The organism is Corynebacterium sp. KPL2680 (assembly GCF_040225675.1).
GTDB lineage: Bacteria > Actinomycetota > Actinomycetes > Mycobacteriales > Mycobacteriaceae > Corynebacterium > Corynebacterium rhinophilum.
Map to the genome: position 1 here is coordinate 1 of NZ_JBEHFM010000008.1, position 57671 is coordinate 57671.

General features: G+C 58.0%; 53 protein-coding genes, 1 tRNA gene and 1 other RNA gene (1 of these 55 running past the window's edge). 19 read left to right on the forward strand and 36 right to left on the reverse strand.

What is annotated here, in order from left to right; translation table 11 throughout:
• Positions 1 to 291: 291 nt before the first annotated feature.
• From ABRP66_RS05410 to ftsE, 11 genes are all read right to left on the reverse strand, one after another.
• Positions 292 to 1047, reverse strand: a complete 756-nt coding sequence (locus ABRP66_RS05410) for an iron ABC transporter ATP-binding protein (protein WP_349838427.1) — start codon at positions 1045 to 1047, stop codon at positions 292 to 294.
• On the reverse strand, positions 1044 to 2021 hold the full coding sequence (locus ABRP66_RS05415) for an iron chelate uptake ABC transporter family permease subunit (protein ID WP_284770097.1): 978 nt from the start codon (positions 2019 to 2021) through the stop codon (positions 1044 to 1046). Before ABRP66_RS05415 ends, ABRP66_RS05410 begins: the two co-directional genes overlap by 4 nt.
• 1 nt (position 2022) lies before the next feature.
• Positions 2023 to 2988 (reverse strand): ABC transporter permease, encoded by a 966-nt coding sequence (locus tag ABRP66_RS05420; protein WP_284769980.1) that lies wholly within the window; start codon positions 2986 to 2988, stop codon positions 2023 to 2025.
• A 68-nt stretch (positions 2989 to 3056) separates the two neighbouring features.
• Positions 3057 to 4049, reverse strand: coding sequence for a siderophore ABC transporter substrate-binding protein (locus ABRP66_RS05425; RefSeq protein WP_410758117.1), 993 nt, complete (start codon positions 4047 to 4049; stop codon positions 3057 to 3059).
• Positions 4050 to 4134: 85 nt separating this feature from the next.
• Entirely contained in the window at positions 4135 to 4902 is a 768-nt protein-coding gene (locus ABRP66_RS05430; protein WP_284785002.1) for an amidohydrolase family protein, read from the reverse strand.
• A gap of 395 nt (positions 4903 to 5297) precedes the next feature.
• On the reverse strand, positions 5298 to 5621 hold the full coding sequence (locus tag ABRP66_RS05435; protein WP_023025804.1) for a DUF4288 domain-containing protein: 324 nt from the start codon (positions 5619 to 5621) through the stop codon (positions 5298 to 5300).
• 172 nt (positions 5622 to 5793) lie between these two features.
• Positions 5794 to 6176: a transfer-messenger RNA gene (gene ssrA / locus ABRP66_RS05440) on the reverse strand.
• Positions 6177 to 6242: 66 nt separating this feature from the next.
• Entirely contained in the window at positions 6243 to 6608 is a 366-nt protein-coding gene (locus ABRP66_RS05445) for a DUF488 domain-containing protein (RefSeq protein WP_284769982.1), read from the reverse strand.
• Positions 6601 to 7104 carry an SsrA-binding protein SmpB gene (gene smpB / locus ABRP66_RS05450; RefSeq protein WP_023016945.1) on the reverse strand — a complete coding sequence of 168 codons (504 nt, stop codon included), beginning with the start codon at positions 7102 to 7104 and terminating at the stop codon, positions 6601 to 6603. Before smpB ends, ABRP66_RS05445 begins: the two co-directional genes overlap by 8 nt.
• Before the next feature lie 44 nt (positions 7105 to 7148).
• Positions 7149 to 8051 carry a permease-like cell division protein FtsX gene (ftsX, locus tag ABRP66_RS05455; protein ID WP_284769983.1) on the reverse strand — a complete coding sequence of 301 codons (903 nt, stop codon included), beginning with the start codon at positions 8049 to 8051 and terminating at the stop codon, positions 7149 to 7151.
• Positions 8048 to 8746, reverse strand: coding sequence for a cell division ATP-binding protein FtsE (gene ftsE / locus ABRP66_RS05460; protein WP_023028469.1), 699 nt, complete (start codon positions 8744 to 8746; stop codon positions 8048 to 8050). The genes ftsX and ftsE overlap by 4 nt, the downstream gene beginning before the upstream one ends.
• A 120-nt stretch (positions 8747 to 8866) precedes the next feature.
• Here ftsE and ABRP66_RS05465 point away from each other — a divergent pair, with 120 nt between their 5' ends.
• Positions 8867 to 10489 carry an AbgT family transporter gene (locus ABRP66_RS05465; RefSeq protein WP_349838428.1) on the forward strand — a complete coding sequence of 541 codons (1623 nt, stop codon included), beginning with the start codon at positions 8867 to 8869 and terminating at the stop codon, positions 10487 to 10489.
• Between the two features lie 21 nt (positions 10490 to 10510).
• Here the strand turns inward: ABRP66_RS05465 and prfB are convergent, their stop codons facing one another.
• Positions 10511 to 11614 (reverse strand): peptide chain release factor 2, encoded by a 1104-nt coding sequence (gene prfB, locus ABRP66_RS05470; protein WP_284769985.1) that lies wholly within the window; start codon positions 11612 to 11614, stop codon positions 10511 to 10513.
• A gap of 60 nt (positions 11615 to 11674) precedes the next feature.
• On the opposite strand from prfB, the gene ABRP66_RS05475 reads away from it, so the two are divergent.
• Both ABRP66_RS05475 and hisN read left to right on the forward strand, forming a co-directional pair.
• Positions 11675 to 12511, forward strand: a complete 837-nt coding sequence (locus tag ABRP66_RS05475) for an inositol monophosphatase family protein (protein WP_284783631.1) — start codon at positions 11675 to 11677, stop codon at positions 12509 to 12511.
• Positions 12504 to 13286 (forward strand): histidinol-phosphatase, encoded by a 783-nt coding sequence (gene hisN / locus ABRP66_RS05480; RefSeq protein WP_023025791.1) that lies wholly within the window; start codon positions 12504 to 12506, stop codon positions 13284 to 13286. Before ABRP66_RS05475 ends, hisN begins: the two co-directional genes overlap by 8 nt.
• Here the strand turns inward: hisN and ABRP66_RS05485 are convergent.
• The 4 genes from ABRP66_RS05485 to ABRP66_RS05500 form a co-directional block, all read right to left on the reverse strand.
• Positions 13283 to 13543, reverse strand: a complete 261-nt coding sequence (locus ABRP66_RS05485; protein WP_023016941.1) for a hypothetical protein — start codon at positions 13541 to 13543, stop codon at positions 13283 to 13285. The genes hisN and ABRP66_RS05485 overlap by 4 nt on opposite strands.
• Positions 13540 to 15429 (reverse strand): ferrous iron transport protein B, encoded by a 1890-nt coding sequence (gene feoB, locus ABRP66_RS05490; RefSeq protein ID WP_284849906.1) that lies wholly within the window; start codon positions 15427 to 15429, stop codon positions 13540 to 13542. The genes ABRP66_RS05485 and feoB overlap by 4 nt, the downstream gene beginning before the upstream one ends.
• Before the next feature lie 51 nt (positions 15430 to 15480).
• Positions 15481 to 15765: a FeoA family protein gene (locus ABRP66_RS05495; protein WP_284783634.1), complete on the reverse strand. Its 285-nt coding sequence runs from the start codon at positions 15763 to 15765 to the stop codon at positions 15481 to 15483.
• Between the two features lie 236 nt (positions 15766 to 16001).
• Entirely contained in the window at positions 16002 to 17093 is a 1092-nt protein-coding gene (locus tag ABRP66_RS05500) for a S1 family peptidase (RefSeq protein WP_284783655.1), read from the reverse strand.
• Between the two features lie 210 nt (positions 17094 to 17303).
• On the opposite strand from ABRP66_RS05500, the gene ABRP66_RS05505 reads away from it, so the two are divergent.
• On the forward strand, positions 17304 to 17744 hold the full coding sequence (locus ABRP66_RS05505; RefSeq protein WP_284769991.1) for a DUF1990 family protein: 441 nt from the start codon (positions 17304 to 17306) through the stop codon (positions 17742 to 17744).
• 65 nt (positions 17745 to 17809) lie between these two features.
• Here the strand turns inward: ABRP66_RS05505 and ABRP66_RS05510 are convergent, their stop codons facing one another.
• Positions 17810 to 18421, reverse strand: coding sequence for a kinesin (locus ABRP66_RS05510; protein WP_284769992.1), 612 nt, complete (start codon positions 18419 to 18421; stop codon positions 17810 to 17812).
• 318 nt (positions 18422 to 18739) lie between these two features.
• On the opposite strand from ABRP66_RS05510, the gene ABRP66_RS05515 reads away from it, so the two are divergent.
• On the forward strand, positions 18740 to 19183 hold the full coding sequence (locus tag ABRP66_RS05515; protein WP_284785007.1) for a MarR family winged helix-turn-helix transcriptional regulator: 444 nt from the start codon (positions 18740 to 18742) through the stop codon (positions 19181 to 19183).
• An 86-nt stretch (positions 19184 to 19269) separates the two neighbouring features.
• Complete coding sequence (locus ABRP66_RS05520; RefSeq protein WP_284785009.1) at positions 19270 to 20631, forward strand: DHA2 family efflux MFS transporter permease subunit; 1362 nt, start codon at positions 19270 to 19272, stop codon at positions 20629 to 20631.
• Positions 20632 to 20671: 40 nt separating this feature from the next.
• Here ABRP66_RS05520 and ABRP66_RS05525 read toward each other — a convergent pair whose 3' ends face one another.
• Positions 20672 to 22471: a siderophore-interacting protein gene (locus ABRP66_RS05525; protein WP_349838429.1), complete on the reverse strand. Its 1800-nt coding sequence runs from the start codon at positions 22469 to 22471 to the stop codon at positions 20672 to 20674.
• 404 nt (positions 22472 to 22875) lie between these two features.
• Entirely contained in the window at positions 22876 to 23856 is a 981-nt protein-coding gene (locus ABRP66_RS05530; protein WP_284785011.1) for an ABC transporter substrate-binding protein, read from the reverse strand.
• A gap of 565 nt (positions 23857 to 24421) precedes the next feature.
• Here ABRP66_RS05530 and ABRP66_RS05535 point away from each other — a divergent pair.
• Genes ABRP66_RS05535 through ABRP66_RS05545 form a run of 3 tightly spaced genes read left to right on the forward strand, consistent with a single transcriptional unit; the run spans position 24422 to position 27389 of the window.
• Positions 24422 to 25489: a FecCD family ABC transporter permease gene (locus ABRP66_RS05535; protein ID WP_284849905.1), complete on the forward strand. Its 1068-nt coding sequence runs from the start codon at positions 24422 to 24424 to the stop codon at positions 25487 to 25489.
• Positions 25486 to 26577 (forward strand): FecCD family ABC transporter permease, encoded by a 1092-nt coding sequence (locus tag ABRP66_RS05540; protein ID WP_349838430.1) that lies wholly within the window; start codon positions 25486 to 25488, stop codon positions 26575 to 26577. The genes ABRP66_RS05535 and ABRP66_RS05540 overlap by 4 nt, the downstream gene beginning before the upstream one ends.
• On the forward strand, positions 26577 to 27389 hold the full coding sequence (locus ABRP66_RS05545; protein WP_349838431.1) for an ABC transporter ATP-binding protein: 813 nt from the start codon (positions 26577 to 26579) through the stop codon (positions 27387 to 27389). Before ABRP66_RS05540 ends, ABRP66_RS05545 begins: the two co-directional genes overlap by 1 nt.
• Before the next feature lie 157 nt (positions 27390 to 27546).
• On the opposite strand, the gene ABRP66_RS05550 is transcribed toward ABRP66_RS05545, so the two are convergent.
• The 3 genes from ABRP66_RS05550 to ABRP66_RS05560 form a co-directional block, all read right to left on the reverse strand.
• On the reverse strand, positions 27547 to 28377 hold the full coding sequence (locus ABRP66_RS05550) for a GDSL-type esterase/lipase family protein (protein ID WP_284769998.1): 831 nt from the start codon (positions 28375 to 28377) through the stop codon (positions 27547 to 27549).
• Between the two features lie 681 nt (positions 28378 to 29058).
• Positions 29059 to 29135, reverse strand: a tRNA-Met gene (locus tag ABRP66_RS05555).
• A gap of 162 nt (positions 29136 to 29297) precedes the next feature.
• Positions 29298 to 32267 (reverse strand): UPF0182 family protein, encoded by a 2970-nt coding sequence (locus ABRP66_RS05560; protein ID WP_284781739.1) that lies wholly within the window; start codon positions 32265 to 32267, stop codon positions 29298 to 29300.
• Between the two features lie 123 nt (positions 32268 to 32390).
• On the opposite strand from ABRP66_RS05560, the gene ABRP66_RS05565 reads away from it, so the two are divergent.
• Together ABRP66_RS05565 and ABRP66_RS05570 are read left to right on the forward strand one after the other, a co-directional pair.
• Positions 32391 to 32927: a PPA1309 family protein gene (locus ABRP66_RS05565; protein ID WP_284770000.1), complete on the forward strand. Its 537-nt coding sequence runs from the start codon at positions 32391 to 32393 to the stop codon at positions 32925 to 32927.
• Positions 32928 to 32963: 36 nt separating this feature from the next.
• Positions 32964 to 33620 (forward strand): beta-N-acetylglucosaminidase, encoded by a 657-nt coding sequence (locus ABRP66_RS05570; RefSeq protein ID WP_284770001.1) that lies wholly within the window; start codon positions 32964 to 32966, stop codon positions 33618 to 33620.
• A 22-nt stretch (positions 33621 to 33642) separates the two neighbouring features.
• On the opposite strand, the gene ABRP66_RS05575 is transcribed toward ABRP66_RS05570, so the two are convergent.
• Positions 33643 to 34707: a YlbL family protein gene (locus ABRP66_RS05575; protein WP_284770002.1), complete on the reverse strand. Its 1065-nt coding sequence runs from the start codon at positions 34705 to 34707 to the stop codon at positions 33643 to 33645.
• A gap of 93 nt (positions 34708 to 34800) precedes the next feature.
• Here ABRP66_RS05575 and ABRP66_RS05580 point away from each other — a divergent pair, with 93 nt between their 5' ends.
• Complete coding sequence (locus tag ABRP66_RS05580; RefSeq protein WP_349838432.1) at positions 34801 to 36246, forward strand: zinc-dependent metalloprotease; 1446 nt, start codon at positions 34801 to 34803, stop codon at positions 36244 to 36246.
• Between the two features lie 6 nt (positions 36247 to 36252).
• Here the strand turns inward: ABRP66_RS05580 and ABRP66_RS05585 are convergent, their stop codons facing one another.
• Complete coding sequence (locus ABRP66_RS05585) at positions 36253 to 36774, reverse strand: M48 family metallopeptidase (protein WP_284796841.1); 522 nt, start codon at positions 36772 to 36774, stop codon at positions 36253 to 36255.
• Positions 36775 to 36859: 85 nt separating this feature from the next.
• Between ABRP66_RS05585 and ABRP66_RS05590 the strand changes: the two genes are divergently transcribed.
• Complete coding sequence (locus ABRP66_RS05590) at positions 36860 to 37756, forward strand: hypothetical protein (protein ID WP_284849903.1); 897 nt, start codon at positions 36860 to 36862, stop codon at positions 37754 to 37756.
• Here the strand turns inward: ABRP66_RS05590 and ABRP66_RS05595 are convergent.
• The 8 genes from ABRP66_RS05595 to ABRP66_RS05630 form a co-directional block, all read right to left on the reverse strand.
• The gene (locus ABRP66_RS05595) at positions 37734 to 39788 is read right to left on the reverse strand and encodes an ATP-dependent DNA helicase UvrD2 (protein ID WP_284785024.1); all 2055 of its coding nucleotides are present in this window, start codon (positions 39786 to 39788) and stop codon (positions 37734 to 37736) included. The genes ABRP66_RS05590 and ABRP66_RS05595 overlap by 23 nt on opposite strands.
• Positions 39781 to 40512 carry an NAD(+) diphosphatase gene (locus tag ABRP66_RS05600; protein ID WP_284781742.1) on the reverse strand — a complete coding sequence of 244 codons (732 nt, stop codon included), beginning with the start codon at positions 40510 to 40512 and terminating at the stop codon, positions 39781 to 39783. Before ABRP66_RS05600 ends, ABRP66_RS05595 begins: the two co-directional genes overlap by 8 nt.
• Positions 40513 to 41631: a potassium channel family protein gene (locus tag ABRP66_RS05605; RefSeq protein ID WP_284770008.1), complete on the reverse strand. Its 1119-nt coding sequence runs from the start codon at positions 41629 to 41631 to the stop codon at positions 40513 to 40515. It lies immediately after the preceding gene.
• Positions 41632 to 41730: 99 nt separating this feature from the next.
• Positions 41731 to 44910, reverse strand: coding sequence for an ATP-dependent helicase (locus ABRP66_RS05610; RefSeq protein ID WP_284770009.1), 3180 nt, complete (start codon positions 44908 to 44910; stop codon positions 41731 to 41733).
• The gene (locus ABRP66_RS05615; RefSeq protein ID WP_284770099.1) at positions 44903 to 48010 is read right to left on the reverse strand and encodes an ATP-dependent helicase; all 3108 of its coding nucleotides are present in this window, start codon (positions 48008 to 48010) and stop codon (positions 44903 to 44905) included. Before ABRP66_RS05615 ends, ABRP66_RS05610 begins: the two co-directional genes overlap by 8 nt.
• Before the next feature lie 32 nt (positions 48011 to 48042).
• A complete protein-coding gene (locus ABRP66_RS05620) occupies positions 48043 to 48831 on the reverse strand; it encodes a hypothetical protein (RefSeq protein WP_284781744.1) in 789 nt (262 codons plus the stop codon).
• A 10-nt stretch (positions 48832 to 48841) separates the two neighbouring features.
• Positions 48842 to 49795 carry a DUF3152 domain-containing protein gene (locus ABRP66_RS05625; RefSeq protein WP_284849900.1) on the reverse strand — a complete coding sequence of 318 codons (954 nt, stop codon included), beginning with the start codon at positions 49793 to 49795 and terminating at the stop codon, positions 48842 to 48844.
• A 66-nt stretch (positions 49796 to 49861) separates the two neighbouring features.
• Positions 49862 to 50086 (reverse strand): DUF3107 domain-containing protein, encoded by a 225-nt coding sequence (locus tag ABRP66_RS05630; RefSeq protein WP_239269424.1) that lies wholly within the window; start codon positions 50084 to 50086, stop codon positions 49862 to 49864.
• A 74-nt stretch (positions 50087 to 50160) separates the two neighbouring features.
• Between ABRP66_RS05630 and ABRP66_RS05635 the strand changes: the two genes are divergently transcribed.
• Together ABRP66_RS05635 and ABRP66_RS05640 are read left to right on the forward strand one after the other, a co-directional pair.
• On the forward strand, positions 50161 to 51501 hold the full coding sequence (locus ABRP66_RS05635) for a DEAD/DEAH box helicase (RefSeq protein WP_284849899.1): 1341 nt from the start codon (positions 50161 to 50163) through the stop codon (positions 51499 to 51501).
• A complete protein-coding gene (locus ABRP66_RS05640) occupies positions 51498 to 52736 on the forward strand; it encodes an Rv3212 family protein (protein ID WP_284781749.1) in 1239 nt (412 codons plus the stop codon). Before ABRP66_RS05635 ends, ABRP66_RS05640 begins: the two co-directional genes overlap by 4 nt.
• Before the next feature lie 50 nt (positions 52737 to 52786).
• Here ABRP66_RS05640 and ABRP66_RS05645 read toward each other — a convergent pair whose 3' ends face one another.
• Positions 52787 to 53266 carry a membrane protein gene (locus ABRP66_RS05645; protein ID WP_034658073.1) on the reverse strand — a complete coding sequence of 160 codons (480 nt, stop codon included), beginning with the start codon at positions 53264 to 53266 and terminating at the stop codon, positions 52787 to 52789.
• A gap of 517 nt (positions 53267 to 53783) precedes the next feature.
• Here ABRP66_RS05645 and ABRP66_RS05650 point away from each other — a divergent pair.
• The 3 genes from ABRP66_RS05650 to ABRP66_RS05655 all read left to right on the forward strand — a co-directional run bounded on the left by ABRP66_RS05650 (position 53784) and on the right by ABRP66_RS05655 (position 55407).
• Positions 53784 to 54044 carry a WhiB family transcriptional regulator gene (locus ABRP66_RS05650; RefSeq protein WP_005277545.1) on the forward strand — a complete coding sequence of 87 codons (261 nt, stop codon included), beginning with the start codon at positions 53784 to 53786 and terminating at the stop codon, positions 54042 to 54044.
• 104 nt (positions 54045 to 54148) lie between these two features.
• A complete protein-coding gene (locus ABRP66_RS11700) occupies positions 54149 to 54223 on the forward strand; it encodes a 50S ribosomal protein bL37 (protein WP_369707509.1) in 75 nt (24 codons plus the stop codon).
• Between the two features lie 734 nt (positions 54224 to 54957).
• Positions 54958 to 55407 (forward strand): hypothetical protein, encoded by a 450-nt coding sequence (locus ABRP66_RS05655; RefSeq protein WP_284770014.1) that lies wholly within the window; start codon positions 54958 to 54960, stop codon positions 55405 to 55407.
• 352 nt (positions 55408 to 55759) lie between these two features.
• Here the strand turns inward: ABRP66_RS05655 and ABRP66_RS05660 are convergent, their stop codons facing one another.
• Together ABRP66_RS05660 and ABRP66_RS05665 are read right to left on the reverse strand one after the other, a co-directional pair.
• Positions 55760 to 56032 carry an anti-sigma factor gene (locus ABRP66_RS05660; RefSeq protein WP_284805874.1) on the reverse strand — a complete coding sequence of 91 codons (273 nt, stop codon included), beginning with the start codon at positions 56030 to 56032 and terminating at the stop codon, positions 55760 to 55762.
• Positions 56032 to 56634, reverse strand: coding sequence for a sigma-70 family RNA polymerase sigma factor (locus tag ABRP66_RS05665; RefSeq protein WP_239269418.1), 603 nt, complete (start codon positions 56632 to 56634; stop codon positions 56032 to 56034). The genes ABRP66_RS05660 and ABRP66_RS05665 overlap by 1 nt, the downstream gene beginning before the upstream one ends.
• A gap of 36 nt (positions 56635 to 56670) precedes the next feature.
• Between ABRP66_RS05665 and ybaK the strand changes: the two genes are divergently transcribed.
• Positions 56671 to 57177, forward strand: a complete 507-nt coding sequence (gene ybaK, locus ABRP66_RS05670) for a Cys-tRNA(Pro) deacylase (protein WP_284770015.1) — start codon at positions 56671 to 56673, stop codon at positions 57175 to 57177.
• Here ybaK and ABRP66_RS05675 read toward each other — a convergent pair.
• Positions 57160 to 57671: the 3' portion of an SOS response-associated peptidase gene (locus tag ABRP66_RS05675; RefSeq protein WP_284770016.1), read on the reverse strand. 139 nt of this gene lie beyond the right edge of the window; the window shows 512 of its 651 coding nt (coding positions 140-651); its start codon lies beyond the right edge, outside the window; it ends in the stop codon at positions 57160 to 57162. The two genes, ybaK and ABRP66_RS05675, sit on opposite strands and share 18 nt — an antisense overlap.

The window sequence follows — 57671 nt, forward strand, 5'->3', positions numbered from 1 at the left end:
GGCCAACAGACCAATCAACACACAACCATGCACACAAAAATAAAAAATAAGTACATTGGCACACTATTGAGTTCTCAAACAACATCCACACACCACAAGAAAATTAACCAAACGTTAACCTCTCAGCGGCGGCTCGTACTAACTTACCCAACAACTTGAACCAAGTCAAATCCTTGAGCCAAGTCAGTACAAAAAGTCACTAAAAAGTAACCAACCGGCTACCTCTCGGCGACTCGCTAAAATTTATACCACCCCACAACACAACGCAAACTCGCAGGCCAACGTTGGTTTTTAGTGATAGCACGCGATCTTTCCATCAGGCCCATCGATAACGCGCACCGGAGTATTGAAGATGGCCGTCAAGATATCGTCGCGCATGATGTCCTCGGCCGGGCCGAATTCGACGATCTGCCCGTCCTTGCAAGCACAGATATAGTCCGCGTAGCGGGCGGCAAAGTTGATGTCGTGCAGAACCACGATGACCGTGCGCCCCAACTCCTGGGCGGCCTCGCGCAGGTGACGCATCATGTCCACCGAGTGCGAAATGTCCAGGTTATTCAGCGGCTCATCCAGCAACACGTAATCGGTTTCCTGGCACAGCACCATGGCCACGTACGCGCGCTGGCGCTGGCCACCGGAAAGCTGGTCAAGGTAGCGGTGCTGCAATTCTTCCAAGTGCAGGAAGTGAATGTACTTAGAAATGACCTCTTCATCGTGTTTATTAAGCCGCCCCTTGGTATAGGGAAAGCGGCCAAAGCCCACGAGCTGGCGCACGGTGAGTTTCGTGACGAAGTGGTTTTCCTGCCGCAAGATGGACACGATTTTCGCTAGGTCGGCGGACTTGCTGTATTGGATGTCATAGCCGGCGATTTCGATGCTGCCTTCATCCATGTCGAGCAGGCGCCCGATCATGGTGAGCATTGTGGACTTACCCGCACCATTCGGCCCCACCAGTGCGGTGATGCCTCCCTGCGGAATGGTCAGGTTGAGCGGACCAATAGCGGTCTCGGCGGAATAGGTTTTAGAAACGTTCTTTAATTCGATCACAGTCGGCCCTTTCGCATAATGACAAACAGGAACACGGAGCCACCTACCAGCTCAATGATGATGGACACCACGCCTTGGGCGGAAAATACGTGCTGCATGAGGAAATAGGCCGCAATGAGCACGAGGAATGCTAAGCCCACCGCCATCGGGAAGATGTAGCGGTGATCGTAGGTATCGGCGAATTGATAGGCCAGCGTAGCTACCAAAAAGCCCAGGAAGGTCATGGGACCTACCAGCGCGGTGGTCGTCGCCATCAGCAGCGAGACCAACACCAGCGTGTAAATTGCGTGTGCTTTGTGGTTCACGCCCAGGTTGGTGCTGACATCGGCGCCCAAGGAAATCACGTTGAGCTTGCGCGCATTGAGCACCAAAAGCGTGGTGGCGATGGCCACGATTGGAATGGCGATGGGATAGTACTCGGATTCGGCGTTATTGACGGAACCAAAAAGGCGCGCGGTCAGCACGTCGAACTCGCTAGGGGTAAGCATGCGCTGCATGAAGGTCGATAGCGAGCCTAAGCCACCGCCGATGACCACGCCGACCAGCAGCATCGCATGCATATTCTGCTTCCTATTAGTCAGCAGCCACGAATAGAGCACCAGGGATAGCCCCACCATGACGGCCATTTGCATGAGGAAGGTGGGTACGGTGCGGGCATCGTTAAGCCCACTAGCCCCCAGGAAGAAAATGGTCGCGGTATTGATGGCAACGTACAGCGACTCAAAGCCCATGATGGATGGAGTCAAGATGCGGTTATTCGTCACGGTATGAAAAGACACCGTAGCCATGGCTTGGCACACAGCGACGATCGCCATGGCGATGAGGGCATCGGCGCGGCGCTGGGCGATGAGCCAAAACTTGCGCGTACCAAATTCCATCGGGTTGCCATAGGCCAGGTATGCAAAAGCCAAAGATGCAGCCAGGATCCATACGCAGGCCAGGGTGATCCAGTACTTCTTGGGCGGGGCGGACATCTTAGTTAGCACGGGTCGACCTCACAATCATGATGATGAAGACGATGGCGCCGATGACGCCAAGGATGACCGAAACCGGCATCTCGAATGGGGCGATGATGACGCGCCCCACCAGGTCACACACCGTGACGATGCCGATGCCCAGCAGGCAGACCCAGGGAACGTTGGAACGCAGGTCGTCGCCGCGCATCATGGAGACAATATTGGGCACGATAAGACCCAAGAATGGCAGGGACCCCACAACGACGGTGACCACGCCCGTAGCAATGGCGATAAGACCAGTTCCCAGCAACAACATGCGATTATAGTTCAGCCCGACGTTGGTAGCCACGTCCTCGCCCAAGCCAACGACCGTAAGGCGGTCGGCGAAGATATACACCGCCACCAGCACCAAGAGGACGATCCACAAAACCTCGTATTGGCCCTTGTATACAGCGGTAAATGAGCCCATGAACCAGATTCCCAATTGCTGGAGCATATCGGTCATCAGGGCGAAAAACGTCGAAATTGCAGAAACCACGGCGCCCAACATGATGCCGATGATCGGCACGATGAGCGAAGAGCGCAGGGTCACCCGGCGCAGGAAGAGGAAGAATACCACCGTACCCAGGAAGGAAAAGATCACCGCACCTATCATCTTCACCAGAATCGAGGACGTGGGTGCGACGACCATGACGAAGAGCAGGCCCAGTCCGGCCCACTCCGTGGTGCCGGTGGTAGATGGTTCAACGAAGCGGTTTTGGGTAAGCAGCTGCATGACCAGGCCGCTGACGGCCATGGCCGCGCCGGCAAGCACCAAGGCAATGGTGCGCGGTAAGCGGGTAATGCCGAACATGGCGGCGCCATCATCAGCGCCAAAAACGTCGTACTGCCCGGTCAACAAAGAGGTAACGAGCAACGCGGCGACGATGAGTATGCCAAGGCCCAGCTTCCAATCCCAGACCTTTGTGCGGGTGGTGGTTTCCATAACTATCCTTTACGCACCTGAAAACCGGAGGGCACAAAATCCCTCCGGTTTCCGGTTTTTAGTGGTGGCTAGTTCTTTTCAAACGCGTCTGCCATCGCGTTGAGCGTCTCCGTGAAGGTAATGATGTTTTCATTGGTGTAGGTATCCTGCGGAGCGGAAACGATCTTGCCTTCCTTAACGGCAGTCACGTTCTTGAGTGCCGCGGAATCCTCTACCAGCTTCTTACCTGGGGTGTAGCCTGCTTCATCCTTGGCCACGGCACCATCGCGGTCCATGATGAGGATGTAGTCAGGGTTGGAATCAGCAATTGCCTCGACGGAGATGTCATCGCCCTCGTGGTCATCGCTGGCGTTTTCCACCTCGAGGGAAGGCTTCATGCCCAGCAGGTCAAAGAATGGTCCAAAGAAGCGGCCCTTACCTGGGGCGATGTAGTTGATGTCGCCACCGGAGGTGTTGACGGCCATGACGGTCTTCTCAGAATCGTAGGCGTCCTTAGCGCGGTCCAGGGCCTTCTTGAAGTCATCAACGAGCTTCTTTGCTTCATCTTCGTGGTCGAAGATCTTGCCCAGTGCTTCGGTCTGGCGGATGAGCTCTTCCGCCATGTCCTTATCGTCGCGCGGGGAGAAGTCGAGAACCGGGGTATCTTCCATCAAAGCCTCAATATCGGCCTGGTGCTGGGTGAAGCGCTGACCGTTGATGACGATGTCCGGCTCTGCGGCAACCAGTGCTTCCAGGTCGGGCTCGCGGTGCATACCCAGGTTGGCCTCGATCGTGTCTTCATTGATCTTGTCCGAGAGGGTATCCGGGACGATGCCAAGCGGGGCAGCGACAATATTGACGTCCCAATCCGCTAGGATTTCGAAGGCGCGGTTATCCGTTACCGCGACGCGCTCGAACGGTACGTCCAGCTCGTGGGTGCCGTTATTATCTTCGATCTGCAGTGCGCTTTCCGATGTCCCCTTATTCGAACCCTGGTCCTCTTCTTCCGCAGTGCTACATGCGGTAAGTGCCAAGGAGGCGACAGCCACGACAGACAAAAGAGCGCGATGAATTTTCTTCATTGTGCTTTCCTTATAGACGAGAAACAAATGCCCCATTAACTTATCTTAAGTCACCCTAACCAATCAAGGTTGAGGGTAACCTTTCCTAAAGTACAGCGTCCAGCCCATAGAAACGCGCTGCATTGGCGAAGAAAACGTCATCAGCATGTACCCCCGCCGCCTCCCCGATGAGCCGGAAATCGTCCACCGAAAACACCCGGCTCGTCCGCTGCGAGGGCAAATCGGTACCCGCCATGAGCGCCGTTGGATCAACGTCGACAATGCGGCGCACCACCTCTCCCGGATCGAGGTCTACGCGCCCGAATCCGGTGGCCTTGACCTTTACCCCGGCATCGACAAGTTCTAAGAGGCCGTCTACTCCCTGCGCGCTCAGGCCCAGGTGGTCGATGCTCACGGCCGGCAGCTTCTTGAGCACTGGGGCCATATCGCCCAGCGTAGCCGCGTCGACATAAAGCTCCACGTGCCAACCTGCCAGGTCATAGATCCGCCAGGCGAGCTCCTCCAGGTCCTCCCGTGCTGCGCTGCCACCGCGCCGCAAGTTAAAGCGCACCGCCCGCACGCCCAAGCCATCCAACCGGCGGATTTCGGCATCGGGGACATCGGCAGGCAGCTGTGTCACGCCTACGAAGCTATCCAATTCCCCCAGGGCTTCTGCCAGATACCCCTGGTCAAACCCCTGAAAGGAACCGGAGACGACCGCGCCGGCGGTGATATCAAAACCCTCACCGCGCAGCTTCTCGCGCCATACGTCATAGGCCGGAACCAAAAACTCCGGCGGCGTATAGCCCTGATTTTCCTGAATGGGGTGGGAAAAATCGATGATGTGGAGGTGGGAATCAAATACTCGCTGCATGGCCACTACCCTAGCCGCGCGCGGGGACTCTCATAAGAAAACCCCAGCTAGAACTGAATCCAGCTGGGGCTCTCGGTGGAGTTTCCGGGAACTGAACCCGTCTAAGCCATGGACGTTACTGGCCGAACTGTCACTTACCTGGACACCAGGGCGGCGAGAGTTGAGCCTAGTACTGAAGTGTCCCAGATTTTGTTCCGTGTGGATAGATGGGAGAATCTGGGACATTTCACTAACGTAAAGGACGCTTAGTATCCAATTGGGTACAAGCCGTCGACTATGGCACTAGCCTAAAAGTCAACTATTCCCCCCCTTCCCCGTCCTAGAAGCAATCGCCGAAGCAATGGAGCCAGCACTACTCGCTAAGAAAGCTGCCTAACCTCGACGTTGAGCTTGATTTAATCTTTCAGGGGGTTAGTCCCTCCAAGCTTCATTTCGAACCGCTTATAGTCTTCGAGTGAAGCGAAATGCCGAGAGTACAAGTCAATGTCCTTTTCCACAGTCCCATACAAGGCAGGGGCAATATCTACGATGTGACGAACCTTTACTGAGCCATGTTCGGCGTCTCCTTCGTCTTCTTGTGCATGCGCCAACGCCTGTACACGCTCCGAGGCAGCTTCGTCCGTATCTGCATAGACGATATAAAAATCTTCACGGAAATAGCTCTTTTGCGTCCCGACACGAGACAGCTCGAATACCACTATTCCTACGTAAGGTTCCATGCTTCACCTTCTCTTAGTCGAGGTCGTGCAACCTATCTCTGCTGACACAACGTGGAAGTGTTCACGTTCGTGAGTTTAACAAGTTTTTCATCTGGTACCCCGATCAAGTAGTCACGATGACTGATACGGAATAAAAATAGCCCCTCACCTGCAAATGCAGGTGAGGGGCTCTCGGTGGAGTTGCCGGGACTTGAACCCGGGTCCTTCGTCACCTTGCCAGGGCTTCTCCGTGCGCAGTTCGCACATGATCTCTGCTCGGCCCTCCGGTTCGGGCGAACTCGTACCGGATGATGGGCCCAGTCACCAGTAAGAGTCCCATCTGGCCCTGATGACACAGCCAGACGGCAAGTTCCTTAGTCGATGCCAGGTTCTAGGTCAGGAACGAAACCTAGGCTGACAGACACGCGTCGCTGTAATTAGGCAGCGAGGGCGTAGTCACGCTGAGAGTTCTTCTCTGCGTTTATTTGTTTGCTACGACGCTTAAACGGTGGTCGGTAGCCTTCACCGGCACGCTTCCCCTGGCGCAGTGTACGAAGTCGAAACCAAATCAACCCCATAGCACTGTAGGGACGGGATAGTGCATCATTCCCTACGGTTGTTCCAACACTACCGCAGACGCTTCTATTTCTCCAAGTGCTCTTCCAGCCACTCTTTTAAGACCACCGCGTGGTTAATCTTGCGGTCGGCGGCGCCAAAGAGCAGCGTCAGGTCCCCCTCTTTTGCCAAGGAGAGCAACTGGGTGAGCTCTTCGGATTCGCGATCATCGAGCTCGGCGCGGTAGCGGCGCGAAAACTCCTCGAAGGAATCCGCGTCATGGCTCCACCACTTGCGCAGCTCGGGGCTGGGGGCCACGTCCTTGAACCACTCGTCATAGTCCAGGTCCGCCTTGGCGATGCCCCGCGGCCACAGGCGGTCTACCAAAACGCCCGTCCCGGAAATGGAGTCTTCACCCTTGACAGCATCGTGAACCTTTACCGTTTTAAGCATTAATCCCCTTCACGCGGCGGCCGAGCTCGCGGGTGATTTCGCGGTTCTGGTCGCGCCGCTTGATGTCTTCGCGCTTGTCATAATCCTGCTTACCTTGCGCGAGCGCCAGCGACAACTTCGCGTACCCATTTTTGAGGTACACCTTGAGCGGCACCAGGGTTTTATTGCCATTGCGCACCTGCCCGTAAAGCTTGTCGATCTCCCGGCGGTGCAGCAAGAGCTTGCGGGTGCGCCGCGGGCTGTGGTTGGTCCAGGACCCCATCGAATACTCCGGAATGTGTAAATTCCGCAGGTACACCTCGCCATTATCAATGGTGGCGAAGGCATCATTGAGCGAGATTTTGCCCTCCCGGAGGGATTTGATCTCCGTGCCGAGCAGGACGATGCCACACTCGAATTCTTCGAGGATCTTATAGTCGTGCCGGGCCCGGCGGTTGGTCGCAAGCGTAGCGTCCCCGGAAGCCGCCTTCTTATTCTTCTTGCCCTTTTTAGCCATAATTGCCTCAGTGTACTGCTCGTTTACCACACCCGGCAAACGGCTTAGCGGCGGACATAAGAACGCAGGGTAATCTGCGCGGTGGCAGCGGTAACCGCCAAAGCGAGCAGCCCCACCAGCGGCAGTGCAATCCACAGATCGCTGGACTTCATCGGTGCCAGCAACTGCGATTCATACAGGCCCTGTAGCGCAGGATCGATCACTTGGGATTTCGCCACGAGCAGCCCAGCGCCGCCAAGAACCACACCGATAAGGGAGGCGAGCACGGCTTCTACCACGAATGGCGCCTGCGTCATCCAGCGCGAGGCGCCCACCATGCGCATGATTTCGGTCTCACGGGTGCGGTGGAAGGCGGCGATTTGCACCATATTGGCCACCAAGAAGATAGCTGCAATGGACATCACGATGGCCACGATGAAGGTGGCGGCGCGGATGGAATCGAGGTTGCTTGCCGCTTCACGCACCTCCTCTTGCTGATCCACGACCTCTTCTACCGCCGGGTTATCCCGCACGGCATCGATGGCGGAGGCTTCCTCCGGGTCAACGAGGCGCACGTGCAACGCTGCGGGAAGCGCATCCGGCGAGGTTTGTTCCACCATCACCGGGTCGGTGTCCTGGAATAGCTCGCGGAAGCGCTCGTAGGAGGCCTCCCGGTTGCGAAATTCCACGGACTCTACAGAACTATCGGATTCCAGCTGTTCCTTTAAATCCGCGCAGGCAGGAGTGGTGCAGTTTGGATCCGTGGCGGAAATATCCTCGTTGAGCTGCACCATAACCTCCACTCGGTCCAAGTAGATTTCCTTCGTATCCTTGGTGAGGTTAGTGACCATAATGCCGGCAACCACGGCGCCGACAGAAATGGCCGTGGTAATGATCATCGCGATGGTCATCGTCAGGTTGCGACCCAAGCCCTTGCTGGCCTCGCGGAAGATGAATCCTAGCTTCATGCCTGCTCCTCCTGCGCCGAATAGGCGGCGTTGTGTTCATCGCGAACGAGCGTGCCATCGCGCAATTCCAGCACGCGCCTCTTCGCCTTATCCACGGCGCGGGAATTGTGCGTAGACATCACGACGGTGGTGCCACGTTTGTTGATGCGCAGCAGCAAGTCCATGATCCCGTCGGCGGTGGCGGGATCGAGGTTGCCCGTGGGTTCATCGGCAAGCAGCAGCTTCGGGCGATTAACCAAGGCGCGTGCGATGGCCACGCGCTGCTGCTCACCGCCGGAAAGCTCGTGTGGCATCGCGTGATGACGGTTTTCTAGGCCCACCATCTCCAGTACCTGCGGCACCGCGGTGGAGATGCGGTGCTTGCTCTTGCCGATGACCTCCAGGGCAAACGCCACATTCTGGTACACGTTCAGCTTGGGCAGCAGCCGAAAATCCTGGAATACGTAACCAATGGATTGGCGCAGGGCGTTGATATCCTTGCCGCTTAGCTCGTTGACGTGAAAATCGCCGAAGTAAATATCGCCTGAGGTCACATTGCTATAGCGCACCATGAGCTCTAGAAAGGTGGACTTTCCGGACCCTGAAGGGCCGATGAGGAAGGCAAACTCACCGTCCGCAATCTCAAAAGACACCCCATCGAGCGCGGGGCGGGACTGGGCGGAATACACCTTAGTCACGTTATTGAAAGTAATCACCCCGCCACTGTAGCAACCAAAGTTGACAGCAACCTGTGAACGCTATTTAGTAGTGTAGTCTAGAACACAAAATCTGGTGCGCAATGATGCCCGACCCGATCGACAGAAAGTGCCGATACTATGGCCGAGACTAAAACCAAAGAAAAACCGGAGAAAGCTAGCGGCTTTTTAGGCACCGTAGAAAAGATCGGCAATAAACTCCCCGATCCTTTCTGGCTCTTCGTCATCCTCGCGATAAACGTCGCCATTACCTCTTGGATTGGCCATCTGATTGGCATGAGCGCCGAGGATCCCAAATCCGGCGATACCATCGAGGTTGAATCCCTCCTGACCACCGAAAATATCTCGCGCATGGTCACGGATGCGGTGGAAAATTTCACGAGCTTCCCACCATTGGGCGTCATCCTTGCCGTGATGCTGGGTGTGGCCGTCGCCGAGCAGTCTGGGCTCTTGTCCGCACTCGTGCGCGCCATGGTGACCAAGGTCAGCCCAAAGTTCCTTACCTTCATCGTCGCGCTGGCCGGCGTGACTGGTTCCGTGGCTTCGGATGCCATTTATGTCATCCTCATCCCGCTGGGCGCGATGGCCTTCCACTCGGTGGGCCGCTCCCCCATCGTGGGTGCCATGGTGGCCTTTGCAGCGTCCTCGGCAGGCTTCAACGCCTCGCTGATCCTCAACATCACTGACCTCCTGCTGGCCGGTATTTCCACTCCTGCCGCACAGTTTGTGGATGAGGCTTATGAAGTCAGCCCGCTGGCCAATATCTTCTTTGTCATCCCATCCGCCATCGTGCTGTCCCTTATCATCACCGCCGTTACGGAATGGTTCATGGTGAAAAAGGCCCGCGATCTGGTCAACCACGACAAGATTAATTACGAGGAAGTCTCCTTCTCCCAGGCCGCCGGTGCCGATAACGACGCAGACGAGGACGGCGAGGAAAGCGACGTTGATTTCGAGGAAGAAGAAGAGCTGCGGGTAAAGCCGGAGGAGCAAAAGGGCTTGGCCGCCTCTGGTATCGCGTTACTTATCTTCCTCGCGGGATTCTTCGCCCTGCTCTTCATCCCGGGCTCCCCGCTCGCTAGCCAAGAAGATAGCTTCATGGAATCGCCGCTGATTAGCGCGATTGCGGTTCCCATTGCCCTGGCCTTTTTGGTCTGCGGCACCGTCTACGGCATCTACGCCGGCACGCTAAAGTCCGCCTCGGACGTGCCAGATTTCATGGCTAAAGGCATTAAGACCTTGGTTCCCATGCTGGTGCTCTTTTTCGCCGTCGCCCAGTTCTTGGCGTGGTTCCAGTGGTCCAACCTCGGTGTCTGGACCGCGATTAAGGGCTCTGAGCTGCTGCAGGCTTGGTCGCTGCCGCCCATCTTGATGTTCGCCGCGCTCGTGGCCATGGTGGCAGTTCTCAACCTGTTCATTACCTCAGGTTCCGCGCAGTGGGCACTGATGGCGCCGGTGATCGTCCCGATGATGATGTACGTGGGCATCTCCCCGGAGGTTTCCCAGATGCTCTTCCGTATCGGTGACTCGCCGACAAATATCATCACCCCGATGTCGCCGTACTTCGCCTTGGCACTGACCTTCCTGCAGCGCTACTACAAGCCGGCGGGCGTTGGCACGCTGATGTCACTGGCGCTGCCGTATTCCATCGCCATGATTGTTGGCTGGTTCATCTTCTTTATCGTGTGGTACCTGCTGGGTATCCCGCTCGGGCCGGGCGCCCCGATGCACTACCCGGCTTAAGCCTGCAGAGCGCGGTTGAGTTTAATCCTCGCCGCGCTCTTGTTGTATCCGCCACCGGATGCCGGCTTCCAAGAAACCATCGATGTCCCCATCGAGCACCTTGGAGGGATCGCCCATTTCAAAATTGGTGCGCAGGTCTTTGACCATTTGGTACGGGTGCAAAACATAAGAGCGCATCTGGTTGCCCCAGGAGGCATTGCCGCCGGCGCCGAGCGCATCGAGCTCCGCCCGCTCCTCCTGGCGCTTGCGTTCCAGAAGCTTTGCCTGCAAAACCCGCATGGCAGAAGCCTTGTTTTGGATCTGCGACTTCTCGTTCTGGCAGGTGACCACGATGCCGGTGGGGATATGGGTCAGGCGCACCGCGGAATCGGTGGTATTGACTGACTGTCCACCGGGGCCAGAGGAACGGTACACATCCACGCGCACCTCGTTATCTGGCACGTCGATGTGGTCCGTTTGCTCCACCACGGGAAGGACCTCAACCTCTGCAAAGGAGGTTTGGCGCCGGCCCTGGTTATCAAAGGGCGAAAGGCGCACGAGGCGGTGCGCGCCCTGTTCCACGGAAAGTTGGCCGTACATGTATTCCCCATGCACTACAAAGGTGGCGGATTTAATGCCCGCTTCTTCGGCATAGGAAATATCGTAAATATCCACCTTATGGTCGTGCTTTCCAGCCCAGCGGGTGTACATGCGCATGAGCATCTCCGCCCAATCGGCAGCGTCTACCCCGCCGGCTCCGGAGCGAATATTGATCACGGCCTCGCGCGGGTCATATTCCCCGGAGAGCATGGTGGTTACCTCGAGGGATTCGATGGCGCTTTCCAGCTCAGCGAGGTCTTCATCGGCAACGGAGACGGTGCCTTCTTCCTCCGCGAGCTCGTACATCACCGGCATATCATCTAAGCGCCCGCGCAAAGACTCCAGTTTGCGGACCTTTGCTAGCGCGCTTGATAGCTCAGAGGTGACCTTCTGTGCGTGCTCGGGGTCATCCCACAGCGAGGGATCCCCAGCTTGGGCTTCTAATTCCCGAATGCGCGCAGCCAAGGCTTCCGGATCCATGACCTTTTCAATAGTGGTCAGGGTGGTGTCCAATTGCTTGAGCCGTGTGATTACTTCGGGACGCATAGGGCCCAATCTTACCCACCTACCCCACAGAATTAGCCATTGGTGGGATTTAGGGTGACAATGGTGTGCATGGATCAAAAGCCAAGCTTGCAGGAGATGATCGATGCGGTCATCAAAACGTTTATTGTCGCGCATGCAGACGATGGGGATGCCCATTTGGCGCAGGCGCTTGTGTATAACGCCGGACGCTTGGCTTGGCGCTTGCGCGAGATGGGCGTCTCGGTTGAGCAGAAAACCTCTATTTCTGATGTGGTCACGGATGCTGACCGCGCCGCCGAGCGCTTCGTCGCCGGCGTGCTAGAGGCCGTGCGCCCCGAGGACGGCTTGGTGGGGGAAGAAGGCACCGCCCGCGAGTCCCAGTCCGGGCGCAATTGGGTCATCGATCCGGTCGATGGCACCTATAATTTCACCTCCGGCTCCGATTATTGGTGCTCAGCGCTCGCGCTTACCGATGCCTCCGGGGTCGCCCTCGGCGCCGTCCACCGCCCCGCCATGGGCTATACCTGGTTTGGCGGGCGCGACTACCCCACCTCGCTGGATGGCAAGGACGTCGCCAAGCTGGCAGATAAGCCCGCGGAGGAGATCTCGCTCTCGTCCTACCTGCACCCCACGTCGCTCGCGGATCCAGAAATTCGTGCTGCATGGCAGCGGGTAACCGAAAACTTTGCTACAGTCCGTATGCTTGGTGCCGGTTCGGTGGACTTGGCCTCCGTGGCAGAAGGTACGTGGGGCGCTTGGATGCAGCACTCGATAGCAGATTGGGATTGGTTCCCCGGCAAGGCTCTCATTGAGGCCGCCGGTGGTGCGGCCCGCAAGATAGAAGCCGGTGGCGTCGAGTGGTGCTTGGCCGGAAATAAACAAGTAGTTCAACAAATGGAGGAATGGCTCCGTGGGTAAATTCAAAGAAGACTTAGGTCTCGCGCTCGAGTTAGCCGGTCACGCCGATGTGGTCACGATGCACCGTTTCGAAGCCACCGACCTTTCCGTGAAGGAAAAGCCGGACCTGACCCCGGTGTCGGATGCGGATCTGAACTGCGAGAAGCACATCCGCGATTCGCTGAAGCGCTCCCGCCCGCGCGATGAGGTTTTAGGCGAAGAATTCGGCGGCCAGGCCTGCTACGAAGGCCGCCAGTGGGTCATCGATCCCATCGATGGCACAAAGAACTTCGTGCGCGGCGTGCCGGTATGGGCCACGCTTATTTCCCTGCTCGAGGACGGCGAACCGGTCGTCTCCGTGGTCTCCGCCCCTGCCCTGCGCCGGCGCTGGTATGCGGCTAAGGGCGCCGGTGCCTACCGTGTCTTTGGCGGCGAGCCAAAGCGCCTGCACGTCTCCCAGATCGAAAAACTTGGGGATGCTTCCCTAGCCATGAGCTCGTTGACCGGCTGGTCCGAGCGAGGGTTGCGCGATAAATTCCTCAACCTCACGGATAAGACGTGGCGCCTGCGCGGCTACGGCGATTTCTGGTCCTACTGCCTCGTGGCAGAAGGCGCCGTCGATATCGCCACCGAGCCGGAGGTCTCCCTCTGGGATCTCGCCGCCCCTTCCCTGCTGGTGACCGAGGCAGGCGGCACGTTTACGGATCTTTCCGGCAATCCTGGCCCGCACGGCGGATCAGCCATTGCCTCCAATGGCCGCCTGCACAAGGCCGCTTTGCAGATGCTGCAGGATTAAGGGCGGGCCGAAAGCTTCAATAGGACCGGTTCACGGCGCCCGCCCTCGGCGCCGGAGCAGCCGTCACTGTGCGAGCAGCTTCCGCAACCGCCCGTGGGGCACGAGGACAGCGATTCGCGCACGAGCTGCGCGCTGTGCTCCAAATGTGCGAGGATTACTTCCACCGTCCCCTGCCCTAATCCCGTCGCGCGGGCGATATCCGCGGGGGTGGAGTGACCGCCGCGGATCGCTTCTTTTACCTTGTCTGTAGGGCTCATAGGAATAACCTCAGCACCTGGAAGACGCCGACTGCCAAGACCCAAGCCGTGACGAGCTGCAGTACAAAGCCGATGAGCGTCCACTTCCAGCCGATTTCGCGCCGCTGCGCGGCCACCGTAGCCACGCACGGGGTATAGGCCAAGAGAAAGACCATATACGCCCACACCGCGGCCAGCCCGTGCCCACCGGAGGCGGCATCGAAATCGCTGCGGATGTGATCGGCCAGCGAAGACTCGGCCTGCTCCTCAGGATCAGCATCCGTGACGTCATCGACGGCGTAGGTCTGCGCCCAGGTGGAAATCAGCGTTTCCTTCGCCACGAAGCCGGTAACCAGCGGGCCGGTCAGGGACCATGAATCGAAGCCTGCCGGCGCGAAGGCCGGGGATATCGCCTTTGAAACCGCGCCATACGCCGAGTCCTCCGGCGGGACGGCTTCCTCGTCAAAGGAATGCCCACCGGTAACTGGGATGGACATGAGCAGCCAAATGACCACCACCGTGGCCACGATGATGCCGCCTGCGGTGTGAAGAAATCCCTTCAAGCGCACCCACATAACCGAGACCGATAGTTTGAGCGTGGGCAGCTGATACGAAGGAAGGTCAATTACGAGCGCCTCGGACGGCATGGCGCGCCAGACCGTTTTCCGCAGCGTCAGGCCCACGGCAACCACCAAGGCGATGGATAAGACGTACATGCCAAAGACGGCCGATCCGGCGTGATCGGGGAAGAAGACCTGCGCCAGCATCATAAAGACGATGAGCCGCGCCGAGCACGAAGTAAACGGGATGAGCAGGCAGGTAAGGATGCGGTGGCGGACATCGCCAAGCACGCGCGTGGCCGAAATCGCTGGCACGTTGCAGCCATAGCCCACCACGATGGGGATAAAGGCCTTGCCGGGCAGGCCAATCGAGCGCATCACCCTATCGGTGACCACCGCCGCGCGGGCCATGTAGCCGGAATCCTCCAGCACGGCCAGGCACAGAAACATCAGCGCCAGCAGCGGGGCGAAGGTCAGGACCATGCCGACGCCGCCAATGAGGCCATCGACAAGCAGGCCCGTAATCAGCCAATGGTCGAGGCCAATGGCTTCCAGCCCGGCGCGGGCCGCGTCCGAGACCGGACCGGTAATAAGGTCCTCGAGCCCGTCCTGCATGGGCCCTGCCACCGTGGTGGTGATGAAGAAGACCGCCCACATCACCGCGAGGAAGAGCAGTGGGCCCACCACCGGGTGCAGCACCACGCGGTCGACGCGTTGGGGGAGGGTCTCACCTACCTCTACGCGGTGGACCGCGGCTTTTTCGGCGGCATCGAGATCCGCAAAGCGCTGGTCCAGGCCGGAATCCTGGCGGATGATGGTTGGCTCGGCGCGCATGGCCTGCGCCACGGTGGTTTCCAACCCGTCGAGGTTGCGCCGGCGCCGTCCATTAACGCTGACCACTGGCATGCCGGTAGCGCGGGAGAGCGCATCAGTATCGATGCTAATGCCCTGCTGCTCGGCCATATCTTCCTTGGTCACGCCGAGGATGACGCGGTACGGCTCGGCGGCGATTTGCAGCGCCAGGTTGAGCCCGCGGGCCGGGGCCGTTGCGTCCACGAGGACCACGACGACATCGGGGCGCTCGTCCGCTGGGCAGTCAATGAGCATCTGCTTGGTAAAGGCCTCGTCCGGGCTCATGGGGTCCAGGGAATAGGCGCCGGGCAGGTCGATGATGTCGAAAGCCTCTGGCTGCGCATTCCAGAGCCCGCGGCTGACCTCGACGGAGGTGCCCGGCCAGTTGCCAGTCTGGACCTTCGCGCCGGTCAAGGCGTTAAAGAGGGTGGATTTTCCGGAGTTGGGCGCGCCCACCAGTGCCAGGACTGGCGTGCCTTCCGCCGCTATCCGCATACTAGAGGTACTGTGGCAGCTTGCTGGGGCCGTGGAGTTATGTGCCATGGCTTATGCCTCCAGCGGAATGACTTCGAGTTGGCGCAGCGTGTGCGCATCCACCGCGTAGCGGGCCGTGCCCACGGTGACCACGCGCGCACCGCCGGCGACGGTGCGGCCAATCTGCACGCGGGTGCCTGGGCGAAAGCCCAGCTCGCGCAGCCGTACGGCCAGTGCTGGTTGGGTCTCTATCGCGTTGTGCAGGCAATCAGCGGACAGTTCCACCACGGCATCGGCGGGTGCCTGATCCGCGCGCATGGGACCGGTTTCTGGTGGGGTGGAATGGGTTTGGTGCATGGGGAAACCTCGGTTCAAATTTCGCTGCGGAAGCGTTAGCCACAGCAGATATTGACTATTCCTAAACAGACAATAGGTAAGTCTCACCTCAGTTTATGGCGATTACGCAGGCAAGGCTATCCTGCGCTTCCCCCACTTTGGCGGGACGCATGCGCGTTATATGCCCATAGAAATTGCGCATGAAAAAGCGCCCCGTGCGGCTCTCAAGGCTGAACGGGGCGCTGTCTGCTTCGCGCTTATGCTTCGGGCAGGGTAAACCCTGCGCCAACGCCACCGCGGCGGTTCATATCCGCCAACACGGTGTCCATGTTGGTAGCGGCGGTGGGGTTGTGAACCGCACCTTGCAGCGGGGTGCGACACGGGAAGTTCACCGGCAGGAAGCCGCCGGAGATGGAACCGACGAGGCGGTCACCGGCGAGCAATGGCGCACCGGAATCGCCCATCATGGCACAGACCTGGTTGACATGGATGCTTTGTGCCTGCTGATAGGTCATACCGCAGGTCTTGCCGGTGGCAACCCCCTGCTTGCACACGGTCTCACCCGGGTTTACGGTCCCGCCCAGGGAGTTAACGGTAACCCCGTTGTAGGTGCGGGTGACCTCTGCGTTAGAGCCGAATTCGATAACCGAATAATCTAGCTCGTCGTTCTTGGACACGATGGTGCCCGTCGGGCCAATGTGATCGGAATCGGCCGAAATAATGGCATCGCCCTCATTGCCGCAGTGCCCCGCGGTCAGCCCCACCTTGCGGCCAGCATCGTCATGACCGGCAACGCTCAAGGTGCACATGGTGTCACCATTGATGTAGATGGGAGTTCCAGGGCCATAGAGGGACTTGCCTTGGTTCATGGCAACATCGGATTCCTCAGGAATGCGCGGGGCATCGAACAAGGACCCCGGCACGCGGTGCAGAACAAAATCTGCATCGGGCTTGCCTGCGGCTACCTTGGAAAATCCATCATTTTTCCACTGGTAGTTGGGATTATTACCCAGTGGCTTTTGCTCTACCTGGGTAGCTTGTTCCAGCAGCCCGAAGGGATTCGGGGTCGTGGCCGGCTCCGCATACTGAGCCCCCTGCTGGACCTTATTCGCCACCGTATCGTGCGCGTTCTGCACCGCGGAATCTACGGTATCGGTGACCTGCTTATCCACCTCTGGGGTCTCAATGCCAAAGTCCGCGAGACCTTCGCGCACGTGGTTGATTAACCCTGCCGAGTCAATATCCGGTTGGGGCAATTCTTGGGCGCCTGCTGCCGGGGAGCCCAAGAAAAACGCACCAGCGAAAGCCGAGCCCACCAGGACTTTCTTTAGGTGCGGAATGCGAAGCATCAAAGTACCTTCTTTCAGTTGTCAAGATCGTGCTAGCTAAATCCTGACATGAATCTCGTGTGAAAGCAGCTCAGTCCTGTGACTGTTTCCAAGCCGTTACCGTTCTTTCAGGTTTCGGGGGTGATCACACTATTAATCCGTACCCAAAAACTTTTCGATGCCCTATTCTTCACCCCATGAGGCCCCCACAGATTAGCGCTGAGACTTAAGATGCCAGAGCCGCTTTCTTATTCCGATACCGCCGGATTTCCGCAGCTGCACATGAGCAGGGTCATCGACGCCGATTTCGATACCGCAGCCCACCGGCTCTTTCGCTGGGGCATCCAGCGCAGCGGCCTATTCCGCGTGAGCCCCACCCACCCAGTCGTACAAGAAGGCGCCGAGGTCACCATGGGCCTTGGCCCGTTTGATTTCCGCTGCCGCGTGGTCGAGACCTTCGCCGACGATGGCCGCTGCGGCTTTACCTACGGCACCTTGCCCGGACACCTCGAGCGCGGCGAGGAAACCTTTACCCTAGAGCGCCTGCGCGATGGGCGGACGCTGCTGCTTATCGATGCCACCTCCGAGCCCTTCCTGCCCTTCTTGCGCCCGCTTGTCGATATCCCCCGCCACCTCCTCATCCGCCGGTTCTACCTGCACGCGCTGGACTAGCACGACAGCACAAAAGGCCGCTGCCCCTCCCCCTACCGGAAAAGCAGCGGCCTACGCGTAGTTAACTACTTATGCTTCTCATCGAGGTTATCGCGAGCCTCGCGCACAACGTCTTTCACGCGGTCAAAGAAACCGCCCTTCTTGCCGGATCCGTCCTGGTATTCCTGTGCTTTGTCTTCCACGAAGTCCTTAGCGCGGTTGATGGCTTCTTCAACGACATTGCCGGCCTCGGTGACCTTGTCCTTCAAGTCATCGAAGTCATCGCGTTCATCATCTGCCACATCCTCTTGCGGCTGCTCTGGTGCGGTGCCGATGTGTTCTTCCTCGGCCTCGCCCACCACATGCTGTGAGGGCTCATAGTCCGCGTTGTCCTCATCCAGCTGTTCCTGCAGGTCCGGTTGCTCGGACGCGGCGGCGACGTGTTCTTCCTCAGCACCAGTAACGACGTGGTTCTTCGGCTCGTAATCACTCTGGGTCACGGAATCGTTCTGCTCATCCGCGTTCGCCGCTGCAGCGGCACCGGCAGCAGCTGCGGCTCCCGCGACACCGGCTCCCGCTGCAGCAACCTTGCCGGATTCAATCTTGTTGCCCTCGGCATCAGTCGATGCCAGGTAAGTAAACTTCTCGCGGTCCACGTCTACTTCGTGCCCAAGGGCGCGTGCAGTTTCTTTAGCCATTGCTTTGTACTCCTTAACTAGATCTATTCTTTCCTATCCTAGCGTTCCAGAAAGTTAAGGTGCATGCACGGGGAACCGGTATTGGAAAACCGGAAGGCTCTTTTGCGCGATTTAAGTGCCCATCCCAGCAGATAGAGGTACGGCTGAGCGTCAGGCTGTCCAAAACAACCGCGTTTCGCCAAAAATCGGGCCGAAAAATGGACAAACGCGGTTGTTTTATACGCTTTCCGCTCTCCACCGCGATCATCTCGCCAAAATTAGCGTGCAATAGGCACGCGTGCACTAGACACGCGTGTACTCTGCATGTATTCTGCTGGCATGGACACTCCAAGCAAACAAGTCGCCGACGCACTGGGACTCCTTTCCCAGCGCAGCCTCCGCCGACGCATGTACGCCTACCTCACCCAGGGGCTCGGTGAAGAAATCAATGAATCTACGTATTTGGTACTCAGCGGCCTAGACCGCTGTGGTCCCTCCACCCCAAAAGAGCTCGCCACCGTTATCGGCTTAGACCGCTCGGTGGTATCCCGCCACGCCTCGGTCTTAGAAAAAGCCGGGCTCATCACGCGCGCTACCGATCCCCGCGACGCGCGGTGGATACAACTGTCGCTAACCCCACTGGGCCAAGACAACGTCGCCGTAATGCGCTCACGCCTGACCCAAAAATTGGAAGAATTCCTCGCCCGCTGGCCGGAGCCCGCGCAACAACAATTCGCGGAAATGCTCACCGCCCTCACCCACGACGGACCATTCACCCCTTAACCCACACACCTCCATCACTATCTCCATCATGACCACACCTCACCACGCCATGTGCGCACGCGCACACACTCCGAAGGGAACCCCTCATGCAGGAAGAAGAAAAACTCGATCCCCAGACTAGGCGGGTCGTCATCGCCCTAGTCTTCGGCTCAATTTTGCCGCTGCTAGATATCAGCATCGTCAACGTCGCTATTCATTCCATTGGCGAGGCTTTCAACGCACCGATAGTTCTCGCCCAATGGGTCATCACCGGCTACGAGTTGGCCTCTACTATGGCCATTCCACTCAGCGGCTGGGCAACGCGCCGCTTCGGCGCCAAAAATCTCTGGATTACCGCGCTGGCAGTCTTCACCGTCGCTTCAATCCTGTGCGCGGTCTCTACACATATAGACATGCTTATCGCCTTCCGCATCCTGCAGGGATTCGCGGCGGGCTTCTCGGTGGCGGTGATGCAGACGCTCATTGTCACTAATGCCGGGAAGGACCAGGCCACACGCGCTATCACCGCAATCGGGCTACCGGCGGTTATCGCACCCGCTATTGCCCCACTACTGGGCGGGCTGCTTGTCGATGCCATCGGCTGGCGCGCCATCTTCCTCATCAACGTTCCCATCGGCATCACCGCGATTGCCCTTGCCGTGCACTATCTAGAACGAACCCCAGCAGACCCTACAGCCCAGCTTGACCGCACGGGATACCTCTTGCTCGCCCCCGGTTTGCTCACGGCGGTCTATGGCTTTACCACCATCGGGCACATGAGCTCCTGGGCAAGCGGAATTCTCCTCATCGCCAGCGCGGGGCTGATTGGATATTTTGTGCTACATGCGCTCCGGGCGCCTTCGCCGCTTATCGATGTCCGCTTATTTACCCACGCTTCCTTTTCCTCAGCGTGGGCAACACTGGCCATTGCAAGCACCGTGTTTTATGGCGGACTGTTTCTCATTCCGTTGCACTACCAGAGCAACTACGCCTACACCGCACTGCATGCGGGACTTCTGCTGGCCCTACAAAGCGTGGGCGCCTATTTCAGCCGCTCGGCATCGAAAAAATTCATCGCCCGATGGGGTACGCGGAAGACTGTCTACGTGTGCATTGTCGCCACTATTATCGGAACGCTACCTTTCGCTTTTCCCACCGGCCAGGCGGCAGGCTGGCTCATCCTTCAAGGCTGCGGGCTATTCGTGCGCGGCGGCGGCATCGGAGCCCTTACGGTGCTCACGATGTCCGCGACCTACCACGGCTTAACCAAAGATGAAGTCGTCCATGCCAGCGCTGCAGGCCGCATAGCGACCCAACTTGGCAGCGCACTCGGTGTGTCAGTCTGCACGGTGCTGATGACCCTTACCCACGGGGTCGGCTGGACGACCTTCGCCTACTTCACCGTGTTCACCACACTTATGGCTGTAACGGCCACCCGGCTCCCGCGTGGAACCGTAGTCCGGAAATAAATGGTGAAGCTCGAGGCGTTTGTCCCACCGAGGCTCCTCTTTAGGAATTCGGTTCTGCCTCCAGGACGAAAAGGTGTTTACCCCAGCCAACAGCCGTGGCAGAAGAAATTAGAGCGCCGCTATCAGCGACAACAGCGCTGACATCTTCTTGTGTCGGCACCTTCGTGCCGAACATGGAAAGCCTCACCAAGTCCTCTTCATAGGAATGCTCATCGCCCCCGGTTTCCTCCAGAACCTCGGAAAGGATATAAGCCCGATGGAACGCATCTCCGTGAGCGGCGCGGTCTAATTGGGCAGTCACCTCTGCGTTGCCAAAGACACTCCAGGGATCAATGAAGACTACATCAGTTGCCCACGCATAGTCCGCATCAGTGGGATTAAAGCCAGTTCCATCGCCACTCGTTTCGCACCGTTCACGAGAAGCTCCTGCGATTTCCCGTAGCACTGCTTCCGAGGAAGCATCGGTGATAACCCTGCTCTGAGCATGCTCACATCGCCGGAGAATTTCATCTGCATATACTGCACTGCCCTGCCCAACGATAAGGACGCGAGCCCTTTCATCGAGATAATGCTGCAGTTCCTTTGCCGCGGAAGGAGCAGTCCACCCAGCGCTCACATTCTTTTGCTCAAAGCGTTCGGCTGCCAGTTGCGGGTCCTGGCCAAGATATTCTGACCACGGCAATCCCCTCTCGCCTTGCGGAGCCGCCTCACCGGTACGAAGGCTGTGTTCAAGGCGCATCAGTGCCATCGCCTCAAGATGCGCAGGCCCGCTTAGCCAACGCACCACCTTTGAATCCGGGTCCGCCAGTTCCAGTCCCATTGCGGTCAAGGTGAAGGTGGACTCGCTGACTTCGACGAGTTCAAGAGCAGCTAGGTAGCGGATAAACCTCCGCAACGCCTCCTCGTGAAGTTCTGTCGCAGCAGCAAGGGCAGGAACTGTTTTGGCACCCGCATCGATCTCTTGAAAGAGCCCTAAACGTACGGCAGTGCGAAGCGCAAAGGCTGAATTCAACTCACCCAAATCATGGATATTGTGCAAAACACTATTACTACTGTTCGTCGCACTTTCTTTGCCGTCTTTCCGGCTAGTACGCCGCCAGTAGCCTGTAATTTCCTGATGCTCAGGGGCAATTCCGGAAGCTTTGAACAAACGCCGCAGTGTTTTCAGCCGGGACGCCTCCCCCGCCGCCCATACGTATGCTTCACCACTAGGCAATCGTGAATCAGCAGTCTCTTCAAAAAGCGCACTAGTCTTTGCTATGAAGTCGTAGCCCTGGTCACGTATCGCCCAGTGGACGTGAACTGAATCTGGAATGTCTAAGTCTTGAATATCAGCGCTCGTCGGAACCTCTATCACCGCAACCACATCATGCCCTGTCGGAAGTGATTCCAGGCAGCGGCCGATGGCTGGGAGCGCGGTCTCGTCTCCCGCCAAGAAAAGCCAATCGGTATGCGTGGGTAACTGCGCACACGACTTTGGACCTGCCACAAAAATAGCGTCACCGATCCGGACATTCTGTGACCAGTTTTCAGCCAAGCCCACGCCATGGCGAGCGAAATCAATTGCTAACCGCCCGTTAACAGCGTCAAAGTAGCGAACCGTGTATGTGCGGAAGAGATTTTTAACAGTTTCTGGCCACAGGAGGTTGCCATCGTTTTGGGCGATTGGGTGCGGCCGCTCTCCAGTTTCCGGATCTGGGAAGATGAGCCGAACGTCGTCATCAAAACCATGGCTTAACAATGAAGGAACGGAAATGCCATCGCGTTCATGCTCCTGGAGCTGTTCCCCGCTGAACGTAATTCGCCGCATGGATGGCGATATATCTTCGATATCTTCCACGTATAATTCCCGGTAAGAAATTGGATAAATTTCCCTGCTCCGGCTGTTCCTTGGCATTTTGAGACCATTCCCCTCTCGGTTTTGATGGCTTTTAATTCACTTTGTTCGATGGCCTAAATTTTCTTATTAAGTTGTTACTAACGCTTTGAACACCTTTCCCAACACCAAGCATTTCCAGCTCACCTAGAGACCTTTTAACGCGGCCATCGTGCTGCGCCGATGGGTGAATATGCGGAAAGCCTGACGTCGGTTTTCGTTGCCGGAAAGGCAAGAACGGACGCACCACTGCCTTGGATACAGTCTTTTAGAGAGAACGCCTTCCGATAAATCGAAAGGCGTTGACGACTACCTGCTGCAACGATCTGAGCCCCATCTAGCAGGCGTCGGAGTTGAGCAAACCTTGACTACTTTCCAACCTTTTCCAGCGTCGGCATCGTCTTGTCCAGGACCCAAGCTCGGCTCAGGCTCGTTGGGGTGTTGAGTCCAGCGACGACCGCCTCATCACCAGCGAGAGTCGCACCGGATTTTACCTGCGGCAAATCTTTGTATCCCGGAGTATTTTCAACTTCTTCGATTGAGCCGGTGCGGTTATAAATGACCATAAAATCAGCGGCCAGGTAAGATACGTTTTCCGGAGAAAGCGTGACGCGGCCTTTATCAACTGGGACCGATCCGTCAGTCAGCTTATCCGGAAACTTCATACCCAGGTCGTAGATGAAGGATGCACCCGGATCCTCAGGGTCTGCAACGGCACCAAAGGATCCCTGGGCGAATTGAGAAACAATGCCGGTTTTACCAGAGAGGTTTGGCAGTTTTTCCTTCACATCAGCGAAACGCTTCTGATCCTCATCAATGGCTTTCTTCGCTTCGGACTCCTTATTGAATATCTTGCCCAAAGCTTCTAGCTGTGCCTCCCAGCCAATCCCCTCCCCTTTATTGGAGATGCCGCCGAGGGTCGGTGCGATGGCTGACAATTCTTTGTAATTATCTTCAGATATTGTCCAATAGTCACCAACGATGAAGTCAGGTTCGATTGCCGCAATTTGTTCTTGTGGCAGAGTTTTGAAATCTGCCTGATCGATCACCTTGACACCATCGAGCTTCCCCTCGCGCCAGGGTGAGTTCTTATCTTTTGCATTCTGCACGACGGCTGCTGGTTTAATTCCAAGTTCCAGCAGGTTATCAACAGCCGGCCCCACGGCAACCACATTTTGTGGATTGGCCGGATACGTATCCGTACCCCGTGCATGCTCAATGGTCACGTCTTCTGCAACTTTGGAAGTTGCCGCTTCATCGGTTGAATCGTTCGACGAGCATCCTGACAAAACCAATCCGGCACAGATTGCGGCTGCGATAGTTGACCGCGCTCTCCTCTTTACTGACATCCTTTTTCCTTAAAGTCGGTTTCCTGAAGTTGTCCTCAACGTCTTCCACTGGATTTCCCAAAGACCCACAGGCAACTTTTAGGTTAGGTTAGCTTTACCTACACCACATTGCAATAGTGCTCCGCTGCAAATCGGTACAAAATTCCATTAACCAGCCTTGTCTAGACGGAAAACCATCCCCGTAGAGATTGAACTTCTTTCCCATCTGCAATCCAAGGGCAAAAAGCTCTTCTATGACCACTTCTCCATTCCTAAAATGCCCAGCATTCAATATGTCAATAACATTAGGGTTGACTAACCTAACTTGCGGCACATATATTTGTGTCTCACCTAACACTTCGCAAGTTGTCAATGACGTTCAACTGCGAAAATTCAGTCGCTAGCTCAGCGTGGGACACAAATGGGAACAAGTGTTTTCTTTGAAGAAACGGGAGGACTTCAACAGCAAGCCAATCGCCTGAAACTATCGCCTCTTCGTTTTATGGACCTGACTCCTAGACAAGCCGGTCCGGTTCTAAACAACACAGGTCTCACCGCACAGAACAGGATTTTCCTACTGACCACTATGGATATTCATTCCAGTTTCAGCATTAACGGCACCCAACTACCTCGAAGCCGCACCTATTCGCGACGCGTTGCGGGACTCATACTGTGTTTGGTGCTGCTCGTCCTCGGAGTTTGTTTGAGTATCGCTGTCGGAGCTAGAAGTATTCCGCTAACCGATGTCATATCTGCTCTCAGAGAAGTTCCTTCGCACCGTGCAACTGCTCTAAACTTTGAACAGCGCGTACTCTTCGAGCTCCGTGTGCCGAGGACCTTGATCGCAATCGTAGTGGGCGCTTCTCTCGGAGTAGCTGGCGCTTTAATTCAAGGCCACACCCGAAACCCGCTCGCCGATCCAGGCATTCTTGGGGTCAACGCTGGTGCCGCCTTAGCAGTAGTTTCCACTTTCGCAGTCTTTGGATCGATCAGTATGTTTGCAACAACTGTGGCTGCCTTCTTGGGCGCGGTAAGTGCAACCATCATTGTCTTCGGCCTGGGACGCATCAATGGAGGCAATGCTAGTCCGCTCACTCTTACACTTAGTGGCGCAGCCTTGTCTGCCGTGTTGAATTCGATCACTACAGGCCTCATTCTGGCAGAAGAAGCCAACCTGGACCGTATGCGTTTTTGGACCGTAGGTTCGGTAGCGGGTCGAGGTCTAGATGTCTTTTGGGGAGTACTTCCATTCGCAGTCTTGGGCATCGTCTTAGCCTTTGCTTCAGCCCCAGCTCTAAACTTACTTAACCTAGGAGACGATGTAGCTCAATGTCTCGGTGTTCGAACCGATCGGGCTCGCCTCTTCGGTATGGTCCTAATCTCTTTGCTTGCGGGGGCTGCGACCGCTATGGCAGGACCAGTTGGGTTCATTGGCTTGATAGTGCCGCATTTGGTTCGTGCCATCACAGGTCCTGACTATCGGTGGATTTTGCCGTATTCCGCCCTATTAGGTGCCACGTTGATGGTACTTGCTGATGTCATTGGCCGAATCATCGCACGTCCAGGCGAGTTACCGGTAGGAATCGTCGTCGCTTTTATCGGCGCCCCTTTATTCTTCGTGCTCGTCTTCCACCGGAAGGGGGTAGCGCTATGAGTAGTGACCGCAATTCCGTCCCCGGCCGCCCTGCCTTCCGCATTGGCACAAAACTATTAGAACTCTCAGTTGTTTGGCGCCCGTGGCAATTATCTACCACTTTCATTCTGGCTATACTGGCTCTACTTCTTGTGCCTTTTTCTATCATGCTGGGAGATTATCCGATCTCTTTCGGCCGAATACTGAAAGTTATTGTCAGCGGCCAAGGCACTCGACTGGAGAAACTAGTAGTCTTCGAATGGCGAATGCCGCGTGCTCTCACTGCGCTTACAGTAGGTTGTGCTCTTGGTCTCGCTGGAGCTTTAACACAATCGGTAACCAGAAATCCGCTCGCCAGTCCTGACATTTTAGGCATACCCGCCGGCGCCTCAGCAATGGCGGTTACGGTTATCGTCTTCGGCTCGGGTACCGGCATCATAGGCTGGTTGGCCGGCATCGGAGTCCCATTGGCCGCTTTTATCGGAGCAGTCAGTACAAGCGTCGTCGTGTGGATTCTTTCCTGGAAAGGAGACGCAAACCCATTCAGGCTCGTGCTCTCGGGCATAATCATTACCTCGCTGTTGTCTGGTTACATCAGCTTCGCCATGATTCGTGCCCAATTGCACGATGCCTCCGTCGCTCAATTTTGGCTGACTGGCTCACTAGAACGAGCAAATTGGACGACTACTTTTCCAGTAGCCATTGCAATAATAATGTCTGCGCCATTGCTCGGATGGGTTAGTTACCAACTACTGCCCACGGCGCTCGGCACAGACATGGCACAGGCACTCGGTTCTCGTGTCAATGCGGTGCAATTCTCCGTACTTATACTCGCCGTAGCATTAACTGCCGTTGCGGTCTCCGCAGCAAGCCCCATTGGCTTTGTAGCCTTTGTCGCTCCCCAATTAGCACTTCGTATCTGCCGTACCGCAACACCACCGCTGCTAGCCTCCGCCTTTACTGGAGCGATTCTTTTACTCGGCGCAGACGTCGTCATTCATGCTCTGTTGGGGATCGAGCTTCCTGTTGGAATCGTTACTTCGATAATTGGGGGCCTGTTTTTACTCTATTTACTCGTCCAGCAAAATCGGAAGGTCCAATCAGTTTAATGTCTGACCCATTAATCACTTCGCGCACAGCAATTACGGCATCAAACCTCACTGTAGGATACGCGCGCAACACTCCGATCCTTGAAAATATTGATGTAGAGCTCCCCAAAGGCAAAGTTACTACGATTGTTGGTCCCAACGGGTGCGGAAAATCAACCCTCTTACGCAGCCTCGCAAGGCTGTTACCCATAGAAAGTGGCACCGTAATGTTAGGTGAGCGCGATATCACTGAGCTTCGCCGAAAGGATGTGGCCACAAAAATTAGTGTGCTGCCACAGGCTCCCATTGCGCCAGAGGGTTTACTTGTATCCGATCTTGTCGCTCGCGGGCGCCATCCACATCAATCATGGCTGCGCCAATGGTCAGCATCGGATGAGCAGGAGGTTTATTCCGCGCTCACACAAACCGGCTCCCTGCAATTTGCTGAACGCTCCATTAATGAGCTTTCCGGTGGCCAACGCCAACGAGTGTGGATTTCCATGGTTCTAGCTCAAGACACAGAGATTATGTTCCTCGACGAGCCCACAACATACTTAGATTTGGCGACGTCCATCGAAATTCTCGAGCTCATTCGTTCGCTGCGAACTAAGCTGGGGCGCAGCATCGTTATGGTTTTGCATGACCTCAACTTGGCTATTCGATATAGCGACCATTTGATTGCAATGAACCAAGGTAAGATTCTTATAACTGGGCCCCCCAAGGAGATCATTTCTCCTCAATTACTTCTCACCGCATTCAACTTAAACGCCTTAGTTATTGAAGATCCGGTTACAGGAGGCCCACTCGTTGTCCCCTCTGGCGCTAATATCTAGCTACGCCGCACCCCCATGCACGCCTACAATTCGCGGCGGGCTTAGATCGAAAATATAAAAAGACCTTCACCCGTGCTTTCCACTGGTGAAGGTCTAAAAATTGGAGACAAAAGCTGAGTTGGAAACCACTGCCTCCAATTAAAGGAGCTTCGAATACTTATACGTGAGCCAAAAGAGTGTTAGCAATGTACTCGGAGCCTGCATCCGACGGATGAATACTCATGTTGTAGTTCGGCGTCGTGGTATCAATCAAGCCGGCGACCCAACGCTCGGCATCTGGAGCACACGTATCATGGCCGCGAGCGCCATCAATCATGTCAACGTAGGTTGCCCCAATTGAATTAGCTGCCTCAATTTGGTTATCACGGTTCCAATTTTCGACATCCCGCAGGATTGGGACGTAAATACCGCCCGGGCGGTTCGGGATCACATTGACCGCGCAGAGCGTTGCGTGTTCACGATCCACGGTAGGTAGTGCGCCCGATACAACGATCTTTGCTCCCGGTGCTGCGCGGTGAATCTTATCGCCAGCTTCCCGCAGACGGTTCACATAGTTATCGTGGACGTTTTTCGGGACATCCGGAGACCTCTTCAACACATCGAAGTTATACGGACCGTAGTCATTCATTCCTACAGCGATGACGACGGTGGAGTCATTGCGGATGTCGCCATTGGCAATAGCCCGGTCCAAGCGTTGATTCATGGTATTGGACGTCTGAGCGGTGCAGGACCAATCAGCCAGTGGTCGATTCGTCTTTGCGGCTAGCTTCCGCGGCCAGTTATTAGGCGCCTGAAGGCACCCCTCGCGCTGGGGGTAATTATCGGTTGCGCCAGGAACCCCGCGGAAGGTATTTCGGACTTGGTCAGGGTTGGCGGAGTAGGAGTCTCCGAGCGTAACGAGATTACCGGTCGGTGCGGCTGACGCGACACCGGAAAGACCTGTAGCGAGCATGACTGCTCCGCAAGCTGCAGCAATGTATTTGCTCACAAGGCGCATATTTGCGTTCCCTTTCAATCAAAAAATGAGTTACTTTTCTAGCCGTCCGATAGATAACTGCTCGTATTAAGAGTGTCATTGGCATCGATATACACAATTTATAAATAGCACCCATCGGCGAACATGTTTACGGCTATAACTATAGCGAACCCGCCCAGTGGATGCATACTTTCATACTTTTATCTCAATCCATTAGTATTTTCACTCGCGCTTCTCACGAAACTCCAGAATAAATAATTTATTTTCAATATAAGTGCGATCTATCACTACTGGAGACTGCAACATTACAATTTGGGAGTTTCTGGTAGGAAGTTACCGCACTTTTACTCTCATTTTAATTCCCAAATCCAGTCGCGAGATCCAAATCATATGCATCGGTCCCACATGTACCTGTAGCCCGCCAAAACGGCTGATGTAGTTTCGGTAGCTTCTGAGGAATCTGCAGACCCGCCCTCGGTCCACCAGCCTTCTTTGGCAACGGTTTCCCAACCGAATACTCACACTTCATAGGAATCAGAAAAGGACCCATGAAATGACAAAAGGTGCCCAGCCGATGACACAACACAAAACAACACGTTTTCTCGTTTAACCCTGTCGTCTAGGCCGCATTCAGCTCCACAAGGCATAAATAAAAGCCCTGACCAGAACTTAATCTGGTCAAGGCCTGGAAGTTGGTAGCGGGGGCAGGATTCGAACCTACGACCTCTGGGTTATGAGCCCAGCGAGCTACCGAGCTGCTCCACCCCGCGTCGAGATGACTTCCATCATCTGCGCTTGAACAGTTCATTAATACTTAATGTATTCGCTCTGTCCCGGCGACTTCTGTAACTATACAGACAGGAAGGCACCTACCCAAATCCCCTGGGTAGGTGCCTTATTTCCTGAGTTTCGAGTGTAAGAAGTTGGAGGTTTTAGCCTTCGGACTTCTGGTAGGACTCGACGGCCTTATCCAACTCATCTAGGGCGCGGCCGTACTCTTCAAAGGAGCCATTGCGGGCATCCTCCAGGCCCTTCAGGGCCTTGTTGATGTCCTCGATAGCGCCTGCTTCATCGGAGGAACGAGGGGCCGAAGCCGGAGCGGATTCCTCAGTAGATTCCTTCTTCTCGTCCTTCTTGTCCGCAGAAGAGCTGTCCTTATCGGCATCGTCGTCGCCGGAGTCGCCCTCGATCTCTTCGATGTCCTGGGCGGACTTGGCGTCGATTCCCACCTGCTCAAGGGCATCACCGATAGTCGGTGCGTAGCCCACGCGGCCCTTGTAGGACACGAGCACACGCAGCAGCTTCGGGAAGGCGGATGCCTGATCCTTGCGCTGCGAGTAAATCGGCTCGAGGTAGAGGATCTCGCCGCCGCCGACCGGCAAGGCCAGCAGGTTACCGTTGTGCAGATCGTTGGTGCCTTCCCACAGGGTGCGGTCGCGGGCAACCTGGTCAGAAGACATCATGGCGTCCTGTGCCTGCTTCGGACCCTGGGTCTGCGTATTGGTTGGCAGCACGCGCACGGTGATATCGCCGTAGGTATCCGGATCGGAAGATACCGCCATGTGTGCGGACAGGAACTCACGGTTCAGACCACGGTACGAGGTGGTCAGCTGGAAGCTCGGGTCGCCGGTTTCCGGATCGGCAGCCATCACGTAGTACGGCGGCTGGTTCAGGTCACGGGATTCCTCTGCGGTCGGGTCATTCGGTACGGACCAGAAGGCGTCGTTATTGAAGAAGACGTTCGGGTCATCAACGTGGTAGCGGGCCAAGAGGTCACGCTGCACCTTGAACATGTCCTCTGGGTAGCGGAAGTGCTCGCGCAGCTCATCGGAGATCTCGGATTCCGGCTTCACCACATCCGGGAAGACACCTTCCCAGGCCTTGAGAACGGGGTCTTCCTTGTCGAACTCGTAGAGGTCCACGCTGCCGTCATAGGCATCCACGGTCGCCTTCACGGAGTTGCGGATATAGCCCACCCGGTCATTGACCAAGCGCTGGGTTGTGCCATCGGGGTTGAGGGCGTCCTGGGTGGCATCGGAAAGCGAAGCGCGCTGCGAGTACGGCAGGGAGTCCAGGGTGGTGTAACCATCGACGATCCACTTCAGATGACCATCAATAACGGCCGGGTAGGTAGCGGAATCGGTGGTCAGCCATGGGGCAACCTTCTCCACGCGCTCGCGGGGGTCGCGGTCATAAAGCAGCTTGGATTCGCTGCCCACGCGGTCCGAAAGCAGGAAGTTCAGCTCGCGGTACTTGGCGGCATACATGGTGCGGTCAAAGAGATTGCCAATCTCAACGCCGCCCTCACCGTCATAGGTGTAGTTGGTGCTATCGGTGTCGTACTCCACTGGGTTCTCGCCGGTGGTACCGGTAATGGCGTAGTCCAAGTTATCTGCGGCACTAGCGATGACCGGGCCGTAGTAAATGCGTGGCTGGTCTACCTTGATGCCCAAGGACTTCTCGGCATCTTGGGTCTCGCCCTCACCCTCGGACTCGCCGGCCTGGGTCTGTAGGTCAGAGACGGTGAAGATGGGATAACCACCGCGGGCGGAACCGGCATCGCGGGCAACCTCGTCGACGGTATTGGCCTGCGCGGCCACGAAACCATTGCCGTGGGTATACACAGTGTGGCGGTTGATCCAGTCGGACTGGTTTTCGCGCAGCTCATTCGGGTCCAACTCGCGCGCCGCAACGACGAAGTCGCGCATCTTGCCATCGATTTCGTAGCGATCCATGGACAGCGTTTCTGGGAAACCGTAGAAGTTCTTCAGCTGCTGCATCTGGGTAAACGTCGGCGACAAAATCTCTGGATCCAGCAGGCGCAGGTTATTGATGGTGGCGTTATCGGAGGCAACCTTGTCATCCGATACGTTATCGCCGCCCCAGTTTTCCTTGTAGGTCACGTGGTCATCTGTAAGCCCATAGGCATACCGCGTAGCCTCAATGTTGCGGGCGATGGACTCGTTTTCCTTGGCCTGGCGGTTTGGCTGCACCGAGAAGCGCTCCATCAGCAGCGGCCATGCCTGACCGATGATCAGGGAGGACGCGAGCATGAGCACGACGGCGAGGCCAGGGATGCGCAGGTCCTTGATGACGATGGCCATAAAGAGCGCAATAGCGACGAAGACGCCGATGATCATCAAAATGATCTTGGCGGGCAGGTAGGCGTGGATATCCGTGTAGGAACCACCGGTAAACAGGTCGTGCTCCGAATACAGCAGCCCGTAGCGCTCCAGCCAGTAGCCGGCGACCTGGGCCACCATCCACAGCCCGGCCGTAATGGCAAGCTGCAGGCGCGCCGCGCGGGAGATGGAACCGCGCACGCCCGCGGCCTTATTGCCAATGCGGATTCCGCCCAAGATGTAGTGGCCGAATAGGGCAATGAGGAAGGCGAGCACGAGCAGGATGGACAGGGTGTTAACCACCATCTGCAGCACGGGCAGGCTAAAGGCATAAAAGCCCAAGTCGTGGTGGAATTGGGGGTCCTGTACGCCAAAGTCCTGGCCGTTGAGGAATAGCATCACATCGCGCCAGTGGGATTGGCCAATAAAGCCTGCGATTATACCCACGATGGCCGGGATGACCTCGAAAAGCACGCCCATGGATTTCTCAATGGACTGGCGGTACTGATAGACCGGCGAATTCAGATCCCCCACATCCAGGGAATCGGGGCGTCCGCGCCAGGCAAAGAACCCGGCTGCCCACACCACTGCGGCTGCAACGAGTCCGAAGATGATAAAGAGGACTATGCGCGCAATAATCGCAGTGGTAAATACGCTGCGGTAATCAATGGAGCCAAACCACCTCCAATCCGTGTACATGCCCACGAGCATGGGGCCGAAGAATAAGAGGACGGCAATGATGGCCGCAATAATTGCCGCGACCTTAGGAGGCCGCTTCAATGGGGCGGCTGGTGTGGATGACCCTAGGGACAACGCCAGCTCCAATCAAATAGTGCGAATATTAAACATGTAGACTTTTCCCAGTTTAAGGAATCAATACCCAGATAACGAATAAGGATGCCTATGAGTTCCCCCGAATTATCACAGCCAGCTTTAAACCGCGCTATGACGGAGGCCGTGGATTTCGTCCACGCTGAAGGTTGGGACGCCCGCCCCACCATCTTCGCGCTTGTTCCCACCCACCTAGTGGCGGACCAGCTAGCGGCCATGGATGAGGAAACCGCGTCCCCGCTGACCCTTATCGTGCAAGACAACGTCCCGGAAAACATCGAGCCAGGCTCCGAGGAATTGGCTGATTACGTCTCCCGCTTGGCCTGGCCGCGCGAGGTCGCAGGCGCCATCTTGGCCCAGGAGATCAAATTCCGGGATACCTCCAGCGAGGACCCCTCCCCTCGCCCGGCGCGCCTGTATTCGGGTGCCCTGCGCGAGGAAGGAATTGAGACCACCTTGCTGCAGCTGCGGCCCACCGAAGAAGAGCTAGAGGCAGCAGGTCCCTTTGCTGAGGACGATATTCAGCTCCGCGGCGGCCCGCAGGTGGCCCCTGGCGTGATCGCCGCTTTGCGCTATGGCCTCAACCAGGATCCGGATGAACTAGACTAAGTGGCAATTAAGCCCGCAACCAAGGAGTTCTATACAGTGCGACGCCTTTCCTTCTCCCGCCGTTCTTCTGCCCGTACCGCTACCGCGGCGGCGCTACTAGGGCTCAGCGTGGCTGCGGCAAGTTGTTCCTCCGGTGCCGATGCGCCTGACGATGCCCCCGTAGAGACCACCTCTGCGGCCACCACCACAGCCTCTGAGAACGACGAGGAGTCCGCGGCATCGAGCACCGAATCCTCTACGGAGTCAGAATCAGCAGCCAAGGATGAGGACGAGGCTTCCGAAGAAAGCACCACCCGCGAGCCGAGCGCTAGCAGTGAGCTGGATAAGTCGGTGGCCAAGGTCTATGACGTTTATAAGTCGCTGGCACCCAAGGACCTATTCGCCCAGTTTGAGCGCTGCGATTCCACCGGCGGGGATTCTTCCTACAATTGCTCCGGCCCTAAGGTGGGGCAATTCCAATTCTTTAAGTCCCACTCCAAGGCCTCCCAGACCACCCAAGTCCTTACGGAGTTGCGCAGCTCCCATGCCATCGAGGACGATGGCGATCGCGTCGTCGGCTGGTCTACGTTGGGCACCACCGCGGTTATCACCGTGGTGGATAATAAGGAAGGCTTGGTCATGCAACAGATGATTTCTTCTGACCAAGTGGACCCGGAGGAAAAGATCAAGGAATTGGGCCTAGTAAAGGACTAGGCCTCGGCCTTATTAGCTTTTATTAGCTGCATTCCTTGACGTCTTTGCCCGCTGCAAAGTCCTTCATAGCCGCCACGGCATCGTCGAGGTTTTCTACCTGCGCAATGGTCATATCGCCGTGGTCGCTGCCGGCCGCCGCTGAACAGTTGTCCTTAGGCGCCAAGAAGAGCTCGGCGCCTGCCTCGTGCGCGGCGGCGATTTTATGCTCGATGCCACCAATTGGCCCAACCTTGCTATCGGCCTGAATGGTACCGGTGCCGGCCACGAAGGTACCGCCGGTTAAGTCTTCATCGCTGAGCTTATCGATGACCGCCAGGGTAAACATCATGCCCGCTGACGGCCCGCCGATATCCTGCAGGTTATAGTTCACCGAAATATCGTCCTTGGGCTGCGATAGCATGGCTACTCCCAGCAGCGCCTTGCCCTTATCGTGCGGGTTTTCGCCCAATTCAATCTCTTCGCTGAGGTCTTTGTCCCCACGAGTGACGCTGATTTTTACCTTATCGCCAGGGCTTTTGTCCTTGATGATGTCTTGGACCTCGCTCGGCTCGGTGACCTCGGTGCCATCGACGGCGGTGATGACATCGTCCTTTTTAAGGTGTTCCGCGGCGGCGCCGTCCTCGATGACCTCGGCCACGGTGATTTTGACCGGCAGGTGCAAATAGTCCATCGCCGCAATGGTGGCTGCGGATTCAGATTGGGTAAAGGCCTGCTTATTGGATTCTTGGACCTCTTCATCGGTCATATTCTGCGGAATGACGGTATCGATGGGCACCAAAGTGTCATCGGTAAGCGCCCAGCGCCCCAGCGCCTGCGCCAAGGTCATATTGGTGCGCACGGACACAGTGGTCATATTGAGGTGACCACTGGGCTCATAGGTCTTCGGCGCCTGCACATCAACAACTTGGGTGCCATCAACCTCGCCCAGCGTATCCACGGTAGGGCCAGGGCCTTCGGCGGCATAAGGAACGGTCAGCGAGACATCGGTGCCCGGGATATGGTCAAGCGATACCAACGCACCGGTAAGCACAACGGGGATGGCACCCCAGGCGATGGTGCGGACGCGACGGCTAGCAGGAGAATTCACGAAGCAATAGCCTACAACCTTTGGCGTACTGTTCGCTGTCAGCGTTGCTGTGATCATGGAAACTTTCCGCACGGTGCCGGTAGATTGGAGCGCATGAGCAACGGATTCGGTTTTTCTTTCCCAAATAACGATGACGACGATAATGACGGCCATCGTGACCAGAACCCGTTCGGCGCATTCGGCGGCGGTAATGGTGGCGGCCTCGGAGACATGCTGAACCAGTTCGGTCAGATGCTATCCGGCATGGGCTCGTCCATGAACTCGCCCCAGAACTCCGGGCCGGTCAATTACGACATGGCCAAGCGCATCGCCCTTCAGCAGATCCCCAAGTCAAAGAGCATCAGCGCGGAAGATTCCAAGGCAGTAGAGGAATCGGTGCGCTTGGCGGAGCTGTGGCTTGACGATGCCTCCATTCTCCCCACCGCTTCCGGTGCCACGCAGGCATGGGATTCCAAGCAGTGGTTGGAAGAAACCATGCCCGCTTGGGAGCGCATGGTCACCCCGGTGGCCCAGCACATGAACGATGCCCAGCTGGAGTCCATGCCGGAAGAGGCCCGCGAAATGATGGGTCCAATGACTAAGATGATGGGCCAAATGTCCAGCATGAATTTCGGTATGCAGCTAGGCCACGCCTTGGGCGATCTGGCCAGCCAGGCACTAACCGGCTCCGACTTTGGCCTGCCCATCGCCCCGGCCAATACGGTGGCGCTTTTGCCGCATACCATTCAGAAAGTCGCGCGCGAGCTCAACGTTCCTGGCCAAGAAGTACTGGTGTACATTGCCGCGCGCGAGGCCGCCCGCCAGCGCTTGTTCAAGCACGTGCCGTGGTTGGTAGAGCGCATCGTCTCCTCCGTGGAGGAATACGCCATCGGTTTGGTCATTGATACCTCCCACATTGAAGAGCTTGCCCGCGAGCTCAACCTAGAATCCGGCGATCCGCAGGCCATTCAAGAGGCAATGAGCAAGCTGCAGGGAATGGACCTCTCCCCGCGCATTACCTCCAAGAACACCGCTGCCGCATCAAGGCTAGAAACCCTGCTGGCCTTGGTTGAGGGCTGGGCCGAGCACGTCGTAAGCGAGGCCTTGGGCGATCGCATCCCCTCTACCTCCAAGCTCACTGAAGCCTGGGCGCACCGCCGCAGCACCGGCGGGTCTGCCGAGCAGGCTTTCAGCAAGGTCGTGGGCATCGAGCTCAACGCCCCCAAGGTGACCGAGGCCGCCGAGCTGTGGCGCCGCGCCACCGTTGCCGTGGGTGCAGAGAAGCGCGATAAGGCCTGGGACCACCCAGACTTCCTGCCCACCGCAGAGCACCTCGATAACCCGGCTGCCTTCATCGATTCCCTCTTGGATGACGAGCCGGATGAGGGTTTCGAGGAAGAATTTGCCAAGCTCGAAGAGATGCTCAAAAACGGCGAGGACTCCGAAAACAAATTCGAAGAGGACAAGGATTCTGCAGAGGACCAGGATTCCAAGGGCAGCGACGACGGTGCCGACAGCGACGAGAGCACCCATAAGGACAACGGCAGCGAGGATAAGTAGCTCGCGTTAACCGCCCCAGCGCTGGTAGGCCTCGAGGTAGCCCTTGGCCCGCTCGGCGTGGGGTGCCCTATCGGCCCACTGCCAGAATTCGCGCCCATGGCGCGGGATGAAGGTATGGGCCAGCTCATGGATGATGACCGAATCCAACACATAATCCGGCACCTGCTGTAGCCGGTTGCTCAGCCGGATATCCGCGGTGGAGGTAGTACAACTACCCCACCGCGTATTTTGATTGCTCACCCACCGGATGGACCCAATCCAGGCTCGCCCTTCCAGGTACTGTGCGTTGAGCTGTTCGGCGCGCTGAAGGAGCGCCGCATCGGTCTTCGCCGCACCACCGGTTTTCTTTTCTAAGCGCGCGAGCATGTCCTGTACCGCCTCGTTTTCCTCACGGGCGGACATCCAGGCAGGAATGCGCACTTCCAATACCCCGGCCACCATGCGCGCCTGCACCGACTTTCGCCGCCGCGCAGAACGGATAACCTTGACCTCAGGGTGGTTACTTCCTGGTGGTTGCGTGCTCGACATGACAGGCCATTGTACCTGTGGTGCAATGGACCCACATGCGGCGCTAAGCCGTATTTGGGGTGATCGAGGGGATTCGGGGGAAGCAATGACTGCCTCACAAGGCACGACTCAACTTGTGACGTTGGCGCCAGGGTGTGGCGTATTTTGCCGCGAGGATTCCGTGGTGCAATTTGGGATGGATGCCACCCGGGTGGCGGTGGCGGAAACGGGCAATGCGCCGGGTATAGCGCGTGCTTTTGCCACCGCCCATCAGCCGGTCGACTCTTCCGACTTGGCGGCGCGGTTGGAAGCGGCCGGCTTGGATCGCGCTGCCGCCAGCAGCCTTATCGATGATGCCCTAGCCTATGGCATCCTCTGGCCCCTGCCACCGCATCCCAAGAAGCCTGAAACCATCATCATGCTGGGTGAGTCCCCGCTCGCTGTGGAGCTACGCGCCCGTTTGACGGCAGATGGATACACGGTGCGCATCCCCCTGGATGAGGACAATATCTTTTCCTATATCCACGACCTCGATGGGCTTTTTACGGTCCTTGGCATCGACCAGCTCCACTGCCCCATCGATTGCGCCAATGCGCTTGCCGGCACGCCGACGACCTGGCTGCCCATTTCTTTACTGGATAACCGCGGCATCATCGGGCCCCTGCGCGTAAAAGGGCAAGGCCCCTGCCCACTGTGCATTCACTTATTCCGCGTGGATGCGGATCCACAGTGGAGCACCATTGCCTCCCAGCTCACCAGCGTGCGCAGGCAGCCAGAAAAACTAGTCATCGATGCTGTAGCGGCCCAAGCACAGGTGGTGATTCGCCGCTTAAGCAAGCGCCCCTTACCACCAGGCGCGCCCACGGCCTTCCCACGGCCTGGGCAGCAATGGGAGGTAGACGTCTACGGCCGCCACCAGCAACGCACGGCGATCGCCCATCCGCGATGCCCGGTGTGCTTCGGCGGCAAGGTCAACCTGGCTACAGCCGCACAGAGCGAATGACCTCCAGGATTTGCTCGCCGTAGCGCTCCAACTTATTGGGCCCTATTCCGGAAATGGACAGCAGCTCCGCCTCATCTGCCGGCAGCTCTTCCGAGATGGCTTGCAGCGTGGCATCCGTAAAGATGACATAGGCCGGAACCTTTTCCTCACGGGCCACCTGCGCGCGCCACGAGCGCAGGGCGGAAAAGACCTCGTCATCGCCATTGCCCTCACAGTCTTCATGCCGGCCAATGACCTTTTCCGCCGGGGTCTCTAAAACCCCGCTGCATACGCGGCAGCGTTTCGGGCGGCGGGAGCGGCCACTCCCTGCAGAAGATTCCACGCCGGGCGCGATGCCGTCGAGGAACCGGGTGCGTTCCCGGGAGGCTCGCGAACCGGCGGTCTTCGCCAATGCCCACGACAGGGCCAGGTGCTCGCGGGCGCGGGTAATGCCTACATAAAACAGGCGGCGTTCTTCCTCAATCTGCTCATCGCCCGCCTTAATGGCGTGGTTGATGGGCATGAGTTTTTCGCTCAGCCCGACGAGGAAGACGGCGTCCCATTCCAAGCCCTTCGCCGCGTGCACCGTAGCGAGGGTCACGCCCTCCATGGCGGGGGCTTGCTTATCGGTGGAGCGGCGCCGCAGCTCACCCAGCACCCCATTGAGATCGATACCCGGGGTGGATTCCACGATCTTTTCGATCAAGCCCACCAGCGCGTTCAGCGATTGCCACCGCTCGCGGGCCTGCGCACCCTGCGGTTCGGTGGCGCTGAGCCCAAGCTCCACGAAGGCGGCCCGCGCAATCGCCACGGGGTCCTCCGGCAAATCATCGCGGCGCGTGGCGGCGATGAGCACGCGAATGGCCTCCAGAATCTCCGGGCGGCGGAAGAAACCTTCACCGCCGCGGACTTGGTAGACCACTCCGGCATCGGCAAGCGCCTGCTCGAACTGTTCCGACTGGGCGTTAATGCGGTACAAGATGGCAATTTCTGAAGCCGGCACACCCTGATTGAGCAGTGTCAGCACCTGCCCAGCCACCTCCTGCGCCTCATTTTCCTCGGACTCGTAGGCCTTGAACGTCGGCTCCGGCCCGGGCTCGCGCATGCCCTGCAGCTCCAAGCGGGTGCCCGCCGCGCGCCCCGTAGCCTTGCCGATGACCCGGTTCGCCAAATCCGTTACCTGCGGCGTGGAACGATAGTCGCGCTGCAGCTTGACGATGGTCCCGTCCGGATAGCTGCGCGAAAAATTCAGCAGGTACTCCGGAGATGCGCCATTGAAGGAATAGATGGTCTGGTTGGCATCGCCCACCACGGTGAGATCATCGCGATCACCCAGCCAGGCGTTCAGCACGCGCTGCTGCAGGGGCGTGACGTCCTGGTACTCGTCAACGACGAAGGTGCGGTATTGCTCGCGGAAGGTCTCCGCAATGGCTGGGACGTTTTCGATGGCGCCCGCGATGTGCATGAGCAGGTCATCGAAGTCCAGATGCATCATATCCGGCGTGGCTTTGGCCTTTTCGTAACGCCGGAAGGCCTCGGCCACCTTGGCGGCATCAGCCGGGGCGGTGCGATCCGTTTCCGCGATGACGCTCTCATAGTCCTCCGCGCTGACCAGTGCGGATTTCGCCCATTCGATTTCCGCCAGCACGTCACGGATCATGTCTTTGGAATTATCCAGCCCCACCGAGCGCACCGCGCGGGCTACCAACGGGAATTTATTATCCAAAAGCGTCCATGGCAGATCGCCTGCGACCTGCGGCCAGAAATACTTCAGCTGCCGCCGCGCGGCCGCGTGAAAGGTTTGGGCCTGCACGCCAGCAACACCCATCATGCGCAGGCGATCCCGCATTTCTCCCGCCGCACGCGCGGTAAAGGTCACGGCCAAAACTCGCTGGGGGTTTACGAACCCTTGATCCACCATGTTGGCGATGCGATAGGTAATGGTGCGGGTCTTACCGGTGCCCGCGCCCGCCAAAATGCACACCGGTCCGCGCGGGGCGGTGGCCGCGCGGCGCTGATCCTCATCCAGCAGGGACAAATCCGGCTTACTCACCGTGATACCACTCCATAATCATCGTGTGTGCGATAGAACCCGCGGTGGCCAGCGGAAGCTTAGGCAGCTCGGCGCGGGTCACCCAACGAATTTCTTCCAGTTCCCCATCAGTATGGCAGGTGGCCTGGACATCCGATGTCTCTGCGTGAAAGCCCAGCATAAGCGAGCCACTCGGCGGCCACGGCTGGGATCCCCAGTAACGAAGATTCTCAATGCGCCGCCCAGTTTCCTCCATGGTTTCGCGGGCAAAGGCGTCCTCAATGGTCTCGCCCGGCTCCACGTATCCAGCAATCAAAGAAAAGAAGTTATTGCGCCCGCGATTGCGCGCCAGCAAAATCTTCTCCTCGCCCTTGAGCTCAATAAGGCCAATGACCGCGGGGTCCAAGCGCGGGAATACCATGCGGCGCGAATCCTGCGGATCGCGGCCAACGATACCCGGCGTTGGATAGTCCAACGGTTGGCCTGTGCGTGGATCGAAGCGTTGCTCCAACCTGTTGCGGATCAAGGCAATCGCCTGCATGATAAGGGAATTATCGGCGAAAAAGGTCGCAGGTTGCAGCTGCCCTATCCCCCGTGCAATTGCTTCCGGGCAGGCAAAAACGTGCAGCGTGCCGATGTCCACCATCTCCGGAGTTCCCACACCTTCCGGCAATTCCTCCACCAACGCCGCGTCCCCACTCGCGGTGGCGGGCACTAGTCCCGTGTGCGTTACGGGCAAATACAATTAATCCTCCTCGTCATCATCTTGCACTTCCACGGGTTGTTCCAGATCGTGCTTGATATACAGCAGGCGGTCGCCCGGTTTCAGTGCGGAGGCATCAGCAGTATCGACGCGGTGGAGTTCGTTATTGCGCAGCACCGCGAGCACGATATCCGCCAGGTGGCGCGGGTTGGACCCGACCTCGAACTCGCGCACGGCGCGCTCAGATACCGAAAAGCCCTCATTAGGAGAAAGCAGGTCTTCCATCATTTCCACCACGGTGGGGGTCACGGTGGCAAGCCCCAGCAGGCGGCCGGCGGTCTCTGCGGACGTCACCACGGAATCGGCACCAGATTGGCGCAGAAGGTGGCGGTTTTCGGACTCGCGCACCGAGGCCACAATCTTGGCCTTGGGGGCAAGCTCGCGCACCGATAGGCAGCACAGCACCGCGGTATCGTCCGAGGACGGGGTGACCACTATGGAGCTCGCGTGCTCCACCCCGGCCACCTTAAGCACGTCCTGCTTGGTTCCCGAACCAAAGATGGTGACCAGGCCGTGGTGCTCCGCATGCGCCAGCGACGCGCGGTTATTATCGATGACCACGATCTGGGAGGTGGGTACGTCATCTGCCAAGAGCGCGGCGACTGCCCCGGCGCCCTTCGTTCCATAGCCAATAACGACGGTGTGGTTACGCAATTGTTTTCTCCAGTTCTGGATTTCAAAGGTGCGGCGGGCCTTGTCCGTCAGCACGGAGAGCGTCGCACCAACCAACAGCACAAGGAAGACGAGGCGGGCCGGGGTGATAAGTACGAGGTTAATAAACCGCGATTGCTCCGTAACGGGAACGATATCGCCATACCCCACTGTGGTCAGCGTGACGGCGGCATAGTAGGAGGAATCCAAAAGCGACATGTCCTCGCTATAGCCCTCGCCGTCCAAGTACACCACGACGGTGACGAAGATGAGTATGCCAAATGCCCACAGCGCGCGTTTGGCCAACTGGCGCCACGGGCTGGCATTTTGATCCTTGGGCACAGTGATGACATCAAGGAGCGCGTGATCAGGTTGCGAGGACAACTCGACTTGGGGCAAAAAGCGCTGTTTAATACGCCCTTTGAACACCTTCGCACGTTTTCTGGCCACTGGCCCAGCCTTCTTTTCTGGATCGATTTTTCATTCCGCCGGTTATACGGGGACGCAACTATCCATTCATCGTCCGCATTCCGTCCCCATACCTTAGCCCTAGTGGCCTGCTACTGACGATTCAAGCAGGCTACGCAGCTCCTCACCTTGGGCTAAAGTATCTGGCTCAAAAGTATAACCATCGTGAACGTAATGGAAAGCGGCGCGGATTTTATCGCCGCCGTGGATGCGCCGCCAGGCTTCGGCATAGACCGCCAACTGGATCTTCGCCGCTTCCATAGCCGCCCCCTTCGGTGGCCGGCCAGTCTTCCAGTCCACCACCATCCACGCGCCATCTGCCAAGCGGAAGACGGCATCCATTCGCCCGCGCACCACAGCGCTGCCGATGGTGATTTCGAACGGCGCCTCCACAAAGTCCGGCTGGCGCTCCGCCCATTCGGAGTTCAGGAAGGATTCCTTGAGTTCTTCCAGGTCGAAGTCCTCCGGCTCATCGATGCCCGGCAATTCCTCTTCTCCTAGCAGCGCGGGGCTGCCAAAGCGCTCTTCCAGCCATGCGTGGAAGGCGGTGCCCCGCTTGGCATAAGAATTGGGCTTAAACGGCACCGGGCGGCGTTGCCGGCGCGCAAACTGTAGCGGATCACTGCCCAAGGCCACCATGTCAGAGGCGGTAAGCTCGCTGGGAAGTTCCACATCCACTACCGGTTGTTGCAGAGACTTGTATTCCTCAATGAGCGCGCCCGCATCCTGTTCCCACAACTCGAAGGTCTCGCCGTGGCTTAACTCAGGAAGGTCCTCCATGGCCGCTAGCACCGCATCCGCGCCAGCCAGGGAATCCGGATCGGCTTCAAGGGCGGGGAAGAGCCCGCTTTCTGCCGCATTAGCCGACGTTTCCACCGGCTCTTCGGGCACAGTCCACTCCCCCACGTACTGGGGGAAAGATTCTTTTAGCCTTTCGAGGTACTCATACGGGCCCTTCTTGGCCTTGCCCGACCGGTTATTAGTACCGGAGCCGGTAACAGTCAACGTGGACTCGGTTCTGGTCAAGGCCACATAAAACAGGCGAGCCGCTTCCTCCGCATTATGCGCGCGGTCATCATCCAAGAATGCCTTGCAGGCCTTTTCGAATTCGGAGCGAGTGACCGCATCTGGTGATACCTCAATGTAGTCATCTTCACCGGGTACCTTTTCAATCTTGGACAAAAAGGTCTCTGCCTGTGCCTTATAGCTTGAAGAATCCGCGCGCACGACATAGACGTGCTCCCACTCCAGGCCCTTGGCTTTATGCACGGTCATGATTTGTACGCGATCCGTGGAAGCAGGAACTTCCCCAAGCCCAAGGCCATCTTCATGTTCGCGAGCGAGCTCCAAATAATCTAGGAGCGCATACAGGGAATCCCCATGGAATCCGGCGACGATATCGGCGAATTTATCCAGGTGGGTGGCTCCCCCGGCGCTGCCGCGGGCAAGAACCTCGGTACGGATATTGAAGATGGCCTCGATGTCAGCGAAGAGATCGCTTAAAGGCTTGGACAGCGAGTAAGTGCGCAGGTAGCGCAGCTTGGCAGATACCTCTTCCATGCGCGCTAAGCCCTCCGGAGTATAGCGATCGCGCTCGCCGAGGTCTGCCAGGGCATCGGCAAGCCCCACCGTCTGATCTGGGCCCTCGGCCGTAAGCTGCGCCAATTGGGCGCGCAGATACTCCTCTGGATCCATGCCCTCTTCCCATTGCAGGCGCTCTTGCTTCGCCCCCGCCAAGTTGTTTTGCCGCGCGGCAAGGGCTTGGATATCGCCCATGCCCAGCCCGCAAATGGGCCCGGCGAAAATGCGGAGGGCCGCTTGAGCATCTTCCGGCCGCACCAACATGGTTGCCAGCGCTACGAGGTCCTGGATTTCCGGTTGCCACAGCAATCCACCTAGACCATTGATTTCATTGGGCACATCGACGGCATCCAGGGCAGCTGCAATGGCTGCGGTTTGCCGGTTGGTGCGCACCAATACCGCTGCGCGAAAACCATCTCCCTCGCGCGCTTCCCACTGCTGCCTTACTTTCTGGGCAATAAAATCGTGTTCCTCGTCCTCGCTGGCGAAATAGCCCAGCTCAATCTCGCCTTCTCCCTTGTGCGGGGCCGCATGCAGCTCATCGACGGGGCGCGGGCCGCCCGCAAAGACCCCGGCCGCCACCGAGTTAGCCAGCTCCAAGGCACCCGACGGGTTGCGCCACGAGGTAGTCAGCTGATCCTTGGGAGCAGGGGCGCCATCTGCTTGCGGGAAATCCTCCACGAATGCGGTGAGGTTTTCTGAGGTAGCCCCACGCCAGCCATAGATGGCCTGCATGGGATCGCCCACCGCTGTCACGGAAATGTCTTTCTGCTCCCCGCCAAAAAGGCTGCGCAATAATACTCGCTGGGCATAAGACGTGTCCTGATATTCATCCAGCATGACCACGCGGTAGCGCTGCGCCTGTTGCTTGCCCACCGCTGGGTGCGATTGCGCGAGGCGCGCTGCCACAGACATCTGCTCGCCAAAAGTGATGACCTGCTGTTCTGCCTGCGCGCGCTTGAGTTCCTCGATCAATGGCACGTACTGCACGCGCAGATCCTGGACATTGATGTGGTCCTGCAGTTTCTTGGAATACTCGCCCTTCGTCCTCGGCGCCTTTTCCAGGTTGTCAATATCAGCGCGGAAATCCCGTGCGAACTCGGCAATATCATCCGGATCCTTCAAGGAATTGTCCATATCGGAAGTGATCTTGAGCAGGGTTTCCGTGATGGAACCCAAGGTCTTTTCATCCGATAATTTACCGCCGTAATTTTTCACCACGTCATAGGCAATGGCAAAGCGCTCCGCCTCCGTGATAATTCGCGCCGAGGGCTCGACCGGGACCAAAAGGCCGTATTCGCGCACGAGCTCGCCGGCATACGAGTCATAGGTGGCCACGGTGGGTGCGATATTGTTAAGCGCCTCTGCGGCAGGGCTACCGGGGACGATGAGGCCGGAATCGCGCAGCTGAATCAGTTGGCGGCGAATGCGCTGTTCTAGTTGCTGGGCCGCCTTGCGCGTAAAGGTTAGCCCCAGTACTTCTTCTGGGCGCACGTAGCCATTGGCCACCAAATAGACCACGCGGGAGGCCATGGTTTCCGTCTTACCTGCACCCGCGCCGGCCACCACGAGCTTGGGGCCAAAAGGACCCTCGATGACGTGGGCTTGTTCCTCAGTAGGTGGGTAATCCTTGCCCAGTGCTTGGGCTATTTCTTCCGGGGAAAAATTCTGCTTAGGCATGGATGGTCATCTTTCCTTCCTCCTGCACCGGGCAGATGGTACGAATGGGGCACTTATCGCAATCTTTATTGGTGCGCGCGGTAAGTTGCGGACCACGCAGTTCCGCTGCCAGTGGTGGCAAAAGTGCGGAAAATTCTTCCAGCGCCTCTGCGGTGAGCTGGCTTTGTGTGCGCGTGGTGATTTTGCTGGAATCTTTTCCGGGATAGACAAGAACTCCGCCTGCGCGCGGCATCCCTTCGCCATCGCGCACGCGCTGCCCGTCAAAGCTTCCCCGGGACAAGGCCAATTGGTAGGTCATTAGCTGGCGGTTTTCTTCCGCCTCTGCCTGCGTCGCTGCAGATTTACCGGTCTTGAGATCCACGACCAGGTAATTTCCGTCTCCATCCTGCATCAAGCGGTCCATGAAGCCGCCAACCCGGATATCCGGGGCGACCTCGACGTAGACGGGTACTTCTACCCCGGCGAGTTCATTTTTGACCTCGGATTGCTGTGCCCATTGCTGCGTGCGCTCCAGCAGGCGGGAGAATTCTTCCAACTTGCTCTGTAGTTGCCACTGCGGAACATCCAGGATGAGCTCATAGGCTTCCATGACGAGCAGGCGGGCCTTTTCCGCATCCATGCCGCGGCCGATGGCCTCCAAGAAGGCGTGTGCCATGGTGCCGCGCAAAAGGTGCTCGGCGCCGCTGGAATCTTCGGCCAAGTTTCCCACAATCGCCTTGAGCGGGCAGTTGAGCAGGGCTTCGACCCGGGATGGCGATAGGCTCTTGCTACCGCGCAGCTGCGTATGCGATGCCACAGAGCGCGCGGAAAACCACTGGTCTGGATGGGCGCCTGGGATTTCCGCCTGCGCTAAGCGCGCCAGCTGCCGGGCCGCTTGGCGCCGCTCCGCCTCGCCAGAATCTGGATTCGTGACCACGCGGCGCAATTGCGCCACAAAGGAAGGAACGGACAGTACCGCCACGTCGAGGGGATCGACCTCGAGTCCATCGCGCAGGGACACCGGTGCCGGCTCGGGAACGTCCAAGCCCAGCTCGCGGGGGAATTGGGTGGCGCGCAAGGCGCGGCTGGCTTCCCGGCGCGCCATTGTCCCGGGCACATCTACCCCGCGCCCGGTAAATTCCGCGATGAAGCGGGAAGGTTCTGCAAAGGCATCCTCGTTGGGATTTTCCACCGCAGCGATGAGTAACCGGTTCCGGTGGCGCGTGGTGGCGACGTGGAAGAGCCGGCGCTCTTCGGCCAGACGGGAGGCAATGTGGCTAACAGGGGTATCAGGCTCAATATCGCGGTCCAGGAGATCGATGAGATCTTCTTGGCCAAAAATGGACCCGGTCTCCCCCAGCGAGGGCCACGCGCCTTCTTGTGCTCCTACGACGATGACGGTATCCCATTCGCGGCCGACGGCGCCGTGGGCGGTGATGATCTCCACGGCCTGCGGGATGGCGGTACGGCGGTCGCGCACGCCGGTGGGCAGTTCTTGTTCGGTGATGTGAGTTAAAAAGGACTGCAGCGAGGAGCCGGGTCGGCGCTCGGAGTAATCACCGGCAGCATCAAAAAGCGCCATCATGGCATCGAGGTCACGATCCGCCTGCGAGCCGGTGGCGCCGCCGCGCAAGGCGGATGCCTGCAGGCGCATATCCAGCTCGGTAGCGCTCCATACCTCCCACAGGATTTCTTCCACAGAAGCCTGGGCTTGCACGGCCTGCCTGCCCGCGGAAAGTACTGCGCGCACGCGCTCTAGGATGGAAAATTCGCGTTCGGTGAGTTGGCCATTGAAGTCCGGCAGCTCGCCCTGCAAGAGCTCGCGCAGGCTATCCATGCCGCGCGCATCGGGCGCCCACCGGCGCAGACCGCGAATCAGGCGGCGCAGGGTGACGGGATCCGCCCCTCCCACTGGACCGGTCAGCAATTCCTCGAGCTCCACATTGCTGAGGTCTTCTTCCAAGGCGCGCAGGGCGAGGAGCATGGCAGATACTAGGCGTTGTTCTGCCAAAATCACGTCGGTCGGGCTGATGTGTACGGGTACGCCGGCGGCCAGCAAGGTGCGGCGCATCTGGCCTATATCCGCCGTCGAGCGGACGATGACGGCGATATCGCGCCACTGCACGCCATCGTCCAAATGGCGGCGACGCACGGTATCGGCCACCACATCGCGCAGGCGGCCCTCAGAATCCACGATGGAAACGCAGGCCGGGGATCCGTTGCGGTGCGGCTGCGAAAGCTCCACGGAGTGTTCCGCGGGAAATTCTTCAAGGAATTGCGAATTAGCACCGCGGAAGGCAAAGACGGATTGGTCCGCATCACCGCCGATGACCAGCAATTGTGCATCGGGGGCCAAGCGGGAGATGAGCTTGCCCGCGGTGGGATCCAATAGCTGGGCGTCATCAACCACGATGGTGTGCCACGGGTGTGAATTCGTAAGTTCTGGGCGCAGCAAGACTTGGTTGACTAGCTCGGCCGCGGAATAAGAATGCGCACCGGAAAGTGCTTGGACGCGTTCGTATTCGCGCAGGAACATACCGGCGGCAACCCACATTCCACGGCCGTACTTAGCCCCGAGGCTCTCCAAATCCGCGGGGCTTAAGCCACGTTCGATGGAGCGCAAAAGAAAATCGCGCAATTGGCGGGCAAAGCCTACATACTCTAGGGCGGGGCGAACTTCCTCCGGCCATTCGCCGTGGCCGGATTCAGCGTGGCCTTCGAGCAATTCCCGGATAACGGCATCTTGTTCCGCGCCGGTGATAAGGCGCAATTCCTCGTCGCTTGCACTGCGCAGGAGGGCAAAGGCCAAGGAGTGGATGGAGCGGACCATGGAGGATTGCGCCGCATAATCTTCGAGGCGCTCTGAAAGCTCACGGCGCAGGCGGGCGCCGGATTCCTTGGAGGCGGCAACAACGAGGATGCCGGAGGGATCTGCCCCCGTCTCCTGGGCGCGGTCGAGGGCATGAATGACGGTATCGATAAGAAAACTGGATACGCCGGTTCCGGCGGTGCCGGTTACCTTCCAGGTACCGGTTTCCGGCAGCTCAACGGGCCAGGAACGAGCGTGTGCGGACGGGGTGCGGGCGATGAGTCGTACCTCTGGCGACGGCGGTAGGACCACTCCCGCGCGGGCGGTGGAATGGGGATTGTAAGTCACCGCCCCAGTATCGCAGATGCCCTAGACACAAGAAACTGTTCCACCCGCTCAATATTAGAACGCACATTCGAGCGTGACCGCGGATTCAAATCATTGATATGCCGGCGGTAGGACACAGCCCGCAGCAAAAGCTCCTGCATACCCGGCACGTGACCAAACCGCTGGCAGATATCATCATCTACCACTTGCGCGATCAACCCATCCACGATCACGAGCGCAGCGCTCCACCCGGCTGGGCGCGCGGATTGACTCGGCACGAGATCCACGATTCCCGGTGGGTGCGCGCCATAAAAGACCGTGGTGGTCAGCAGGGCGGTATGGGCGGTGACCATGGGGACACCGGCAAGCGCGGCCTTATCGTAGGCCTCCCCCGTCTCCGCCCAGGCGGTGCGCTCCGCGCGGGCGAAGGCATCATCGCGGTGCGTACCCGGAGGTGCTGGTGCATTAGCCATGGCATCGTCCAAGCGCAAGGCCGTCTGCGCCGCTTCATCGATACGCCCGGTGACCTCGCCGGGAAGGAACTGCGTCGCCTTCCACCCGGCCGCGGTATGGCGCCCGTCGCTCGCGAGAACCGGCCGCGATACCCGCGCGCCCGGTACGCTGAGCTTTTCGCGCACCTTGGCAGACCACGCCGCGAAGGGGCCGGCCTGGGAGTAGACCACATCGCCCACCTTGATGCCGTTATCCCATACTGGGCCCAGCTGATCGCCTTGGGCCCGGCGCGACCCTGTCGCACCGGTTTCTGCGTGGAAGGCGCTTAAAACATGCTCTGGGGGAAGCGGCATCCAGTACTCCTTATTGGGGTTGGTGGGGATCCTTTTGCTCCGGATTGGGATATGGCCACGGGTTAGGCTCGCAGGTCACATCCTCATCAGGATAGACCTCCTTGGGATTGCGGTCATGCAATTTTTTATTGTTCAAACTCAGCGTCTGCTGCATCATTACCGGGGCCAATTTGCCCTCGCCGCCGCACTGCTGGTGGGAGGCATAGCCAATGGCGTGGCCCAATTCGTGGTTGATGACGTACTGGCGGTAATTGCCCAAATCGCCCTCAAAGGGTGTGGCCCCGCGCACCCACCGCGCTTCATTAATGATGGTGGTGGATTCGCCGGTGAACTTTGTGTGGCAAGAGGTTTCCGTTTCGATCTTCTCGCCACACCGCTCCGCGGCCGTACCTAATGAGGTCAGCTGGATGCGGGTATCGGGATTATCAGCGGAGGCAACGTGCTCGAATTCGAAATCACCTTGGGCAGTCCACCCGCGTGGATCCGCAAGGGTTGCCTCCACCATTGCGGCAAAGGCATCATCACCGCCGTAGGGAGCGGTATTGAGCCCATCTTCCACCTCGATGGAGTAGCGCACCTTCTTCTCGCCACCCTCGCCGGCTACGGCGCCGGGGCGGCCGATTGCGTGGAACGTGCCCTTTCCTTTTTTGGTGAAGTCACTTCCTGGGGGCATCTCACTAATCTCGCGCTCTACCGCCTCCGCATTCGCGGGGTCGGGGCCGGTGAGATCCTCGTGGGTAGGGGTGGCGGCTGCGGTGGTCTCCGCGCTGGATGCATCGCCGTTATCATCGGTCGAAGAGCCGGACGCGATATCCACAATCACCCAGATGGTAAGCAGCACCATCACGGGGATAGCCACTACACGCCACCAGCCGTAGCGGCGGGCGAACCGGACCACCGGGTTCGGGTGATCCGGGATTCGCCCATGGCTCTGGTGAGCCTTGCGATTCTGCCTACTTTCCATAGGCATTGAGGGTACCCGGTTGCCTATTCAAAAACTGAATTAGCAAACCTTCAGAAAGCCCCAAGCTTAGGCGCCGGCGAATCCGACGGACTGCTTCTTAGCGGCGCCAACCTCGACGTACACCACGCGGTCCGTGCGCACGAGGTACTTGCGACCCTTGTCATCTTCTAGCTCCAACGTGGAGTTTTCCGCCAGGGCGCTATTAATCTTTTGCGTCAGCTCCGCCTGCTCGCCACTGGTGCTAATAATCAGCTCGCGCGGGGTATCTGCAAAACCAAACTTGATATCCATAAAAAGTATCCTCCTTTAACGAGAGTTTTACATGCCAATGGCCCCACTATAACCATCCCGGCTACTATCAAGGTGTGTCTGTCATAAAACCCCAGCCACCGACCTTCGCGGAACTCGGCGTCGCCGCCGAAATCTGCGATGGGCTCGCTGACCGTGGCATCGCGCGAACCTTTGCAATCCAGGAATTAACCCTGCCCATTGCGCTCAATGGCCAAGACCTCATTGGCCAGGCACGCACCGGCATGGGCAAGACCTTTGGCTTTGGTGTGCCGCTGCTCGATCGCGTTTTTGATGACGCGGATATTGCCCCACTGGATGGGACGCCGCGGGCACTTATCGTCGTGCCCACCCGCGAGCTCGCCCAGCAGGTCACCGCGGATCTGCAGGACGCGGCCGCGCACCTGCCTGTCCGCCTCGCCTCCATCTACGGCGGGCGCCCCTACGAGGAGCAGATTAAGCTCCTCCAGCGCGGCGTTGATGTGGTCATCGGCACGCCAGGCCGCCTGCTCGATCTGCACGAGCGCGGCGATCTGGTTCTGCGCCACGTCGCTATCGTGGTGCTCGATGAGGCCGATGAGATGCTGGACCTGGGCTTTTTGCCCTCCATAGAGGCCATTTTGGAAGCGCTCGATGGCAATGCGCACCAAACAATGCTGTTTTCTGCCACCATGCCGGGCGCCATTTTGAACTTATCGCGGCAGTTCATGAATAAGCCCGTACACATCCGGGCCGAATCGGAGGCGGATGAAGTCACGCACGAAACCACCCGCAAGGTCACCTTCCAAGCCCACCGCATGGATAAGGTGCCGGTCATCGCACATATCCTGCAGGCCCAGGGCCGGGGTCGCAGCATAATCTTTACCCGCACCAAACGCTCGGCGGCGCAATTGGCCGATGACCTTGCTGAGCGCGGCTTCCGCGTCGGCGCCGTGCACGGTGACTTGGGGCAAAAGTCCCGGGAAAAGTCCCTGCAGGCCTTCCGCTCGGGCGAGGTGGACATCCTCGTCGCCACCGATATCGCCGCGCGTGGCATCGACGTCGACGATGTCACCCACGTCATCAACTACCAAGTTCCCGATGATCCCATGACGTTTATCCACCGCATCGGGCGCACTGGCCGCGCTGGGCATACCGGCACCGCCGTTACCCTCGTGGGCTACGATGAGCTGGCCAAATGGCAGGTCATCAACGATGAGCTAGGCCTAGATTCGGCCACGCCGCCGCAGTGGTTTTCCACCTCCCCGGAGCTTGCCCAGGCGCTGTCCATCCCCGCTGGCGTGCAGGAAAAGGTGGGGCCTGCCACCAGCGTGATTGGCCAACTTCCGGCGCATAAGCGGTCCGCGGGACAAGCCCAATCGCGGTCCCGGGGCGGGTCTCGGCGCGGTAATGGCACGCCCCGAGGAGGGCGCCGATGACTAAGGCCCCCATCTTGCGGGCAACCGCGGCGGATTGGAAGGCCACCGGCATCATCGGCGCTATCTGCGCCATCGCGGTGGGCGGCGCGGTCGCCACCGCCAATATCCACCAGGCGGACCTGCACCAAGAGGCGGTTCCTGGGGAAGGCGATGCCGCTGTGCTTGCCGATGTCCCCTCCACCCTCACCACTGCCTACAGCCTTCCCAACCAGCCCGTACCCGGCCAATACCGCGCCATTTCCGCCTACGGGTTGAGCATTAGCCACGATGGCGATGTGCTCACTGCCACCAATGCCGATGGCTCCACGGCCTGGACCTATACCCGCAGCGATGCCGAACTCTGCTCGCTATCGACTGCCTGGGGCAAGGTGGTTGCCACCTATCGCACGGGCGTGGGCTGCGGGGATACGGTGGCCATCAACGCCGCGACGGGCGAATATGACTCCACCCGCAGCGCTATCAATTCCCCGGACGTTATACCTGTGCAATCCAATGACCGGGCAGGGACCGTTTCTGCCGGGCGAATCGATCTATGGCGCTCAGATCTCGTGCGTACCGTGGAATACGGCGACATAGAGGCCAAGCAGGAGGCGCAGAAGCAACCGCACGAGGAGTGCACCATTTCTTCGGCGCTCACGCGTACCGAGAACCTCGCACTGACGGAATCGTGCCCTGAGGAACCTCACACCACCTGGTTAAGGTTTCAAACCACCACCCCGGAGGACTCCCGGGAACCAGAAATGGACGCCGATGTCTCCATCGATCGCGATGGAGCTCGGCTTATCGCGGTGGGCCAAGACGCCGCCGCGGTCTATATCCCTGGCCCAGAACCCCGCATTGAGTCTTATAACAACCAAGGCGAAAAGCTTTCTTCTACCCCCGTAAAGCCTTCCGACGCCATCGATTCCGGCACAAGCCCTTTCGCCCCGGCCGTTGCGGATCTCCCGCACCATATGACGTGGTTTGATGGGCAGCGCCTCTACCTCCTAACCCCCAGTGATTTGCGCGTCGATCACGTTATCGACGGCGCCATCGGCACCCCGATTTCAGTGGCTGGGCGCATGCTGATGCCCACCGAAAAGGGCATAGCTGTCGTGGACTGGTCTACCGGTAAGGTACTGCGCGAAATTGCCGTCGACCGCGGAGATTACTGCGGTCCTGTCCACCTCACGTTGGCGGGCGAGACCATTGTAGAAACCCGCGGCGATACCGTCGTTGGCCTCAGCAGCGACTAAGCGAGTGCCACTCGTGGGCCCCGCGCGAGTGGCCCAAACGCGAGTGGCCCTTAGAAATTCGAGGCGGCCCACTCTGAGGACTCGCGTCTAAACATCAAGAGATAAAGCACCGCGACCGCGCTTAACAGGGTGATAGTCCCCAGTACCGGTGATCCACCGCTATACATTTGAAACGCGCTCGCACCCAAGATGAGCTCTACGAGGACCACGGCGCCTCTTCCCCATCGCTTTCCTTTCACCATGGCCCAGGAGCCTGCGATGACAAACCCAAAGACAATGAAGATAAAGATGGCGGTGCCAAGCCCCACAAAGCTTCCCGAACCGGAATCAGAAACCATCGAGTCATTTTCCGCGCCCACCGCTTCGCGCACGATGAGGAATATGCCAAAACAAATAACCGCGATGGATTGCACCGTGGCAATGCCTGCGCCTATAAGCACCGACTGCGGGGCACTATCCGGTGCTGCCGCTGGCGCTGCCGACTTATCTCGCTGCTGCTTATTTACGTGGCGTTTGTTCTGCTTAGACACAAATCCCCAGTCTACTAATGCGGCGCGGATTTTTTCTGTGCCACCCACGGCGGGGCCTCGATGTTGCCTGCAGTAGCGCGGGGGCAGAGGGCTGAACTGGGAGATTTGACGGTCTCTCCCTCACCACACTCACCACATAGCACCTATAGCTGCAGCTCACAGCGATTCTCACAGGATTCTTTAAAATTTGATTTTGGCATTTATGGCCCCCACACCGCGCCTATTCACGTGATGTTAACCACATTTTAGCCTGTACCCCTAGCGGCGATCGGGTAAACATGTCATGATTCTCTAGTAGCAAAAAGAAAGAGGGCGTAAACCTCTTCTTAACCTGGAGGAAACTTCAGGTAACAACACCGTGAACCATAGGCGGCGGCGACGCTGGCCCGACCTCGAGACCGGGCCCCACTGCTAGCAGACCAGTTCACACACCACCTAAAAATCAAGGTGCTTTCCTGTCCCGCACGGATTGCGCTCGTATTTACTGCTGTCAAAAATTTGTTAGGAGATATCAATCATGGATTGGCGCCACGAAGCCGTTTGCCGCGACGAAGACCCAGAGCTGTTCTTCCCAGTAGGTAACTCCGGCCCTGCCCTTACCCAGATCGCTAAGGCCAAGCTGGTCTGCAACCGCTGCCCCGTCGCTTCTTCCTGCCTCAACTGGGCACTCGAGTCTGGCCTCGACGCCGGCGTCTGGGGCGGCCTGTCTGAAGAGGAGCGCCGCGCCCTCAAGCGTCGCCGCAACCGCGGCCGCGGCCGTTCCCGCGTTTCCGCCTAAAAGCGCGGACCCGGGGAACCTAACCCCCGCCCCAATTTTCGTTTCGGCGCCCTTAGCCGCTACAGTTGAATAAAGTTCAGAAACCCTCAACGAAGGAGTGCGCAATGAGCAAGCGTGGTCGCAAGCGCAAGGATCGCCGCAAGAAGGCCGCTAATCACGGCAAGCGTCCTGGCGCATAACGTACAGCACATATTATAAAGCCCGGTTTCGTACCAGTTCACCTTAAGAACTCGTACGGCCGGGTTTTTAATCTTTCTATCAGAAATCCGACTCTCGGAGCAGTAGCGACCAGGGCGCTCATTTTGGGTTGATACTACTGGTCCATATCGGGACATCGGTCATAGCTTCCCCGAAGTGCACTAATTGAACTCATTTCGTGGTTTCCTTTTGCCGGCTTCCGTTAGCAGGTATAGCGATCGGCGATGGTGGCCCCTGTTACATATGGGTGCCCATCGTCCGTAAGCTGTTCGCCTCAACTACCTCCTCAAGGCGAAAGACACTTGACGACGACGAGTATGCAGGACTAGCCCGAGACTCACCGTGCAAACTGGTAGTAGCCGGAACCCGCACAAACATCGCTCCTCACTACGCCCAAATTGATGGAATAGAGACATGCTAAATCTTGCTGACACCAGAAACCGATTTAGGCGCATAATTATCCTCGGGGCAGCGATTCTCGCCTTCTGCACTTCGACAACGTCTCTGCTGCACCCCACAGAGCCGAATCTTGAATCCTCAGGACACAACAGCCAAATCTTCCTTGTAGAAAAGTGAATGCTGGAATACACTCAATCGTCTAAGAAGACAGCAAAACTGGGGACTGGGCTATATCCGCAACCTGCTTTTCGACAAGACTTTAAATCAATATTCAGGGGCTTGGGTTATACGCCCTGCATAGCCCGAAAGGAACCTAATGTGGCTTGACGGATATCATCAACAATTCGGAAATAGGCTGGAAGACTTCCTTTCAACAACAGTCCCCACGACACTTGCAGAGTTGACGCCTCTTCAGCGCAAGCAGGTCACCGATGGCACAAAAGAGTTTCCCTTCGAGATCGTACTCGAAATCTTAAACTCTAAACACAGCTATGAAGAGAAAGTATCCCGCATCCTCGCTATCAACGGCACATGGATGAATGCGATGTCAGGGAGTCAGTGGGCACTTGGCCCTTTAAATAGCACGGCCTACTCCGAAAGAGTCGGCATAGGCATCAGATGGGGCGAGATCGCTTTTTCACCGTTGCTAAACATCGCAGAAAACCTTATCGATACGTATCCCATCTGGCCGGGCGTACTCATGGAATTTGCTCACATGCAAGAAGACAATCGTGATTACTACCGCCAGCGAATTCAGAAAAACTAGCGCTGGTACCACCAGAGAGGTACCAGCCCAAAAACAGAACCCGTTCTTCAACTATTCGCAGGATGCGTATTTACCAGTCAGGGCTGGACATGACCCCAGAAAATGGACACGTCAGTGTTAGGCCCCTACTATTTGCCTATCCACTCGCATTACGCCCCAGGGCGTGTGGGTAGGGTTTGACTCGCGGGTTGACCGCTGCGAGTGAGATCCTATGGAAATTTTTTCTACAGCACCGCTTCGGCAGAGGGCGCCTGACGGTATGTATGTATGCTTCTGAACTGGAAGAGGAAATACAGCAGTACGAAATGCCTCGACTCTTGTTGCGAGGCGTTCTCAGTTCTAAATGACACTTTTACCAGCGGGATTCGATCTCCGTAATTTCTATCGAGATGCGGCGGCGCAGCGATTGCGGTGCCTTAGCTTGGTCGGCACAGCAATTGCGCACGAGGGAGCGGACGAGCTCTTCGCGCTCTAGTCGTTGCTGGCAAAAATCACATTGGGCGATGTGCTCGCGGATGGCTAAAGCGCGGGCGTAGGTCGTGGATTCATCGAGAAGCTCGCAAAATAGGTTGTGTACCTCAGTGGAGCTACACGCACCACAGTTCTTTCCGGTTGCGCCTTCCATTACTTCTCCTCCATGTCCGGGTGTTCTAATCCAATTCCTTGTTCACGTGCTACGTCCTTCAACGCCTTCCGGAGCATTTTTCTTCCACGGTGCAGGCGAGACATCACCGTTCCCAATGGAGTATCCATGATTTCGGCGATTTCCTTGTACGCTAAGCCCTCCACATCGGAGTAGTAGACCACCATCCGGTAATCCTCCGGCAGGTCATTAATGGCCTGCGAGATGGACCTATCTGGCATCTCTTTAAGCGCTGCCACCTCAGCGGATTCCAACCCGGTGGAATCGTGCCCTGCGGTGGTATAGAGCTGAAAATCACTCAGATCATCGGCAGAAGACTCGGTAGGACGCCGCTTCGCCTTGCGATAGGAGTTGATGTAGTTATTGGTCATGATGCGATAAAGCCATGCCTTCAGGTTCGTTCCCTGCTTAAAGGAATGAAAGGACTTATAGGCCTTCAGATAGGTCTCTTGCACCAAGTCTTCCGCGTCTTGCGGGTTTCGCGTCATGCGCAGCGCGCCGCCATAGAGCTGATCGAGCAGCGGGAGCGCTTCCTTTTCAAAGCGGCGCTGCAGCTCCTTCTCGCTCACTGTTTCTTTAACCACACAATCTATCCTAACGTCTCACGCTAAAATTCCTATATGGCCAAAAAGTCCCCGCATGCCGCTACCCCGGCGCTGAAAGTCATCGAAGATGCCGGAGTCAAACACTCCATATCCACCTTCGAGGCGGGCAAGGATCACTTTGGTGATCACGCCGCGGCGGCCTTAGACGTAGAACCCGAACGCGTGCTGAAAACGCTCATCATTGATCTCACCGCGGGCAAAGGTCCGCGCCGCGAGTTGGCGGTGTGCGTGATTCCCACCACGCACCATTTAAGCCTCAAGAAGGCCGCCGCTGCCCTTGGCGTATCTAAGGCCGCCATGGCGCAGGTGCACGATGCCGAGAAATCCTCAGGCTACGTGCATGGCGGTATTTCCCCGCTCGGACAAAAGAACCCGCTGCCCACGGTGATCGAGGAATCCGCGGTGCTTTTCGATACTGTCTTTATCTCCGGCGGCCGCCGCGGCCTAGATATTGAGCTCAACGCAGAAGACCTCGCGCGCTTGTGCGGGGCTGACTTTACCGATCTACTGGCGGATGAGTAGCTCCGGATAGTCATTAGAGACAGTCCCCACGGCCTTGTCCACAGCGTGGTACTCAAACCCTCGCAGGCCCGTGGGCGCTAGCAGCTCCTTGGCCTCCTCGGCGCTACCCTCGAGCCAGGTGTGCATCTCCTCCGGCGCCAAAAATCGCGGCAACCTGTGGTGCAGCCACTCCATCTCTTCGGTAGCCGCGGTGGTCACGACGGTGGCAGAGAGCCGATCCAACCCGGTATCCCAGAGCCCCGCGGCCCACAGCAGTCCCTGGTCTGGGTGGACGTAGTACGGCGTCTTGGTGGAGCCATCCTTGTGCCACTCGTAATAGCCGTTCATGGGGATAAGGCAGCGCTGGGTTTTAAAGGCGGTGCGAAAAGATGGCTTGCTCGCCACCGTTTCTGCCCGGGCATTAAAAAGCGGCGGGCCATCTAGGTCTTTCTTCCACTGCGGCAAGAGCGCCCACCGCGCGGGATCGACTTCCGCCAGTTCTTCGCGCACGCGCA

Coding starts and splice junctions, on each gene's coding strand:
- ABRP66_RS05415 (WP_284770097.1), bottom strand. CDS start 2,021: ATGTCCGCCCCGCCCAAGAAGTACTGGATCACCCTGGCCTGCGTATGG.
- ABRP66_RS05420 (WP_284769980.1), bottom strand. CDS start 2,988: ATGGAAACCACCACCCGCACAAAGGTCTGGGATTGGAAGCTGGGCCTT.
- ABRP66_RS05425 (WP_410758117.1), bottom strand. CDS start 4,049: ATGAAGAAAATTCATCGCGCTCTTTTGTCTGTCGTGGCTGTCGCCTCC.
- ABRP66_RS05430 (WP_284785002.1), bottom strand. CDS start 4,902: ATGCAGCGAGTATTTGATTCCCACCTCCACATCATCGATTTTTCCCAC.
- ABRP66_RS05435 (WP_023025804.1), bottom strand. CDS start 5,621: ATGGAACCTTACGTAGGAATAGTGGTATTCGAGCTGTCTCGTGTCGGG.
- ABRP66_RS05445 (WP_284769982.1), bottom strand. CDS start 6,608: ATGCTTAAAACGGTAAAGGTTCACGATGCTGTCAAGGGTGAAGACTCC.
- smpB (WP_023016945.1), bottom strand. CDS start 7,104: ATGGCTAAAAAGGGCAAGAAGAATAAGAAGGCGGCTTCCGGGGACGCT.
- ftsX (WP_284769983.1), bottom strand. CDS start 8,051: ATGAAGCTAGGATTCATCTTCCGCGAGGCCAGCAAGGGCTTGGGTCGC.
- ABRP66_RS05465 (WP_349838428.1), top strand. CDS start 8,867: ATGGCCGAGACTAAAACCAAAGAAAAACCGGAGAAAGCTAGCGGCTTT.
- prfB (WP_284769985.1), bottom strand. CDS start 11,614: ATGCGTCCCGAAGTAATCACACGGCTCAAGCAATTGGACACCACCCTG.
- ABRP66_RS05475 (WP_284783631.1), top strand. CDS start 11,675: ATGGTGTGCATGGATCAAAAGCCAAGCTTGCAGGAGATGATCGATGCG.
- ABRP66_RS05485 (WP_023016941.1), bottom strand. CDS start 13,543: ATGAGCCCTACAGACAAGGTAAAAGAAGCGATCCGCGGCGGTCACTCC.
- feoB (WP_284849906.1), bottom strand. CDS start 15,429: ATGCGGATAGCGGCGGAAGGCACGCCAGTCCTGGCACTGGTGGGCGCG.
- ABRP66_RS05495 (WP_284783634.1), bottom strand. CDS start 15,765: ATGCACCAAACCCATTCCACCCCACCAGAAACCGGTCCCATGCGCGCG.
- ABRP66_RS05500 (WP_284783655.1), bottom strand. CDS start 17,093: ATGCTTCGCATTCCGCACCTAAAGAAAGTCCTGGTGGGCTCGGCTTTC.
- ABRP66_RS05505 (WP_284769991.1), top strand. CDS start 17,304: ATGCCAGAGCCGCTTTCTTATTCCGATACCGCCGGATTTCCGCAGCTG.
- ABRP66_RS05510 (WP_284769992.1), bottom strand. CDS start 18,421: ATGGCTAAAGAAACTGCACGCGCCCTTGGGCACGAAGTAGACGTGGAC.
- ABRP66_RS05515 (WP_284785007.1), top strand. CDS start 18,740: ATGGACACTCCAAGCAAACAAGTCGCCGACGCACTGGGACTCCTTTCC.
- ABRP66_RS05520 (WP_284785009.1), top strand. CDS start 19,270: ATGCAGGAAGAAGAAAAACTCGATCCCCAGACTAGGCGGGTCGTCATC.
- ABRP66_RS05530 (WP_284785011.1), bottom strand. CDS start 23,856: ATGTCAGTAAAGAGGAGAGCGCGGTCAACTATCGCAGCCGCAATCTGT.
- ABRP66_RS05535 (WP_284849905.1), top strand. CDS start 24,422: ATGGATATTCATTCCAGTTTCAGCATTAACGGCACCCAACTACCTCGA.
- ABRP66_RS05540 (WP_349838430.1), top strand. CDS start 25,486: ATGAGTAGTGACCGCAATTCCGTCCCCGGCCGCCCTGCCTTCCGCATT.
- ABRP66_RS05545 (WP_349838431.1), top strand. CDS start 26,577: ATGTCTGACCCATTAATCACTTCGCGCACAGCAATTACGGCATCAAAC.
- ABRP66_RS05565 (WP_284770000.1), top strand. CDS start 32,391: ATGAGTTCCCCCGAATTATCACAGCCAGCTTTAAACCGCGCTATGACG.
- ABRP66_RS05580 (WP_349838432.1), top strand. CDS start 34,801: ATGAGCAACGGATTCGGTTTTTCTTTCCCAAATAACGATGACGACGAT.
- ABRP66_RS05585 (WP_284796841.1), bottom strand. CDS start 36,774: ATGTCGAGCACGCAACCACCAGGAAGTAACCACCCTGAGGTCAAGGTT.
- ABRP66_RS05590 (WP_284849903.1), top strand. CDS start 36,860: ATGACTGCCTCACAAGGCACGACTCAACTTGTGACGTTGGCGCCAGGG.
- ABRP66_RS05610 (WP_284770009.1), bottom strand. CDS start 44,910: ATGCCTAAGCAGAATTTTTCCCCGGAAGAAATAGCCCAAGCACTGGGC.
- ABRP66_RS05620 (WP_284781744.1), bottom strand. CDS start 48,831: ATGCCGCTTCCCCCAGAGCATGTTTTAAGCGCCTTCCACGCAGAAACC.
- ABRP66_RS05625 (WP_284849900.1), bottom strand. CDS start 49,795: ATGGAAAGTAGGCAGAATCGCAAGGCTCACCAGAGCCATGGGCGAATC.
- ABRP66_RS05630 (WP_239269424.1), bottom strand. CDS start 50,086: ATGGATATCAAGTTTGGTTTTGCAGATACCCCGCGCGAGCTGATTATT.
- ABRP66_RS05640 (WP_284781749.1), top strand. CDS start 51,498: ATGACTAAGGCCCCCATCTTGCGGGCAACCGCGGCGGATTGGAAGGCC.
- ABRP66_RS05650 (WP_005277545.1), top strand. CDS start 53,784: ATGGATTGGCGCCACGAAGCCGTTTGCCGCGACGAAGACCCAGAGCTG.
- ABRP66_RS05655 (WP_284770014.1), top strand. CDS start 54,958: ATGTGGCTTGACGGATATCATCAACAATTCGGAAATAGGCTGGAAGAC.
- ABRP66_RS05660 (WP_284805874.1), bottom strand. CDS start 56,032: ATGGAAGGCGCAACCGGAAAGAACTGTGGTGCGTGTAGCTCCACTGAG.
- ybaK (WP_284770015.1), top strand. CDS start 56,671: ATGGCCAAAAAGTCCCCGCATGCCGCTACCCCGGCGCTGAAAGTCATC.